At 72.0% G+C, this 56563-nt stretch carries 52 protein-coding genes (2 of these 52 cut by a window edge); 32 read left to right on the top strand and 20 right to left on the bottom strand.

Annotated elements, in window-relative coordinates:
* Both AC07AG_RS38405 and AC07AG_RS38400 read left to right on the top strand, forming a co-directional pair.
* Positions 1–358, top strand: partial view of an N-acetylglucosamine kinase gene (locus tag AC07AG_RS38405; RefSeq protein WP_478761336.1) — the 3' end only. Its footprint begins 668 nt before the window's first position; the window shows 358 of its 1026 coding nt (coding positions 669–1026); the start codon falls outside the window, past its left edge; the stop codon is at positions 356–358.
* Between the two features lie 119 nt (positions 359–477).
* Positions 478–1422: a sirohydrochlorin chelatase gene (locus AC07AG_RS38400; RefSeq protein WP_478761334.1), complete on the top strand. Its 945-nt coding sequence runs from the start codon at positions 478–480 to the stop codon at positions 1420–1422.
* 94 nt (positions 1423–1516) lie between these two features.
* On the opposite strand, the gene AC07AG_RS38395 is transcribed toward AC07AG_RS38400, so the two are convergent.
* The 4 genes from AC07AG_RS38395 to AC07AG_RS38380 form a co-directional block, all read right to left on the bottom strand.
* Positions 1517–2572 carry a lactonase family protein gene (locus AC07AG_RS38395; RefSeq protein ID WP_478761333.1) on the bottom strand — a complete coding sequence of 352 codons (1056 nt, stop codon included), beginning with the start codon at positions 2570–2572 and terminating at the stop codon, positions 1517–1519.
* A gap of 88 nt (positions 2573–2660) precedes the next feature.
* A complete protein-coding gene (locus AC07AG_RS38390; protein ID WP_478761332.1) occupies positions 2661–3974 on the bottom strand; it encodes a nitric oxide synthase oxygenase in 1314 nt (437 codons plus the stop codon).
* A 214-nt stretch (positions 3975–4188) separates the two neighbouring features.
* A complete protein-coding gene (locus AC07AG_RS38385; protein ID WP_478761331.1) occupies positions 4189–4422 on the bottom strand; it encodes an XRE family transcriptional regulator in 234 nt (77 codons plus the stop codon).
* A 92-nt stretch (positions 4423–4514) separates the two neighbouring features.
* Positions 4515–4928, bottom strand: coding sequence for an ATP-binding protein (locus AC07AG_RS38380; protein WP_478761330.1), 414 nt, complete (start codon positions 4926–4928; stop codon positions 4515–4517).
* Between the two features lie 212 nt (positions 4929–5140).
* Between AC07AG_RS38380 and AC07AG_RS38375 the strand changes: the two genes are divergently transcribed.
* The gene (locus AC07AG_RS38375; protein ID WP_478761328.1) at positions 5141–5986 is read left to right on the top strand and encodes an RNA polymerase sigma factor SigF; all 846 of its coding nucleotides are present in this window, start codon (positions 5141–5143) and stop codon (positions 5984–5986) included.
* A 106-nt stretch (positions 5987–6092) separates the two neighbouring features.
* A complete protein-coding gene (locus AC07AG_RS38370; protein WP_478761327.1) occupies positions 6093–6515 on the top strand; it encodes a DUF6003 family protein in 423 nt (140 codons plus the stop codon).
* 42 nt (positions 6516–6557) lie between these two features.
* On the opposite strand, the gene AC07AG_RS38365 is transcribed toward AC07AG_RS38370, so the two are convergent.
* The 4 genes from AC07AG_RS38365 to AC07AG_RS38350 all read right to left on the bottom strand — a co-directional run bounded on the left by AC07AG_RS38365 (position 6558) and on the right by AC07AG_RS38350 (position 10099).
* Positions 6558–7019: a VanZ family protein gene (locus AC07AG_RS38365; RefSeq protein WP_478761480.1), complete on the bottom strand. Its 462-nt coding sequence runs from the start codon at positions 7017–7019 to the stop codon at positions 6558–6560.
* Positions 7020–7223: 204 nt separating this feature from the next.
* Entirely contained in the window at positions 7224–7616 is a 393-nt protein-coding gene (locus AC07AG_RS38360; protein ID WP_478761325.1) for a DUF2267 domain-containing protein, read from the bottom strand.
* On the bottom strand, positions 7588–8343 hold the full coding sequence (locus AC07AG_RS38355) for a GAF domain-containing protein (protein WP_478761324.1): 756 nt from the start codon (positions 8341–8343) through the stop codon (positions 7588–7590). The genes AC07AG_RS38360 and AC07AG_RS38355 overlap by 29 nt, the downstream gene beginning before the upstream one ends.
* A gap of 247 nt (positions 8344–8590) precedes the next feature.
* On the bottom strand, positions 8591–10099 hold the full coding sequence (locus AC07AG_RS38350) for an FUSC family protein (protein ID WP_478761323.1): 1509 nt from the start codon (positions 10097–10099) through the stop codon (positions 8591–8593).
* Between the two features lie 283 nt (positions 10100–10382).
* Between AC07AG_RS38350 and AC07AG_RS38345 the strand changes: the two genes are divergently transcribed.
* Positions 10383–10529: a hypothetical protein gene (locus AC07AG_RS38345; protein ID WP_249591406.1), complete on the top strand. Its 147-nt coding sequence runs from the start codon at positions 10383–10385 to the stop codon at positions 10527–10529.
* Positions 10530–10561: 32 nt separating this feature from the next.
* On the opposite strand, the gene AC07AG_RS38340 is transcribed toward AC07AG_RS38345, so the two are convergent.
* Complete coding sequence (locus tag AC07AG_RS38340; protein WP_478761321.1) at positions 10562–11251, bottom strand: response regulator; 690 nt, start codon at positions 11249–11251, stop codon at positions 10562–10564.
* Positions 11248–12624, bottom strand: coding sequence for a sensor histidine kinase (locus AC07AG_RS38335; protein ID WP_478761319.1), 1377 nt, complete (start codon positions 12622–12624; stop codon positions 11248–11250). The genes AC07AG_RS38340 and AC07AG_RS38335 overlap by 4 nt, the downstream gene beginning before the upstream one ends.
* Before the next feature lie 217 nt (positions 12625–12841).
* On the opposite strand from AC07AG_RS38335, the gene AC07AG_RS38330 reads away from it, so the two are divergent.
* Both AC07AG_RS38330 and AC07AG_RS38325 read left to right on the top strand, forming a co-directional pair.
* Entirely contained in the window at positions 12842–13534 is a 693-nt protein-coding gene (locus AC07AG_RS38330; protein WP_478761318.1) for an ABC transporter ATP-binding protein, read from the top strand.
* The gene (locus AC07AG_RS38325; protein ID WP_478761317.1) at positions 13531–15906 is read left to right on the top strand and encodes an ABC transporter permease; all 2376 of its coding nucleotides are present in this window, start codon (positions 13531–13533) and stop codon (positions 15904–15906) included. Before AC07AG_RS38330 ends, AC07AG_RS38325 begins: the two co-directional genes overlap by 4 nt.
* 30 nt (positions 15907–15936) lie before the next feature.
* On the opposite strand, the gene AC07AG_RS38320 is transcribed toward AC07AG_RS38325, so the two are convergent.
* The gene (locus tag AC07AG_RS38320) at positions 15937–16332 is read right to left on the bottom strand and encodes an STAS domain-containing protein (protein WP_478761315.1); all 396 of its coding nucleotides are present in this window, start codon (positions 16330–16332) and stop codon (positions 15937–15939) included.
* Positions 16333–16418: 86 nt separating this feature from the next.
* Positions 16419–17312 (bottom strand): RNA polymerase sigma factor SigF, encoded by an 894-nt coding sequence (locus AC07AG_RS38315; RefSeq protein ID WP_478761313.1) that lies wholly within the window; start codon positions 17310–17312, stop codon positions 16419–16421.
* 321 nt (positions 17313–17633) lie between these two features.
* Here AC07AG_RS38315 and AC07AG_RS38310 point away from each other — a divergent pair, with 321 nt between their 5' ends.
* The 8 genes from AC07AG_RS38310 to AC07AG_RS38275 all read left to right on the top strand — a co-directional run bounded on the left by AC07AG_RS38310 (position 17634) and on the right by AC07AG_RS38275 (position 22981).
* Positions 17634–18221 carry a PRC-barrel domain-containing protein gene (locus AC07AG_RS38310; RefSeq protein WP_478761312.1) on the top strand — a complete coding sequence of 196 codons (588 nt, stop codon included), beginning with the start codon at positions 17634–17636 and terminating at the stop codon, positions 18219–18221.
* Positions 18218–18661, top strand: coding sequence for a PRC-barrel domain-containing protein (locus AC07AG_RS38305; RefSeq protein WP_478761311.1), 444 nt, complete (start codon positions 18218–18220; stop codon positions 18659–18661). The genes AC07AG_RS38310 and AC07AG_RS38305 overlap by 4 nt, the downstream gene beginning before the upstream one ends.
* Positions 18662–18729: 68 nt before the next feature.
* Positions 18730–19158 carry a DUF3662 domain-containing protein gene (locus tag AC07AG_RS38300; RefSeq protein ID WP_478761310.1) on the top strand — a complete coding sequence of 143 codons (429 nt, stop codon included), beginning with the start codon at positions 18730–18732 and terminating at the stop codon, positions 19156–19158.
* Positions 19159–19442: 284 nt separating this feature from the next.
* Entirely contained in the window at positions 19443–19646 is a 204-nt protein-coding gene (locus tag AC07AG_RS38295; protein WP_249591397.1) for a cold-shock protein, read from the top strand.
* Positions 19647–19939: 293 nt separating this feature from the next.
* Positions 19940–21493, top strand: a complete 1554-nt coding sequence (locus AC07AG_RS38290) for a DEAD/DEAH box helicase (protein WP_478761309.1) — start codon at positions 19940–19942, stop codon at positions 21491–21493.
* A gap of 43 nt (positions 21494–21536) precedes the next feature.
* Complete coding sequence (locus AC07AG_RS38285) at positions 21537–21830, top strand: CBS domain-containing protein (protein ID WP_478761307.1); 294 nt, start codon at positions 21537–21539, stop codon at positions 21828–21830.
* 47 nt (positions 21831–21877) lie between these two features.
* Positions 21878–22186: an SCO5918 family protein gene (locus AC07AG_RS38280; RefSeq protein WP_478761305.1), complete on the top strand. Its 309-nt coding sequence runs from the start codon at positions 21878–21880 to the stop codon at positions 22184–22186.
* A 456-nt stretch (positions 22187–22642) separates the two neighbouring features.
* A complete protein-coding gene (locus tag AC07AG_RS38275) occupies positions 22643–22981 on the top strand; it encodes a MerR family transcriptional regulator (protein WP_478761304.1) in 339 nt (112 codons plus the stop codon).
* Positions 22982–22991: 10 nt separating this feature from the next.
* On the opposite strand, the gene AC07AG_RS38270 is transcribed toward AC07AG_RS38275, so the two are convergent.
* The gene (locus AC07AG_RS38270; protein WP_478761479.1) at positions 22992–23573 is read right to left on the bottom strand and encodes a helix-turn-helix transcriptional regulator; all 582 of its coding nucleotides are present in this window, start codon (positions 23571–23573) and stop codon (positions 22992–22994) included.
* Between the two features lie 251 nt (positions 23574–23824).
* On the opposite strand from AC07AG_RS38270, the gene AC07AG_RS38265 reads away from it, so the two are divergent.
* Complete coding sequence (locus tag AC07AG_RS38265) at positions 23825–26992, top strand: bifunctional cytochrome P450/NADPH--P450 reductase (RefSeq protein WP_478761477.1); 3168 nt, start codon at positions 23825–23827, stop codon at positions 26990–26992.
* Between the two features lie 79 nt (positions 26993–27071).
* On the opposite strand, the gene AC07AG_RS38260 is transcribed toward AC07AG_RS38265, so the two are convergent.
* Positions 27072–27722, bottom strand: coding sequence for an HAD family hydrolase (locus AC07AG_RS38260; protein WP_478761302.1), 651 nt, complete (start codon positions 27720–27722; stop codon positions 27072–27074).
* 10 nt (positions 27723–27732) lie between these two features.
* The gene (locus AC07AG_RS38255) at positions 27733–28308 is read right to left on the bottom strand and encodes a PadR family transcriptional regulator (protein ID WP_478761301.1); all 576 of its coding nucleotides are present in this window, start codon (positions 28306–28308) and stop codon (positions 27733–27735) included.
* A 119-nt stretch (positions 28309–28427) separates the two neighbouring features.
* On the opposite strand from AC07AG_RS38255, the gene AC07AG_RS38250 reads away from it, so the two are divergent.
* Entirely contained in the window at positions 28428–28820 is a 393-nt protein-coding gene (locus AC07AG_RS38250) for a nuclear transport factor 2 family protein (RefSeq protein ID WP_478761299.1), read from the top strand.
* A gap of 13 nt (positions 28821–28833) precedes the next feature.
* Here the strand turns inward: AC07AG_RS38250 and AC07AG_RS38245 are convergent, their stop codons facing one another.
* On the bottom strand, positions 28834–29835 hold the full coding sequence (locus AC07AG_RS38245) for a LysR family transcriptional regulator (RefSeq protein WP_478761298.1): 1002 nt from the start codon (positions 29833–29835) through the stop codon (positions 28834–28836).
* A 113-nt stretch (positions 29836–29948) separates the two neighbouring features.
* Here AC07AG_RS38245 and AC07AG_RS38240 point away from each other — a divergent pair, with 113 nt between their 5' ends.
* The 3 genes from AC07AG_RS38240 to AC07AG_RS38230 all read left to right on the top strand — a co-directional run bounded on the left by AC07AG_RS38240 (position 29949) and on the right by AC07AG_RS38230 (position 32648).
* Positions 29949–30644: a type 1 glutamine amidotransferase domain-containing protein gene (locus AC07AG_RS38240; protein WP_478761296.1), complete on the top strand. Its 696-nt coding sequence runs from the start codon at positions 29949–29951 to the stop codon at positions 30642–30644.
* A 5-nt stretch (positions 30645–30649) separates the two neighbouring features.
* On the top strand, positions 30650–31216 hold the full coding sequence (locus AC07AG_RS38235; RefSeq protein WP_478761294.1) for a TetR/AcrR family transcriptional regulator: 567 nt from the start codon (positions 30650–30652) through the stop codon (positions 31214–31216).
* 88 nt (positions 31217–31304) lie between these two features.
* The gene (locus AC07AG_RS38230; protein WP_478761292.1) at positions 31305–32648 is read left to right on the top strand and encodes an aldehyde dehydrogenase family protein; all 1344 of its coding nucleotides are present in this window, start codon (positions 31305–31307) and stop codon (positions 32646–32648) included.
* A 158-nt stretch (positions 32649–32806) separates the two neighbouring features.
* Here the strand turns inward: AC07AG_RS38230 and AC07AG_RS38225 are convergent, their stop codons facing one another.
* On the bottom strand, positions 32807–33649 hold the full coding sequence (locus tag AC07AG_RS38225; RefSeq protein ID WP_478761476.1) for a TetR/AcrR family transcriptional regulator: 843 nt from the start codon (positions 33647–33649) through the stop codon (positions 32807–32809).
* Positions 33650–33772: 123 nt separating this feature from the next.
* On the opposite strand from AC07AG_RS38225, the gene AC07AG_RS38220 reads away from it, so the two are divergent.
* The 7 genes from AC07AG_RS38220 to AC07AG_RS38190 all read left to right on the top strand — a co-directional run bounded on the left by AC07AG_RS38220 (position 33773) and on the right by AC07AG_RS38190 (position 46074).
* Positions 33773–35602 carry a glycosyltransferase family 2 protein gene (locus AC07AG_RS38220; protein WP_478761291.1) on the top strand — a complete coding sequence of 610 codons (1830 nt, stop codon included), beginning with the start codon at positions 33773–33775 and terminating at the stop codon, positions 35600–35602.
* A gap of 6 nt (positions 35603–35608) precedes the next feature.
* The gene (gene galE, locus AC07AG_RS38215; RefSeq protein ID WP_478761289.1) at positions 35609–36673 is read left to right on the top strand and encodes a UDP-glucose 4-epimerase GalE; all 1065 of its coding nucleotides are present in this window, start codon (positions 35609–35611) and stop codon (positions 36671–36673) included.
* 25 nt (positions 36674–36698) lie between these two features.
* Positions 36699–38063 (top strand): UDP-glucose dehydrogenase family protein, encoded by a 1365-nt coding sequence (locus tag AC07AG_RS38210; RefSeq protein WP_478761288.1) that lies wholly within the window; start codon positions 36699–36701, stop codon positions 38061–38063.
* The gene (locus tag AC07AG_RS38205) at positions 38060–39022 is read left to right on the top strand and encodes a UDP-glucuronic acid decarboxylase family protein (RefSeq protein WP_478761287.1); all 963 of its coding nucleotides are present in this window, start codon (positions 38060–38062) and stop codon (positions 39020–39022) included. Before AC07AG_RS38210 ends, AC07AG_RS38205 begins: the two co-directional genes overlap by 4 nt.
* Positions 39023–39027: 5 nt before the next feature.
* Entirely contained in the window at positions 39028–40707 is a 1680-nt protein-coding gene (locus tag AC07AG_RS38200) for a right-handed parallel beta-helix repeat-containing protein (protein ID WP_478761285.1), read from the top strand.
* A 150-nt stretch (positions 40708–40857) separates the two neighbouring features.
* The gene (locus AC07AG_RS38195; protein WP_478761284.1) at positions 40858–45330 is read left to right on the top strand and encodes an aminotransferase class I/II-fold pyridoxal phosphate-dependent enzyme; all 4473 of its coding nucleotides are present in this window, start codon (positions 40858–40860) and stop codon (positions 45328–45330) included.
* 6 nt (positions 45331–45336) lie between these two features.
* Positions 45337–46074, top strand: a complete 738-nt coding sequence (locus AC07AG_RS38190; protein WP_478761283.1) for a class I SAM-dependent methyltransferase — start codon at positions 45337–45339, stop codon at positions 46072–46074.
* 9 nt (positions 46075–46083) lie between these two features.
* On the opposite strand, the gene AC07AG_RS38185 is transcribed toward AC07AG_RS38190, so the two are convergent.
* From AC07AG_RS38185 to AC07AG_RS38175, 3 genes are all read right to left on the bottom strand, one after another.
* A complete protein-coding gene (locus AC07AG_RS38185) occupies positions 46084–47898 on the bottom strand; it encodes a glycoside hydrolase family 15 protein (RefSeq protein ID WP_478761281.1) in 1815 nt (604 codons plus the stop codon).
* Between the two features lie 143 nt (positions 47899–48041).
* Positions 48042–48758, bottom strand: a complete 717-nt coding sequence (locus tag AC07AG_RS38180; RefSeq protein WP_478761279.1) for a response regulator — start codon at positions 48756–48758, stop codon at positions 48042–48044.
* A complete protein-coding gene (locus AC07AG_RS38175) occupies positions 48755–50098 on the bottom strand; it encodes a sensor histidine kinase (protein ID WP_478761278.1) in 1344 nt (447 codons plus the stop codon). Before AC07AG_RS38175 ends, AC07AG_RS38180 begins: the two co-directional genes overlap by 4 nt.
* 126 nt (positions 50099–50224) lie before the next feature.
* Here AC07AG_RS38175 and AC07AG_RS38170 point away from each other — a divergent pair, with 126 nt between their 5' ends.
* The 5 genes from AC07AG_RS38170 to AC07AG_RS38150 all read left to right on the top strand — a co-directional run.
* Positions 50225–51190 (top strand): ABC transporter ATP-binding protein, encoded by a 966-nt coding sequence (locus AC07AG_RS38170; RefSeq protein ID WP_478761276.1) that lies wholly within the window; start codon positions 50225–50227, stop codon positions 51188–51190.
* Positions 51187–52701: a DUF1349 domain-containing protein gene (locus tag AC07AG_RS38165; RefSeq protein WP_478761274.1), complete on the top strand. Its 1515-nt coding sequence runs from the start codon at positions 51187–51189 to the stop codon at positions 52699–52701. The genes AC07AG_RS38170 and AC07AG_RS38165 overlap by 4 nt, the downstream gene beginning before the upstream one ends.
* A complete protein-coding gene (locus tag AC07AG_RS38160; protein WP_478761273.1) occupies positions 52698–53567 on the top strand; it encodes an ABC transporter permease in 870 nt (289 codons plus the stop codon). Before AC07AG_RS38165 ends, AC07AG_RS38160 begins: the two co-directional genes overlap by 4 nt.
* Before the next feature lie 273 nt (positions 53568–53840).
* Positions 53841–55508, top strand: a complete 1668-nt coding sequence (gene malX, locus AC07AG_RS38155) for a maltose/glucose-specific PTS transporter subunit IIBC (RefSeq protein WP_478761271.1) — start codon at positions 53841–53843, stop codon at positions 55506–55508.
* A gap of 3 nt (positions 55509–55511) precedes the next feature.
* Positions 55512–56563, top strand: partial view of a MalY/PatB family protein gene (locus AC07AG_RS38150; protein ID WP_478761269.1) — the 5' portion only. The gene runs 148 nt beyond the window's last position; 1052 of the gene's 1200 nt are visible here — the first part of the coding sequence; it begins with the start codon at positions 55512–55514; its stop codon lies off the right edge, out of view.

Genomic DNA, 56563 nt, shown 5'->3' with positions numbered 1-56563 from the left:
CCCCGACGACCTCGTGGCCCGGGCGATCCTGCGGGACGCCGCCCGGCACATCGCCGAAGCCGCGGCGGCCGTCTGCCCGGCGTCCGGCGCGGGGGGCCGGGGCGAGCGGCCCGAAGTCGCGCTGACCGGAGGCCTGTTCAAGATGGGTGACGTGCTGCTCGACCCGGTGCGGGCGGAGCTGAAGGGCCGTCTGCCGCACGTGCGCCTCGCGCCGGCCGCGGGCGACCCGCTGGACGGCGCCGTGCGCATCGCCCGCGACATCGCCGCGCAGCGGTCGCGCCTGCCGCTCGACCCGCACATGCTCACCGTCCACACCGAGCACACCGATCACACCGAGCACACCGGGTACGACAGTTGACCACTTACATAGCGTGACAGTTGACCACTACGTAACTCATAAGACAAAAGCGGACTTATACCGCCCACCTGTACCCTCCCCGAACAGCGAAGCCCCCGAGACCAGTAGCATGCGGGGCCATGAGCTCCCCCACCGGGCCCGCATCAGGCCTGCCCGTACGAATGCCGCGACCCCGCCAGCCCGGTCGGCACCGCCGGCCGGAGCCCGTGGCGGCTCCCGAGAACGCGCCCGCGCTCGTTCTCGCCGTACCGGGCGTACCCAGCACCGCCACGCGCAGCCTCGCCGAAGAGGTCGTGAGCATCGCCCGCTCCGAGCTGCCCGGCCTTGACGCACGCATCGGGTACCTCGACGGAACCGAGGACGCCACGACCACCTCGTTCCCGGAGTTCCCCTCGCTGCAGTCCGTGCTCGCGCACGCCGCGACCGAGCGCACCGCCCGCTATGAGCAGGCGCGTGCCGCGGGGTCGGACGTCGCCGAGCCCGACGGCCCCGTCGCCGTCGTGGTGCCCCTCCTCGCGGGCCCCGACAACGCGCTGATGCGGCGCGTGCGCCAGGCCGTGATGGACAGCCGGGCCCCGGCCGAGCTGACGGACGTCCTCGGCCCGCACCCGCTGCTCGCCGAGGGGCTGCACGTGCGTCTGTCGGAGGCCGGGCTCGCCCGCGCCGACCGCGCCCGTCTGTTCACCGTGGCCACCGCGGCGGACGGCATCGTCCTCGCCACGGTCGGCGGCGAGGAGGCCGTACAGGCCGCCGGGATCACCGGCATGCTGCTCGCGGCCCGCCTCGCGGTGCCGGTGATGGCCGCCGCGCTCGACCAGGAGGGCGCCATCGCGAACACCGCGGAGGAGCTGCGCGGCTCCGGCTCGACGCAGCTGGCGCTCGCCCCGTACCTGATCGGTCCCGAGATCGACGGCAGCCTGCTCGACGCCGCCGCCAAGGAGGCCGGCTGCTCGGTCGCCGAGTCGCTCGGCGCCTACCCTGCCATCGGCAAGCTGGCCCTCTCCAAGTACACGTCGGCGCTCGGGATCGCCCCGCAGCAGCCGTCGGGCGCGCCGGTCCACTGACCGCACCGCGCCGGCAGACCTGATGCCGTCACGCCGTTGGGCCCGCCCCCTGATGCAGGGGGCGGGCCCGACGGCGTGAACGGGGCGCGGCGGCTCAGCCGAAGATCACGCAGGACGCGGCAGGGGCATCGACGGAGCCCGCGCGGCGCGGGATGCCCGTCGCCGGGTCGATCACGAACCAGGTCACGTCGCCGGACCGCTCGTTGGCCGCGTACAGGAACCGCCCGGACGGGTCGATGGCCAGGTCACGCGGCCAGTGGCCGCCGCAGGGGACGGTGGCGGTGAGCCGCGGCCTGTCCCCCGCGTCGTCGAGCGCGAGCACCGAGATGACGTCCTGGCCGCGGGTGGCGGTCCACAGGAAGCGGCCGTCGGGTGCGACGACGGCCTCCGAGGGGAAGGCCTCGCCGTCGCCGTCCGCGGGGCCCGGCAGGACGGCCGCCTCGCCGAGCGGCTTGAGGGCCCCGTCGGCGGCGTCCCAGGCGCAGATCGTGACGGTGGGGGCGAGCTCGTTCAGGACGTACGCACGGTCTCCGCGCGGGTGGAAGACGAGATGCCGCGGGCCGGATCCCGGCCGCAGCGCGATCTCACGGTGCAGGGTCGGCTCACCGTCCGCGGTGAGCTCGCACACGCGTACGGAGTCGGTGCCGAGGTCGACGCTGACCACCCAGCGGCCGCTCGGATCGGGCAGGACCTGGTGGGCGTGCGGCCGCTGCTGGCGCTGCGGGTGGGGTCCCGCACCGGTGTGCCGCAGGACGCCGGAGAGGGCGGGGGCGAGACTGCCGTCGGAGCGCACGGGCACGGCGGTGACGCTGCCGGAACCGTAGTTGGCGGTGAGGACGTGCCCGGCGTGCAGGGCGATGTGGGTGGGCGCCTCCCCGCCGACCGCCACCGGCGGCCCGGCCTGCTCGGCCTTGTCGCCGCTGAGGCGGTACGCCGCGACGGCGCCGTCGGACGTCTCGCTGACGGCGTAGAGCATGTCGCCCGCGGCCGACAGCGCGAGATACGAGGGATCGGCGACCGTGTCCGTGGCGCCGAGGACGGTCAGCGCACCGCTGTCCGTGTCGACGGCCGCGGTGAGGATCCCGGCCCCGCCCGCCGCGGTGAAGGACCCGATGTACGCCCGTTGACTGCTCCCGTGCCCGCCGACCACTGCGTTCCCCTCTCGACTCTCGACCGAGCACCGCGTCCAGGGGGCACTCGTGCGGCAGACGCTAGCAGTCGGTCTAGACCAAGGCGCTCTAGACCGGGGCGTCCCGGACCAGGGATTCACCGCACTCACCCCGCGTCCTGGCGAGGGCCTCGGGGTGGTGGACGTAGGCCGGATGCCGCTCCACGGTGTCGTACGTGCGGTGGAAGACGGGGGTCGTGCTGCCGGAAAGGGGCGGCACGATCCAGGACCAGTCGGCGCCGACGGCGCGGCCCTTGCTCTCCTCGCGGCCGAGGTGGGTCAGGAAGCGCCGGGACTCGGTGTGGTGGTCGGACATGGTGACACCGGCCCGGTCGAAGGAGTGGAGCACCGCGCGGTTGAGTTCGACGAGGGCGCGGTCCTTCCAGAGCGAACGGTCGCTGGCCGTGTCGAGCCCGAGCCGTTCGGCGACGCGCGGCAGCAGGTCGTAGCGATCGCTGTCGGCGAGGTTGCGGGCACCGATCTCGGTGCCCATGTACCAGCCGTTGAAGGGCGCCGCCGGGTAGCAGACGCCCCCGATCTCCAGGCACATGCAGGCCAGCGCGGGCACGGCGTGCCAGCGCAGTCCGAGCCCCGCCCACCAGGCGTGATCGGGGTGCTCGATCGGTACCTCCAGGACGGCGTCGGGCGGCAGCCGGAACCAGCGGGGCCCCTCCCCCGATCCCTGGATCACCAGGGGCAGTACGTCGAAGGGGGTGCCGGGGCCGCCCGGCCAGCCGAGGCCGCGCGCGAACGCGGTGATCCCGGCGTTGCGCGGGTCGCCGACGACACCTCCGCCGGGGCGCGGGTAGCCCGCGTACCGGATGAGCTGCTCGTTCCAGATGCGGGGCCCCGGACGGCCGGGCGCGTCGGGCGCGAAGACGGTGATGAGCGGCCTGATCCGCCGTCCGTCGCTGACGGCGGCGCGCAGATGGTCCGCCGACGCGGCGGCCACGTCGTCGGCGGCGGTCAGCTCCCTGCGGTCCAGGACGCGCAGGGAGCGCCAGTAGAGGCGTCCGATGCAGCGGGCGGCGTTGCGCCAGGCGAGCCGGGCGCCGAAGACGAGCTCGTCGTGCGTGTGGCGGTACGTCCCCGTCTCCGCGATCTCGGCGAACACCTGGGCGATCCGTGGCGCGGGGTCACCGCGGTGGGCCTCGCCGTGGTGGAGGCGGACGAAGTCGGCGGCGGCCCGGCGCAGGGCGGGCCCGGCCGGCGCGCCGTCCGCGGGGCGCGGCCACGACGGGGCGGCGGCCTCCTCATGGCCGCCGACACGCTCCGGGCAGGCCGTGTCGGCGGCACGCTGATGGAGATCGGCGGGGATCTCGGCACCCCGCGTACCGCGGTCCGCAGGGGCTCCGTGTCCGGCCCTGCGCAGGTAATTCCGCATGGCGCACCCCCTGGGGCGGCTCGGGGGCGCGAACCGCTCCCGCGCGGTCCGCACGTCTGTCAGCCGCGGAGTTACCCCTCTCATGGGGTGATCCACCCTGTGCGTGCGCGGTGAACATGCCTCAGACGCGGGCGAATTGTCCACCGTGACCGCGAACGGCAGGCCGGCGTGGGCCTCGCGGTCGGCGAGAGGTCAGGGATGGATCAGAGATGGGTCAAGGAGAGGTTGCCGCGGCCGCGGGCCCGGTGGCGTCCTTGATGGCGGGCAGTGCGAGGGCACCGGCCAGCTCGGCCAGTTCCTCGTCGGTCGGGCGGACGGGCCCCTCGGCGCCGTCCTCGGCGAAGGCCCGGATGCGCGGGGTACGGATCCCGGTCTTGTCCGCGATCGCCTGCGGCGTCAAATGACGGCGGCGCATGGTCTGTTGGAGTAGCTGAGACAGGTCGTCCATTGAGCTCTCCTGCCCCGCCCGCGTGCTCTCATGCCCCGCGCCTCACCACGCGGCGTCCACCGCACGGCGGGGCCGCCGTCATGAGGCCGCCGTCATCGGGGCAGAACGGCCCGGATGGTCTTGCCGTGCGGCCCGCTGGTCACGGTGACCGCCTTGGCCATGTGCTGGACCATGGGCCAGCCGAACCCGCCGGTGCCGCCGACCAGGTCGGGCGCCCGCTCCCGCGGTGGTCGCGGATCGGCGTCGCCGACCACCACCGCTACGCCGTCCGGCTCTGCCTGCAGGCGCAGGGAGCACGACGCCCCCAGCGCGTGGCGTACGGCGTTGGTGACGAGTTCGGACACCGCGAGTTCGATGCTCGCCGCGTCCTGGGTGTCCACCGGGGGGTCGAGCCTGTCCACGAAGGTGCGGGCGAAATCCCGCGCGTGGGCGACGGCTTCCGGCCGCTTGTCGAAAACCGCCTGGTCCGACGGTCCTGTGTCCAGTCGCATCCCGTGCGTCTTCATGAGCCCTCCTCGTACGGGGTGGCCTCTGTCCGAATATGGGGTGGCCGCTGTCCGAGATGCACACTTGCCCGTCATGCGGAATCTATAACGCTCGAACACATAACGGATCTTGTTGCGCGACGGGGTGCATGAAGCACCGGCGTCTGGGTACGTGCGCTTCACCGGCCGGTCGGGGGACGACGGAGGGCCGGTACGGACAGGGGAGGGCAACCATGACTACGGCCACCGGGACATCCACGGACACAGGCATCGCGGAGCTGCCGGAGATCGTCTCCCCGCAGGGGGTCGAGCCCAAGGACGCCCGCGACCTGTCGAAGCTGTTCTTCACCAGGCTCGCCGTACTCGAAGAGGGCACACCCGAGTACCAGTACGCCCGCAACACCCTCGTCGAGATGAACATGTCGCTGGTCCGGTACGCCGCAGGGCGGTTCCGCCATCGCAGCAACGACATGGAGGACATCGTCCAGGTCGGGACGATCGGTCTGATCAAGGCCATCGACCGCTTCGAGCTCTCCCGCGAGGTCCAGTTCGCCACGTTCGCCGTGCCGTACATCGTCGGTGAGATCAAGCGGTTCTTCCGCGACACCTCCTGGGCCGTCCACGTTCCGCGCCGCCTCCAGGAGGCCCGCGTCGAACTCGCCAAGGCGACCGACGAGCTGAGCACCCGTCTCGGCCGCGCCCCCAAGGTCGCTGAACTGGCCGAGCTGATGGACCTCACCGAGGACGAGGTCATCGAGGCACGCACGGCCTCCAACGGCTACAACTCCACCTCCCTCGACGCCACCCTCCACGGCGAACGCGACAACAGCGAGGCGGCCCTCGCCGACTTCATCGGCGCCGAGGACCCCGCCATGGAACTCGTGGAGGACTTCCACGCCCTGGCACCGCTGCTCGCCCAACTCGAGGAGCGCGACCGGCAGATCCTGCGCCTGCGGTTCGTCGACGAACTCACCCAGTCGCAGATCGGCGAACAGCTCGGCGTCTCCCAGATGCACGTCTCGCGTCTCCTGTCCCGGACCCTGGCCCGCCTGCGCGTCGGGATGCTCACCACGCGCTGACGCTCCCCGGTCGGGGGACGGGGGAGGAAAGGCGGCGTTGGGACCGCTCACGGGGCGTTAGCATCACTGCGCCGCTGATGTCCGACCGAGAAGGCGAATTCCCGCGATGGCCGACGACGCTTACCTCTTCCTCCTTCCTGACCGGCACCCCCGGCTGGGGACCGCGCTGGCTGCCGTCGGCACCCTTCAGTGCGCGGAGACCCCCGCCGTGCACGGCTGGCTGCAGGCTCACGACGTGTCGGCCTCGTCCGAACTGGTCAGGATCCTGCCCGCCGACGCCGAGGCGTTCATCCCCGAGGGCGCCGAGCGCCTGCCCATTCCGTTGAGCGAGGAGGAGGCGCTGCGGGTCCAGCAGGAGTGTGCGCCCCAGTCCGTCACGGACATGGAGGGCGAACTGCTGCAGTTCCGCGAGACGACCCAGGACTGGGAGGCGCTGGTGCACAGGGCGCTGGCCGCGGGCGTCCCCGGGCCGCGCATCGCCCAACTGACCGGCCTCGACCCGCAGGTCATCGGCCGTCTGACCGTCTGACGTGTGACCTCGCGCCCGACCGCGCGAAGTGCCCCCCTGCCGCTAGTCGGCGGCGGTCGGCCGCTTGGTGAAGCGGTGCCACCAATGCCGGCGGCGGGGATGCACGGCGCGGCCGAGCCTGCGGCCGATCAGCAGGTAACCCAGCACGGCGCCCGACGTGTTGAGCAGGACGTCGTCGACGTCGAAGGCCCGCCCGGTCACGAGGAAGCCCTGGGCCAGCTCGACGAGGAGCATCACCAGCGCCGTGACGGCGATGACGCGCAGGAGGCCCCGGGCCCGGGGCACGAGCACCGGCAGCAGCATGCCGAACGGCAGACCCAGGACGATGTTGCCGCCGAGCTGCTTGACGGTGTCGCGGAACGCGGGCTGTGCGAGATAGTCACGGATCGAGTCGCCGGGGCGCAGATTGCTGTGCGTCAAGGACTCGGAGGCGGCCGACGGCTCCAGCGTCAGCCGGGCGAGGAGCACGGCGAAGACCAGTGTCCCCGCGAAGGCCACCAGCATGGCCACGCCACGCGCCCATCGGGAGAGCGGCGGCACGCCGGGAGCGCTCGGGCCCCCCGCTTCTTTCACGGTCTTGCCCTGCGGAACTGTCCGTGCCATCACGAGCCTCCATTCAGGGAGTGTCTTGTCTGCTCAGGGGGTGTCTTGTCCGCGCTTTCCGCTGCCCGTCGGGTGGAGCCGGACCAAGTGCGCGGAGAGCGGAGATCATGTGGGGTCCGTACGGCCGAACAGACCGGCGTGCCCCGGCGGAAGCTGCGTGAGGATGCGGCGCAGCAGCGCGTCGTCGGCGACCTCCGCGACCGTGGCGAGCACCGCGGTGACGGCACGGCGGGCCTGCCCCGCGTCGATGTCGACGTGTGCGCCCACCGCCGCGACGAAGGCCGCGGGCGTCAGGGGTTCGCTGGCCGGTGAGCCGTCGGTGAGCAGCGGGCCGCACGGCCGGGGCAGCAGCCGGGCCAGATCCGTGCGGTCGTCCCCCACCAGGTGCGCGCCCAGGACCTCAAGGACGCCCTGCACGGCCCCTGCCGCCTCCTGCCGTTCCGCATAGCCTCCGCGGTCCTGGACGCGGTCAAGCAGCACTTCCACGGACTCGTTCATGGCCGCTCCTTCCTTCGAGCTCGTCGCAGTGGTGGGCGCGGGAGGGCTGCAGGACGGTGTCGGCCACGTCGAGCAGCGAGAGGCCGTCGCGTGCGCTCATCCCCTGCAGCCATGCCAACGCCTCGGCGACGGCGCAGTCTTCGCGGGCGGCGACGTAGTCGGCCGCCTGGTGGATGCGCTCCCAGCGCGCCGCGCGCGTGCTGGTGGTCCACACCGGGCGGCGGCTTCCTGTGCCCGCGTGCACGGGCCGCCAGCGCATCAGTGCGTCGAGGGCGAGACCGGCGGCGCGCTGCGCGTGGCTGATGTGGGTGGGGGTCACGTCGGTGTGCTCGGTGTAGTAGAGACACAGCACGCCGACCGGTGTGTGGCGGGAGTGCAGCGGCAGGGCCAGCACGCGCCGGGTGTCGGGCAGTTCCTCGGTCAGGGGCGGTCCGGTGCGGCACGGATAGTCGCGCAGGTCCGGCACGAACACGGGCTGCATGCCCAGTGCGGCGCTGACCGAGGGGCCGTCGGCGCGGGTGAACTGCGCGGCCTCGGCCTGCAGGGCGGGCTCGTCGGTGGCGTGCAGCAGTTGCCAGTGCTCGAGCCGTGGCAGCCAGGACAGGGCCGCACGCTGCGCGCCCAGGGACTCCGTGAAGGCGGTGCAGAGCCGGTTGGGCAGCGCGCGTCGCCCGACAGCCGCCGCCACCGACACGTCGTGCACGATCGACGGTGATTCCTCCGGCATGGTCAGCATCCCTTCCAGTCGCGCGCCTCACGGTCCGGCAGCACCCTCCGGACTGAGGCGCACGGCTGGGCCCGGCGCCCGGAGGAGCGGAAGTTCATCTACCACGCGACGGGCCAACCATGTGTCATCGGCCGGAGTCATCGATTGGTGTGACCGGTCCGACCCGCGGGCGACCGAGGGGATGGCGCCTGCACAGGCCCTGCCCAGACCCCGCTCGGACCCTGCTCAGACCCTGCTCAGGCCCTGCTCAGGCCCCGATCAGAGGCGTACGCGTCGGGCTGCGCAGCGGCACGGCCAGTTCGACCAGTGCCTTCTCCAGGCCGTGCAGATGGGCAAGCACGGGCTCGAGGGGGGAGGGATGCGGCAGGGCGACGGCGTCGGTGGCCGGTCCGCCCGCGGCCTCCGGTGCGGTGAGCGCCTCCACCGCGGCCTCCACGCGCCAGCAGGCTGCGGCGAGCCGGTCGTCGTGCGAGGCCTCGGGGTCCGCGGCGATCGAGGCGAGCCCGCGCACCTCGCGGGCGCAGGCGTCGAGCAGCGCGAGCACCTGCCGTGCGCGTTCCTTGCGGGCCCGCAGCGGACTGAAGGGGTGCACCAGCGGGGCCAGCGAGAACCGCACCTTCCCGAGGAGCTGCTCCAGCTCGGCGACGCGCGGCGCCGGATCGGCGCTCTCGGACCCGGCGAGCCGGGCCGCGGCCTCCGCCGTGCAGGTGTGCACGCACCGCAGGGCGCGCTCGATCCAGGCGTTCGTCGTGGCGTGCGTGGTGACGGGCAGGACGAGGAGCACGGCGAGTACGGCGCCCAGCGCCCCCACGCCGGTCTCCGCGACCCGCAGCGCGAGCAGCCCCGGGTTCAGCACCCCGAGCAGTCCGTAGAGCACCCCGGCCATGACGGTGACCGCGAGCATCATCCAGGTGTAGGAGACCGCGGCCGTGTAGAAGATCCCGAAGACGCTGACGGCGACGATGACCGCCGAGGGCACCGGCGCACCGTGCAGCGGGACCGCGAGGACGAAGCCCGCGCCGATGCCGATCACCGTGCCGAGCACCCGCCGGAAGCTCCGTACCAGCGTCTCCCCGCTCGAGGCGGTGTTCACGAACACCCACCAGGTGGCGCCCACGGCCCAGTACCACCGCTCGTGGGAGAGCACCTGTCCCGCGGCGAGCGCGAAGGCGCCGCCGAGCGTCGCCTGGACCGCCTGCCGGGTGGTCGTCCTGGCAAGACCCCTGCCTCCCGGCACGGTGGGCGCGAGGACGGGCGGCAGGCGCCGCTCGTAGCACCACAGCCCGAACCGGACGGCCGACGATGCGCACAGCGACAGCAGGATGGCGGCGAACAGCTCGGGCAGCTGCTCCGGCACCGTGTGCAGGAACTGCGTCGCGAAGAAGGTCATGAACGCGAAGACCCCGAGCGAGTGCCCGCGCGGCCCCCACCGCCGCGCGTACACACCCGCGCCCAGTACGGCGAGGAAGGCGACGTCCCGTGCGACGGGTACGTCATGCAGGAACGCCGCGAGAGCAAGCACGGGAAACCCGACGACGGGCAGCAGAGCCGTGGTGAGGGCCTGGCCCCGCACGGTCGCGTCGCCCACGGTGAAGAGGGCGAGCAGCGCCGCGAGCCCACCGGTGATCGCCGCGACGAGCGAGTGCCCGGCCAGACCGCACACGGTCACCGCCAGCGCGATGCCGATGACGGCCCGCGCGGCGAACCGCAACCGCACCCGCCCCGGGTCCGGCGCCACGAACACCCTCTTCAGCACGGCTTCCCCGCCCCTTTCGCGTCCAGCTCGACCTGCGCACATGGAAAAGGCGCCGCGGGGATCCGCAGCGCCATCGACAGACACATCACACCATCCAAGGCCCTACTGGCTCAACCGACACCAGTTTCACTGAGCCATTGGCCCACTCTCACGGCATCACACCGAGCCACAGAAGGACCAACGGACCATTCTCGCCGCCGCGGCCCCCCGCACCGGCGGCACGCCGGGGTACCGCGCGAACACCCCGTCGTAGGCTGTCAGTTCTCACGACTGAGGAGTCGACATGGCCGGAGTCATCAACCGCATCAAGCAGTTCATCCGAAGCCCTCAAGGGCAGCGGGCGATCCACCAGGCCCGCCAGGCATCGGCCGACCCCAAGAAGCGCGCCCAGGCCAAGCGGATGCTCGGCAAGTTCCGAGGGCGCCGCTGAGCCTCAGGAGACGGCGTGGGACGGCGGCGATGTCAGGCGCCCTCGCGCCGGCCTCCCGGTGAGATCAGTCCTGTCTCGTAGGCGAGCACGACGGCCTGGACACGGTCCCGCAGGTCCAGTTTGGACAGGATGCGGCCGATGTGCGTCTTGACCGTGGTCGGGCTGAGGAACAGGCGGTCGGCGAGCTCGGCGTTGCTCAGGCCCGTCGCGAGCAGCCGGAGCACCTCCAGCTCGCGGGGCGTCAGGCCGGACAGGTCCCGGTGGAGGGTCGCCGCTTCGCCCTCCGCCTGGATGGCGAAGCGTTCGATGAGGCGGCGGGTGATCGCGGGCGCGAGCAGGGCGTCACCGGACTGCACCAGGCGTACGGCGGCCACCAGGTGCTCGGGGGTGACGTCCTTGAGCAGGAAGCCGCTGGCGCCCGCGGTGAGCGCCGCGTAGACGTAGTGGTCCAGGTCGTACGTGGTGAGGATGATGACCCGCGTCGCGTGCGGGCCCTCACCGCCCAGGATCCGCCGGGTGGCCTCGATGCCGTCCATCTGCGGCATACGGATGTCCATGAGGACGACGTCGGGCCGGGTGCGCCGGACGGCGGCGACCGCCTCGGCCCCGTCGGCCGCCTCGGCCGTCACCTCGATGCCGTCGGCGGCCAGGATCATCCCGAAACCGGTGCGCACGAGGGCCTGGTCGTCGGCGATGACGATGCGCAGCGGGGACCGGCTCATGCGGTGCGCCAGGGTATGAGGGCCTTGATGCGGTAGCCGCCCGTGAGGGTCGGTCCTGCGGTGAGTTCGCCGCCGTAGACCGCGAGGCGCTCGCGCAGGCCGATGAGACCGCGGCCGTTGCCGCCCGCCGGCGGTGCGTCCCGCACGCCGCCGGTGTCGACGACCTCGATCTCCAGGCGGTCGTCGGCGCAGCCGATGGTGACGGATGCCTCGGCGCCGGGCGCGTGCTTGATCGTGTTGGTCAGGGCTTCCTGGACGACGCGGTACGCCGCGAGGTCCACGCCGGGTGACAGCGGGTCCTGCGGCAGGACCACCGTGACGTGCACCGGTGTCCCCGCGGCACGGACCCGTTCGATCAGGGCGTCGAGCTGACCGAGGCCGGGCTGTGGTTCGAGGCCGTCCGCGGGGCTGTCGGGCCTGCCGGTGTCCGGGGCCGCCAACAGGCCCATCACATGCCGCAGTTCGGCCATCGCGGCCCGGCCTCCGGCCTCGACCGCCAGGAGGGCCTGCTTCGACCGTTCCGGTGCCGCGTCCATCACCTTGCGTGCCGCGCCCGCCTGGATGACCATCACGCTCACATTGTGGGTCACCACGTCGTGCAGTTCAGCGGCTATCCGGGATCTCTCCTCGTCCACCGCGCGGCGCATGGCCTCCGCCTGCTCCCGCTGCAGCTGCGCGTACCGGTCCTTGCTCGCCGTCAACTGCCGCTGCCAGAGCCGGACAAGGCCGGCGAGCACCCCCGCCACCAGGAGCACGACCGCCGGGCTCGACCAGCCCGGCAGGACGGGCTCCGTGTCCCGGAAGCCGATGCCCGCCAGGACGGCGGCGGCGAGCAGCACGGCCATCGCCCGCATCCGGTAACGGCTGTACATGACCGCGCTGTAGGCACCGATGACGCAGGTCAGCACGTTGATCCAGGAGGTCCGGTCCTCGCCGATGACCAGCGCGATGCCCAACACCGCCGCGAACGCGGCCAGTGGATACCTGCGCCGGTATGCCAGCGGAAGCGCCGAGAGGGCGACGAGCGGCCACGGCGCGGCGTAGGTCACGGGGTGCGGCATCTCGGGCCCCGGCGGCGGCGGTTCGGGCATCGGAGGCGGCTCCCCGGGCTCCGGAAGCGGCGGTTCGGGCATCGGAGGCGGCTCCCCGGGCTCCGGAGGCGGATCCGACGGCCCGGAGGAGACGTCCTGCCCGATCGTGACCGGCCCGCTGTCGGGGTACCGCGCCGCCACGATCAGGGCGACGACGGTCAGCAGGACCGCGAGGGCCACATCGATCCGCATCGCCCGGCGCGACAGCGGGGCGGGCCTCGCCTCCGGCCGGAACGCGTCCCGCAGTTGCTGACGCCGCCCGCGGCGCTCTCCCGTGTCCACCGGCTCATTGTGCGACCCGCCCGCTCCGGTCCGCATCAGCCTGCGCGGCCGGGCTGCCGTACCACGGGAGTACGTCGCTGTGATGACCCCGTGCCGGAGTCATCCGCGGGAAGCACCGCATGTCGGTGCCGCGGCCGACGCGGCCGGACGGCGCCCGCTCCTACCTTCGCCGAGCAGGCACGGCATGAGCCATCGACCTCAAGGACGGACACCTGCCATGACTCACGTGATCGAACTGAAGGGCGTGGCCAAGCGCTACGACAGCGCGGGCGCGCCCGCGCTCGGCCCGCTCGACCTCGGTGTCGCCCAGGGCGAGGCGCTCGCGGTGACCGGTCCCTCCGGCAGCGGCAAGTCCACGCTCCTGAATCTCGTCGCCGGCCTGGACAAGCCGACGGACGGCACGGTCACGGTGGCGGGGCGGCGCATCGACCGGCTGAGCGAACACGCGCTCGCCCGCTTCCGCCGCGAACAGATCGGCATGGTCTTCCAGTTCTTCAACCTGCTCGACGACCTCACCGTCGCCGACAACATCCAGCTGCCCGCCCAACTGACAGGAACGGCACGGAAGAAGGCGGCGGCCCGCACCGTCGAGCTCATGGAGATCCTCGGCATCCAGAAGCACGCCCGCGCCTATCCGGGCCGTCTCTCCGGCGGCGAACGCCAGCGCGTCGCGGTCGCGCGGGCGCTGGTCAACCGCCCCGCGCTGCTCCTCGCCGACGAGCCGACCGGTGCGCTCGACACCGCGTCGGGCCACGACGTACGGGAGCTGCTCGTGGATCTGCACCGCGGCGGGCAGACGATCGTCCTCGTCACGCACGACCTGGCGCTCGCACAGGCCTGCGCGAGCCGCACGATTCACCTGGTCGACGGCCGTCTCGCCCTCGACACGCATGCGCAGGCCCTGCGGTGAGCGGCTTCGGCAGCGGCGCGCTCGGCCGCGTCGTGCGCTCCGGGGTGGGCCGGCGCCGGGTGCAGACCCTGGTGATCGCCGTGGCCACGATGATGGCCGTGGCATCGGCCGTGGTCGCCGGGTCCCTCATGGTCGCCGCGAACGCCCCCTTCGACCACGCCTTCGCGCAGCAGCACGGTGCGCATCTCACCGCCCAGTTCGATCCGGCGAGGACGAGCACGGCACGGATCGAGGCCACCGGGCGCCTCGACGGCGTCACCGCGAGCGGTGGTCCCTACCCGCTCACGACGATCCACCCGGTGGCCCCGGACGGCGGTCAGGTACCGGCCATGACCCTGGCGGGGCGCTCCACCCCGACGGGCTCCGTGGACGACCTGGACCTCAAGTCCGGCCGCTGGGCGACGAAACCGGGCGAGATCGTCCTTGACGAGTCCTTCGCCGGACCCGCCTTCGAGCCCGGCTCCACCCTGAGGACGTCGGACACCGCCGACGGCAGGACCCTCAAGGTCGTCGGCCTCGCGGTCTCGGTCAGCAAGACCGCGGGTGCCTGGGCGACGCCCGCACAGGTCAGGGCGCTGGCGTCCAAGGACAGTCCGGTCACGAGCCAGATGCTCTACCGCCTCGACTCCGCGGACACGAACGCGCAGATCACCGCGGGCCGGAAGGAGATCGCCGCCGCGGTTTCGTCCGGGGCGCTGCTCGGCACCCAGTCCTATCTGGACACCAAGCGCGCCGCCGACCAGGGCGCGGCGCCAACCATTCCGTTCCTGATCGCGTTCGGTGTCCTCGGCATCGCGATGTCCGTGATCATCGTCGGGAGTGTGATCAGTGGCGCGGTCGGCACGAGCCTGCGCAGGATCGGCATCCTCAAGGCCATCGGCTTCACACCGCGCGAGGTCGTGCGCGCCTATGTGGCCCAGGCGCTGATCCCGGCGGGCATCGGCATCGCGCTGGGCGTCGTGCTCGGAAACCTGCTGGCCGTCCCGCTCCTGGACGGCACCGAGGAGGTGTACGGCACGGCATCGCTGTCGGTGGCCTGGTGGGTGGACGTCGTGGTGCCGGCCGCCGCGCTGCTCGTCGTCGGCGTCGCGGCCCTCGTGCCCGCGCTGCGGGCCGGGCGGCTGCGCACGGTCGAGGCCATCGCGGTGGGCCGGGCGCCGCGCACGGGGCGCGGTCAGTGGGCACACCGGGCGGCGGGTCGGCTGCCGCTGCCGCGGGCGGTGACCTACGGTCTCGCCAGCCCCTTCGCGCACCCGGTCCGTACGCTCGCGATGCTGCTCGCGGTGGCCTTCGGCACGGTCGCGGCGACCTTCGCGGTGGGTCTCACGGCGTCGCTCAACGCGGTCGGTGACGCGTCGGACCCCGAGGAGCGCGCCGCTGTCACCGTGTTCAGCGGGGGCGGGCCGCCGCAAGGCCCCGCCAAACCCCGCTCCTCGGAGGCCGGTTCGGCTCCCCCGGCCGCCGACCCGGCGAAGGTGCGCGCCGCCGTCGAGGCGCAGGCGGGCACCGGCTCGTACTACGGCCTGACGGAGACCGAGGCCACCGTGGGCGGGATCTCGGGACCGGTCCGGGCCAGCCTCTACCAGGGCGACATGGGATCGGGCGGGTACGAGATGATCTCCGGCCACTGGATCAGCGGCGCGGGGCAGCTCGTCGTGTCCACGCGTTTCCTGGAGAGGACCGGGACCGAGATCGGCGACACCGTGCGGGTGACCCTCCGGAAGGAGAGCCGGACCCTGCGGATCGTCGGTGAGGCCTTCGACACGTCGGACGACGGTCTGCACCTCCACGCGGGCCTCGCCGACTTCCCCACGGTCGAGCCCCAGACGTTCCTCGTCGAGGTGAAGGCCGGCGTCTCCCCCGCCGCGTACGCCGAGAAGCTCTCCGCGACGCTCGAGCCGCTGGGCGGGGACGCCGTGGCCAATTCCCCCTCGGAGCAGGAGGGCACGATCCTCGTCCTGAACACGATGGCGGTGCTGCTCACCTTGATGCTGGTCTCCGTGGCGGCCCTCGGCGTGCTCAACTCCGTCGTCCTCGACACCCGGGAGCGCGTCCACGACCTCGGCGTCTGCAAGGCGATCGGCATGTCACCGCGGCAGACCGTGAGTCTCGTACTGGCCTCGGTGGCGGGGATCGGTGTGGTCGGCGGGCTCGTGGGCGTGCCCGCCGGGTTCGCGCTGCACGGCTTCGTGCTGCCGGTGATGGGGCGCGCCGCGGGCACCGCGCTGCCGCCGTCGGTCCTCGACGTGTACGCGACGTCGCATCTGGTCCTGCTGGGTCTGGCCGGGGTGGTCATCGCGCTCCTGGGCGCGCTGCTCCCCGCGGGCTGGGCGGCCAGGGCCCGCACGGCCACGGCGCTGCGCACGGAGTGAGGGCCCGCCCGCCGCGGACTGCCGAGGGGGCTACGGCTCCCTCGGCGGCCACTGGGGACGCTGGTCGTCGGGCAGGGTCCCCAGGGCCTGGCCGACCGTGCGGTGGGCGGGGAGCAGTTCCGTGCTGCCGGTCAGCGTCAGCATCTCCGAAAGGCGCCGGCCCGCCCCCGCGAGCAGCAGCTTGCCCTCGCGGCGGGCGAGCAGCCAGCGCACGGCGAGCAGGCAGTTGAGCCCGCGCGAGTCGCAGAACATCAGCGCCGTCACGTCGAGGACCAAGTGCCGGTGGCCTGCCTCGACGGAAGCGCCGAGGGTACGCAGAAAATACTCCTCGCAGGACTGGTCGAGCTCGCCGCTGACCCGCAGCACCGCGGAGTCGGAGCAACTCGCGAGCTCGGTGATGGTCAGGCGATGGGTCTCAGTGGACATCGCACCCCCATGAGCCATCGTACCGAGATCAACCCAGTGGCCTCTCCCGAAACAGCCCGGCGCGGCTCGCGCGCTGCCGCGTGGCGCTACCTCTTGTCGAGGAGCTTGACCCGCAGCCGCCCGAGAATCTTGGTCAGGATGCGCGAGACGTGCATCTGGGAGATGCCCAGCTCCGCGCCGATCTCGCTCTGCGTCATGTCGGCGGCGAACCGCATCGCGAGGATCCTGCGCTCGCGTTCCGGGAGGGCGGCGATGAGCGGCTTCAGGGTGTGCAGGTCCTCGACCTTGTCCAGCTCGGGATCGCGGTAGCCCACGTGGTCGGCGAGCGTGTCGTCGGAGTCGACCCCGTCGGCCGGGAAGTCCAGGGAGGCCGTGGTGTAGCCGTTGGCCGCGGTGAGGCCTTCGCTGATCTCGGCCTCGTCCAGGTCGAGGTGCTCGGCGAGTTCGGCCGTGGTCGGGGCGTGCCCGTTGGTCTGCTCGAGATCGGTGGTGGCCTTCACGAGGTCGAGGCGGAGCTCCTGCAGCCTGCGGGGAACGCGCACGGCCCAGGTGGTGTCGCGGAAGAAGCGCTTGATCTCGCCCATGATGGTCGGCAGCGCGAAGGTCGGGAACTCCACGCCCCGCTGCAGGTCGAAGCGGTTGATCGCCTTGATCAGACCGATCGTGCCGACCTGGACGACGTCTTCGTACGACTCGTCGCGCGGGCGCATCCGATGCGCGGCGTACCGCACGAGGTTGAGGTTCAGCTCCACCAGCGAGTTGCGCACATAGGAGTGCTCGGGGGTGCCTTCCTCCAGCGCGTCGAGGCGGGCGAAGAGCGTCTTGGAGAGGGCCCGCAGATCGGCCGTGCGCTGTCCGCCGCCCAGGGGCAGGGGGTGCTCGGTGGCCGTCGGCTCGGCTGCGGCGACGTCGGGGCCGGCGGTATGTCGCTCGGCGAACGCCACCGTGGGTGCTGGGCTGCTGGGCGTCGGGGCCACCATCGTCACTCCCGGAACACATGGCGCCCTCGGGGTGAGAGCGCGCCGTGCACGGGCTCTTACCCGCCATCTCTCGTTACATTCCCGTGACTTGACTCTCCGTATAAAAAACCGCTTCGGGATAGGAAGCCTCTTCCGGGGAACCCGGTTCAACGCGGGATGACTCGGGAGGTGGACGGCTGTGATCTGGTGGATGTGGCTGACCGTCGTAGTGGTCGCACTGCTCCTGCTGGCCGGTGCGGCCTTGGGAACTCAGGCCCGGCGCCGGGGCGGCGGCGCGATCGTGGTCCGTCGAGGGCGTCGTGCGGGACGCGGGAGGACCCGATGACCACGCTGATGCTCGCCGCCGGGCTGACCAAGCGGCCCGTGGTCACGCTCGGCGGGGAGGCGGTGGCCCAGGTCAAGGACACCGTCTTCGACGCGGCGGGCGGACGGATCACCGGTTTCACGCTGGCGGGCCGCGGACTGTTCTCCGGTCCGCTCAAGCAGAGCCTGCCCTGGTCCGGCGTCCACGCGCTGGGGCCTGACGCGGTGATGATCCCCGCCGTCGAGGTCCTGCAGGCCAGGGACGCGGTGGTGGACAGGGGCGAGGCCGACACCGGGCAGGTGCGCGGCGCCCGGGTGCTGAGCGATGCCGGTCTCGAGTTGGGCACCGTGCTCGACGCGGTGGTCGAAGGGGGCGCCAGCGGCCGGGTGGTCGGCTTCGAGGTCGCCACCACCGAGGCGATGGGCCGCCATGAACGCCGGGCGTTCCTGCCGGCACACGGCCAACTGGCCATGACCGGGGACACCTTGGTGATCCCGGCCCCGCTCGCCGAGCAGGCGGTGGACGACCTCGGCGCGCTGACCGCCCTGTGGGAGCGGATCCGCACCACGGGTGAGGCGGGGTTCCGGAAGGGGAACGACCGATGATGCTGCTCAGTCAGGTACTGGGTCACCCGGTGATCAGCGCCGAGGACGCGCGTCCCGCCGGGGAGGTGGCCGGACTCGGCATCGATCCGCGGACCCGCCGGATCACGGAGCTGTACCTGCGGGACACCAAGAGCGGCGACAGCGTGCCGTGGGCCGCGGTGCGCGGGGTGGGCCCGGACGCGGTGATCATCGACACCGGCGCCACGGCCGAGGAACCCCGGAGCAGCTCGCACTCCCGGGCACACAAGAGGCTGCTGGGCAAGCGGGTCCTCACCGAGTACGGCGAGGACATCGGCACCCTCACCGAGGTCACCTTCGACCCGGACACCGGCACCGTCGGCGACCTCTACGTAGGACGCGAACAGGTCCCCGGCAGCCGCCTGGTCGGCCTCGGCCCCTATGCGCTGGTCCTCGGCGCCGGGCCCGCACCCGCGCCTTGATCAGGGCCCACGGGCCGCCACCCTTTTGGCGGAGTGTGTGCCTTCGGGCGCAGGGCACCCGAAGCGCCATGCGACTCATCAGCCTGATCGAACACACCATGGAGCGATGGACGACGCCCCTGTGGACCACGGTGCTTCCGACCCGGCACCGGCGCGGGGAAGTGGTGGCCACCCTGCGCCGTCAGTGCGACGACAGCGCGTTGATCCTCGGGCACGAGCGCGTTCTCGTCCCCAACGCGTTCGTCATCGAGCTGCCGCCGGAGAGCCACCGCCGGCTCACGACCACCGGCGCGGAGCTGAGTCGCCACCTCGCCGCACAGGTCCACCGGCACGCCGCCGAGCAGGGCTACACGTTCGCGGGCCCGGTGGCGGTGAGCCTGCGTCCGGCCGGCGGGGACGCGGTCGGCAGGTTCCGGATTCACGGCCGTATCGCCCCGCAGACCACGGGGCGATCACCCGGCCGAGCCGCTGCGGCAGAAACGCTGTGTTTTGAGTGAACCAATATGTGTGTCGGCCGTGAGAGAAATCAGCGTGAGGCGCTCTGAGAGTTTCTTGCACGCCAACAGGAACGGCATTTTTTACCCCACGGAGCCGACCGCAGCGTGCTACTGTCGATCTCAGTTGCAGTTGTGGTTCCCAAAAAACTTCAAGTGCCCTCACCTCTCTTTTGTGCAGGTGGGAGCACTTTTGTATTTCCGGTCATTTCCGGCGGGGCGATCATCGCGGCGACACGGAGTGCGCACAGTGCGGACTCCGGGCACTGCCCCGAAGGAGATATGACATGGCTATTGGCACCGTGAAGTGGTTCAACGCTGAAAAGGGCTTCGGCTTCATCGAGCAGGACGGCGGCGGCCCCGACGTCTTCGCCCACTACTCGAACATCGCCGCCCAGGGCTTCCGTGAGCTCCAGGAAGGCCAGAAGGTGAACTTCGACATCGCCCAGGGCCAGAAGGGCCCGACGGCCGAGAACATCGTTCCCGCCTGACGCTCACGCGTACTTCGCAGCTGGGGCCCGCACCTTGGGGTGCGGGCCCCAGCTCGTGCATTTCCCGCAACATCCAGGGCCACGCATTCTCTGCGCGAACACTGCGTCATCGACCTTTTGTTCGCCGCGTCCCTGTCCGGAACGTCATTACGTTCCCGCGCATCCGCCCGCAGAACACCTGCAGCCGGCCGGATTCGCTTTACGCATTTTCCCCGGCCCGTTCTCGTGATTCTCCGCGCTGCGTTCTCGCTGCGGAATTTCCTTGGTACGTGCCGCATCAAGGAAGGTTCCGCATGAACCGCACACGCACGAACGACCGCTCTTCCCGCGCACGCTCCGGCGGCTACGGCTCCGGTTCCGGCTCGAGCTACGGCTCCGGCTCGGGCGGCGGCAGGAGCGGAGGCCGCTTCGGCGCCCCGTCCGGCGGCGGCCGCTCCGGCGGCCCGAACCGTTCGGGTGGCTACGGCCGCCGACCGTCCGCACCCCAGGGCGAGTTCGCCCTGCCGGTCACGGTCACCCCCGCGCTCCCGGCCGTCGAGGCCTTCGCCGATCTCGTGATGCCGGCGCCGCTGCTCGCCGCGCTCGGCCGCGAAGGCATGAGCGTCCCGTTCCCGATCCAGGGGGCGACGCTGCCCAACTCCCTCGCGGGCCGCGACGTACTCGGCCGTGGCCGCACCGGCTCGGGCAAGACCCTCGCCTTCGGTCTCGCACTGCTCGCCCGTACGGACGGCCAGCGCGCCGAGCCGCGCCAGCCGCTGGCCCTTGTCCTGGTGCCCACCCGCGAACTGGCCCAGCAGGTGACCGACGCGCTCACGCCGTACGCCCGCGCCCTGAAGCTGAAGCTCGCCACGGTGGTCGGCGGCATGTCCATCGGCAAGCAGGCCGGCGCGCTGCGCGCCGGAGCGGAAGTCGTCGTCGCCACGCCCGGCCGCCTCAAGGACCTCATCGACCGCGGCGACTGCCGGCTGAACCAGGTCGGCATCACCGTCCTGGACGAGGCCGACCAGATGGCCGACATGGGCTTCATGCCCCAGGTCACCGCGCTGCTCGACCAGGTGCGCCCCGAGGGCCAGCGGATGCTGTTCTCGGCCACCCTGGACCGCAACGTCGACCTGCTGGTCCGCCGCTACCTCAACGACCCGGTGGTCCACTCCGTCGACCCCTCGCAGGGCGCGGTCACCACGATGGAGCACCACGTGCTGCACGTGCACGGCGCGGACAAGCACCGGACGACCACCGAGATCGCGGCCCGCGACGGCCGCGTGATCATGTTCCTGGACACCAAGCACGCCGTGGACAAGCTGACCGAGCACCTGCTGAACAGCGGCGTCCGCGCCGCGGCGCTGCACGGCGGCAAGTCCCAGCCGCAGCGCACGCGGACCCTGTCCCACTTCAAGACCGGTCATGTGACGGTGCTCGTGGCGACCAACGTCGCCGCGCGCGGGATCCACGTCGACAACCTCGACCTGGTCGTGAACGTCGACCCGCCCACCGACCACAAGGACTACCTCCACCGTGGCGGCCGTACGGCCCGCGCCGGTGAGTCCGGCAGCGTCGTCACGCTGGTGACCCCCAATCAGCGTCGCGACATGAGCCGCCTGATGGCCGCCGCGGGCATCAGCCCGCAGACCGCCCAGGTGCGCTCCGGCGACGAGGAGCTGAGCCGCATCACCGGCGCCCAGGCCCCCTCGGGCGTCCCGGTCACCATCACCATGCCGGCCGCCGAGCGCCCCCGGCGCGGCAGTTCGTCCTCGTCCCGTGGGCGCCGCAGCCGCAGCGCCCAGGACCGGCGCACCGACCGTGCCCCGCGCCGCGCCGCGCAGGGCCCGTCCGCATCTGCGGCCTAGGCTCCACGTTCACCAGGCTCATCCATCCCTGCAGGAGGCACCTTTGACACCGGTTCAGACGCAGCCCCGCCCGGCGGACCCCGCCACCGTCCCGCTGACCGACGGCGCCGAAAGCGCCGGCGGCACGGACGCGAGCGGGCCTCAGGTCCGTGACGACATGACCGTGGAGCTGGCTCTGTCGGTCATGTCCGGCTCGGGCGCCGGCCATCTGTTCCTGTGCGACGAGGACGACCAGTGCACGGGCCTGATCACCCGGGCCCAGCTCATCGCCGTCCGCGAAGGCCCCGCCTACACGGACCAGGTCCGCCTACGGGACGTTCTCGCTCTCGCGCGTTGATCGCCCCACCACTCTCAGTCGGCCCCTCTCCTCACATGTGAGGCATCATGCGCTGCGTCATCGCCCGTTTCCCGTTCGACCTCACCAAGAGTGGGGTGCTGGACGCGATGAAGGGCATCAAGCCCGAGCCCATCACGGGCGACTCCGTCATCGTCGGCCGCCGCCACTACCCCATCAAGCAGGTGGGAGCGGTGATCACCCGCCAGGACCGTCGTGACTTCAGCGCCGGTGAGGTCACCCGTGCCATGACGCTCCTCGGCTTCACCTGCCGCACCCCCTCCGAGGACGCCGCCCCGCGCGTCCTCACCCCGCTGCAGACCGCGTCGGCGATGCTCGGCGCCTCCACGCCCGTGTAACGACGCAGAACACCAGGAGGGCCCTGCCGGCGCGCGCCGGCAGGGCCCTCTTGCATGCCCGCCTCGCATGACTGCCTTACAGGCCCGCCTTACATGCCCGCAGCAGCCGCGTTCGGCCAGCAGCGCACAAAATCTGTTCTCGCGGGAGTAGACATTGGGCGGTCGCATGATTAGGGTTTCTCTCGTACCCATGGATCGGAGACGAACGGAGGAGCAGACGCCATCAGGATCGCCCGGCCCGAGATCGATTCGGCCCGGGTGCCGCAAGACCCCGGATTGGAAGGTGGTCCCCGGTCACGCATCAGCGATCCCCGCAATCCCGCCCTGTTCTCGGGCCGGACGGCGGAAACAAGAGGTCGGCGCAGCAATAAGGCCGACAGATGGTGTTGAATTTCCTTCGGGGCCTTGGTGCCGTACGGCACCAGGGCCCCTCGACGCGTTGGCACAAGAGGTGACATGACTGCAGATATTCCGCTCAGTGGTCGTCTGGACGACGACGACTACCCCGCCTACACCATGGGGCGGGCCGCCGAGATGCTCGGCACCACACCCGGTTTCCTGCGGGCCATCGGTGAGGCCCGGCTGATCACACCGCTCCGCTCGGAAGGCGGGCACCGGCGGTACTCCCGCTACCAGCTGCGGATCGCCGCGCGCGCCCGCGAACTGGTGGACCAGGGCACCCCCGTCGAGGCGGCGTGCCGCATCGTCATCCTCGAGGACCAGCTCGAGGAGGCCAAGCGCATCAACGCCGAGTACCGCCGCTCCGCGGCCGATTCCAGCGACGCCCCGGGCTGACCCGCAGGCTTCACGCGGCCGGAGGCCACACCCCCGGGACGAGAACCCCCAGCGCGTACGCCCGAGCCACCAGTTCCGTCCGGTTCGCCGCGCCCCAGCGCTCGCTCAGGCGCCGCAGGTGGTAGGTGACACCGTCGCGGGTGAGGCCCGTCTCGCGGGCCGCCCGAGCCGTGGTGGCGCCGCCGGCCAGCAGGGCCAGGATGCGGGCCTCGGCCGCCGTGGCAGCCTCGACGGGCGCCGGAGCCGGGGTGCGCTCCTCGCCCAGGACGCGGAGCAGCACGAGCAGGCCGGGCACCGCATCGACCGTGTCGCTCACCGGCTCCGCCGTCAGCTCGCCGTGGCGCCGTACCCCGTCGGCCGCCTCCCAGTGCACCGCGACCGGATAGCGCGAGCGGTGGCGCAGCCGTACCGCCTCGGCGATCCGAATGACCTGCGTCTTCTCCTCGGGGCGGAACAGCTCAAGGACGTTGCGGCCCCGCAGGGTGCCGGAGGTCTCGCCCCACTCCGCCGCCATCGCCGGGTTGGCGAGGATGATCGCCCCGCTCGCGTCGCACACCGCGACCGGCATCGGGATGCGGTTGAAGAGGAGCATGGCGCGGTTGCGCCACAGCACGGAGTCCGCGGAGTCCACGGGGCGACTCCTTCCAGCCAGGGGCAGTCAAGGGCGGTGCATCATTCGCCACTACACAATCATGTAGTGCTGCGGCGCTGACCCGCGGGGACCGGCGATCAAGCTGGGGATCAGTGACTTCCGTACGGCGAAAGGCAGTTGTCACGCCATGCCCCCCCACCACCACCGCACCGCTCCCCCAGGACGCCGGATCCGGCCTCGACGGTGTACCCCTGATCGACATCTCCGCCACCGGGCCGGGGCCCGCCCCGCTGCAGCAGGCCATGGAACTGGTCCGCCGTCACGGGCCCGTGGTGCGGCGGCGGCTCCACGGCCGCGACGCGCTGTTCGTGAGCGATCTCGATCTCGTCACCGAGCTCGCCGACGAGACCCGCTTCGCCAAGCACGTCGGCCCCGCCCTGGAGAACGTGCGCGAGTTCACCGCCGACGGCCTTTTCACCGCGTACAACGACGAGCCCAACTGGGCCCGCGCGCACGACATCCTGATGCCCGCGTTCGCGCTGGGCTCGATGCGTACCTACCACCCGATGATGCTGCGCGTCGCCCAGCGGCTGATCGAGTCGTGGGACCGCGGCGCGAAGGACGGGCTCCCCGTGGACGTGCCGGGCGACATGACCCGGATGACGCTGGACACGATCGGGCTCGCCGGGTTCGGCTACGACTTCGGTTCGTTCGAGCGGGCCGAGCCGCATCCCTTCGTCGACGCCATGGTCCGCTGCCTGGAGTGGAGCATGACGCGGCTGAGCCGCACGCCGGGCAGTGACCACGCGGCGGCGGACGCGGCCTTCCGCGCCGACGCCGACTATCTGGCGCAGGTGGTCGACGAGGTCATCTCCGCGCGGGCCGGTGGCGCCCCGGGCGCCGAACCCGCCGATGACCTGCTCGGCCTCATGCTCAGCGCCGCGCACCCCGGCGACGGCTCCAAGCTGGACACCGCCAACATCCGCAACCAGGTCATCACCTTCCTGATCGCGGGGCACGAGACGACGTCCGGCGCGATGTCCTTCGCGCTGTACTACCTCACCAAGCACCCCGCCGTCCTCGACCTCGTACGGCGCGAGGTCGATGCCCTGTGGGGCGACACGGCCGACATCGAGCCGACCTTCGACGAGGTCGGGCGGCTCACCTACACCCGTCAGGTGCTCAACGAGGCGCTGCGGCTGTGGCCGACGGCCGCGGCGTTCGGCCGGCATGCCCGCGAGGACACGCTGCTCGGCGGCCGGATCCCGCTGCGCGCGGGCCAGGGCGTCACCGTCCTCACGCCGATGCTGCACCGGCAGCCCGTGTGGGGCGACAACCCGGAGCTCTTCGACCCGGAGCGCTTCACCGCCGAGGCGGAGGCCGCGCGCTCCCCGCACGCGTTCAAGCCGTTCGGCACCGGTGAACGGGCCTGCATCGGGCGGCAGTTCGCGCTGCACGAGGCGACCATGCTGCTCGGGATGCTGGTGCACCGCTACCGCCTGCACGACCACGCCGACTACCGGCTCACCGTCAAGGAGACGCTCACCCTCAAGCCCGACGGCTTCACGCTCACGCTGACGCCGCGCACCGCCCCCGACCGCGTGCACGGCGAGCTGCCGGGCAGGACGGCGGGCCCGGCGGTCGCGGAGCCCGATGCCACCGCGCTGCCCGCACGCGTCGCGCCCGGCACGCGCGCGCTCTTCCTGCATGGGAGTAACTACGGCACCTGCCGGGACTTCGCCGCCCAACTCGCCGACGAGGCCGCATCGGTGGGCTGCGAGACGGAGGTCGCGCCGCTCGACGAGTACGCGGGCGCGCTGCCCACCGACCGCCCGGTCGTCATCACGGCCGCCTCCTACAACGGCCGGCCCACCGACGACGCCACGGTGTTCGCCTCCTGGCTCGACGGCGCGCCCGCGGCCACCGCCGAGAACGTCACGTACGCCGTCCTCGGTGTGGGCGACCGCAACTGGGCCGCGACGTACCAGCACGTCCCGACGCGCTTCGACGAGCGGCTCGCGGAGCTGGGCGGCGCCCGGCTCCTGGAGCGGACGGCGGCCGACGCCTCGGGCGATCTCGGCGGCTCCGTACGCGAGTTCACGGCGCGGCTGCGCGGGGCGCTTCTCGAGCGGTACGGCGATCCCGACGCGCTGGACGCCCCGGAGGCCACCGCCGCCTCCGACGCGTACGAGGTGCGCGAGGTGACCGGCGGCCCGCTGGACGCGCTCGCCGCGCGGCACGGGCTCGTTCCGATGACGGTCAGCGAGGCCCACGACCTCACCGCGCCCGGTCACCCCCGCAAGAAGCGCTTCGTACGGCTCGCCCTGCCCGACGGCGTGACCTATCGCACCGGCGACCATCTCACCGTCCTTCCGGTCAACGACCCAGCCCTCGTCGACCGGGCGGCCGCCGCGCTCGGCGTGGACCTGGACACGGTGCTCGACATCCGCGCGGGCCGCCCGCGCCGTGACGGCCTCGCCGTGGACCTCCCCTTGACGGTGCGCCAACTCCTGTCCCACCACGTCGAGTTGCAGGAGCGGCCCACCACTGGCCAGCTGGCCTTGCTCGCCGCCGCCAACCCCTGCCCGCCTGAACGGGCCGCTCTCACCGCACTCGCCGACGATGCCGGGGCGCGCGCGGCCGACGGGCGCACGCTGCTCGAACTGGTCGAGGCCTGCCCGGCCCTGCGCGGGGCACTGGAGTGGGCCCAGCTCCTGGAGGTGCTCACGCCCCTGCGGCCCCGCCACTACTCGGTGTCCTCGTCGCCGGGCGCGCGCCCCGGGCACGCCGACCTGATGGTGTCCCTCCTGGAGGCCCCGGCCCGCTCGGGCAGCGGGCTGCTGTACCGCGGCACGGGCTCCGGGCACCTGGCCGGGGTGCGTCCGGGCGACACCGTCCTGGCCCGCGTCCAGCCCTGCCGCGAGGCCTTCCGCATCGACCACGCGGACGCGGCGCCCGTCATTATGGTCGCCGCGGGCACCGGCCTCGCCCCGTTCCGCGGCACGATCGCCGACCGCGCGGAACTGACGGCCGGTGGAAGCCAACTCCCGCCCGCTCTCTGCTACTTCGGGTGCGATGCGCCGGACGCCGACTTCCTGCACGCCGATGAGCTGCGCGCCGCGGAAGCCGCCGGAGCGGTCTCCCTGCGCCCCGCCTTCAGCGCCGCCCCCGTCGACGGGGTGACCTTCGTCCAGCACCGCATCGCGGCGGAGGGCGACGAGGTGTGGGGCCTGCTGGCCGCAGGAGCCCGGGTGTACGTGTGCGGCGACGGCTCACGCATGGCGCCGGGCGTGCGTGACGCCCTGCGCACCCTGCACCGGGACCGCACGCCGGGAGCCACGGCGGCGGACTCCGAGCGGTGGCTGGACGAACTGACCGCGGAAGGGCGGTACGTCGAGGACGTGTACGCGGCCGGGTGAGGCAGGCAGCGGCTCACGCCGGGTCCGGCGCACCGGGCCCGGCGTGCGTGCCGACTTACGTACCGGCCTCCCTACCGGCCTACTTACCGGTGGCGAACAACTCCCCCAGAGCGCGGGCCGTTTCGTCGCTGTCCACGTGGTGCAGGCTCCGGATGCCGAGGCGTGCCGCGCCGACCAGATTGTGCTCCAGGTCGTCGATCATGACGCAGGCGGACGGTTCGACGCCGAGGCGGTCGCAGGCCGTCCGGAAGATGTGGCGGCCCGGCTTGCGCGAGCCGATGTCGCTGGAGATCACGACGACGTCGGCGAGCGCGTCCAGGTCGTATCCCTGGTAGCAGTCGTCGCCCAGCGCGTTCGACACGATCGCCACCGGGATGCCCTGGGCGCGCAGCCCCCTCAGCGCGGCGAGCATCTTCTCGTCCGGCCGCATCCCCGCCCCGATCGCGGCGACGAGGCCCGCCGCCTCCACCTCCACGCCCTTCTCGCGCAGCCGCCCCGCGATGCCCCGCTCGAACTCGGCCTCGTCCATGCGCCCGCACTCGTGCTCCACGAGGAGCGCCGACGCCTCCGCGTCCTCCCGGAACAGTCGCTCGATCAGCAGCGGATTGTCGCTCACCCGCGCGGAGTACGAGCGGAACGAGTCGAGCACGCTGGTGGTCAGCACACCGCCGAAGTCGGTGAGCACCGCACGCGGCGACGCGTCGGGCCGCACCTCAGGCGCGTCATCCACTTCTGCCTCCTCACATTCCGCCCTTGCCGGCGTAGTTGAATCGTCCGTCGAGGATCTCGAGGACCCGCTCGCCCCAGCGTAGGTTCGACTCCTCAAGGGACCGGCCCGCCATCAACGTGAGGTAGGGGCCGATGCGTTCGGCCTCGCGCAGGTACTGCGCCTCGTCACGGCCGCCGAGGAGGTGGAGGCGCAGCCGTTCGTACCGGGCGAGCTTGCCGCGCGACCACTCCATGCGCTCCTCGATCAGCGCGCGGGTGGCCGCCGGGTCTCCGCCGTCCATCGCCTGCACCTTGACCATGAGTTCGTCCCGGATGGCGATGGGCCGGGGCGGCTCGGCGGCGAAGGCGTGCAGGTCCCGCAGACCGGCCTCGGTGAGCGTGAACATCCGCTTGTTGGGCCTGCGTTCCTGCTGCACCACGCGTGCCTCGATCAGGCCGTCGCCCGCGAGTCGCTCCAGCTCGCGGTAGAGCTGCTGGGGAGTCGCGGACCAGAAGTTCGACACGGACACGTCGAAGATCTTGGCCAGGTCGTAGCCGGACGACTCGCCCTCCAGGAGCGCCGCGAGCACCGCGTACTTGAGAGACATCCGGACACCGTACCTGGACACCGCACACCGATGTGATTACTCTCCTGCACACCTACTCAACAAATTGAATATCAGCCTGATCGCCATCAGTCTGATCAATGATGACGCGAGGTGTGGGCATGCACGCTTTCCGCAAGGCCGTCGAGGCCGACGACCACGAGGCCATCGAGGCGCTCCTGGCCGATGACGTGGTCTTCTCCAGCCCGGTCGTGTTCCGGCCCTACCCGGGCAAGGCCACGACCGCGGCGATCCTGCGCGGCGTCACGCGGGTCTTCGAGGACTTCCGGTACGTACGCGAGATCAACGACGCCTCGGGGCGCGACTCGGCGCTGGTCTTCGAGGCACGGGTCGGCGACCGGCAGATCACCGGCTGCGACTTCCTCCACGTGAACGAGGACGGGCTGATCGACGAGTTCATGGTCATGGTCCGCCCCCTGTCGGCCGCGCAGGCGCTCGCCGAGGCCATGGGCGCTCAGTGGGAGCGGATCACGCGGGAGGCGGCGGGCGCCTAGCCGGCGCCCGCGGCTACCAGGCGCGGGCCGACCGGACGAGGTGGTCGCGGACGAGGGCGACGTGCGGGTTGTCCGCGGATCCGGGGCGCTGCACCAGGTAGCCGGTGTTGATCGGGGCGTCCTCCGGGTCGTGCAGGAGCACCAGGGTGCCGGCGGCCAGCGCGTCGCGGCAGAGGTAGCGGGGCAGCACGGAGAATCCGGCGCCCGCGACGACGGCCGCGAGGACGCCGCGCAGATCGGGGACCGTGACGGAGGCCTCGCAGGCCAGCCGCTTGCCGAAGACGTGGCGCCAGTAGCGGCGGGCGATCGGCAGGTCGTCGGCGTACGTGACCAGCGGGACGCCGAGCAGCACCCCGGGCCCGTCGGCGGCGATCCGCGTGGCGCCGCCGATGCGCTCGGCCCACGAGGCCGAAGCGACCAGGACGAACTCCTCGTCCGCGAGCGGCACGGAGCTCAGGGAGCGCCCACGGGGGCGGGCCGTGGCGATCACCAGGTCGTGCCGTCCCGCCCGCAGCTCGTCCAGGAGCCGGTCGGTCAGGCCCGTCGTCACGCGCAGCCGGACCCCCTTCTCGACCAGCGGGGCGAGCGCGGGCAGCGCGCAGTGGCAGAGCATCTCCGCCGGGCCCGCCAGATGGACGGGCTCCGCGGGGGCGCCGTCCAAGGGGCCGCCGTGCCCGGTGACCGCGGCGAGGGCGTCGAGGGGATCGACGACACGGGCGGCCAGCGCGTCCGCGTACGGCGCCGGGGCGACGCCGCGCGGCAGCCGCTCGAACAGCTCCCGGTCGACCTGCCGCTCAAGGGCCCGGATCTGCGTGGTGACGGTGGGCTGCGAGAGGCCGAGCAGACGAGCCGCAGCGGTGAAGGAACCCGACCGGTACACGGCCAGGAACGTGCGCAGCAGGTTCAGGTCCAGCGGGCCTCCGGCGGCGCTCTGCGCCACGGCCGCCCCGTCAGGACCCTCCGGTGCGGCCACCGGGGCTATTCCCGTCGACCCATCGGAATTCCTATCTCCCATATGGGTCAGCCTATTGGATTTCGTTGGGTACGCCCACCTACCTTCGAGGACAGCACCACCTGACGCTCTGAGCACAGAACGTCAGAGATTCCAGCCAGCCTCGGAGAGACACCATGGCCAAGATTCTGTTCGTCGTGACCGGCGCCGACCACTGGACGCTGGCCGACGGCACCCAGCACCCGACCGGCTTCTGGGCCGAGGAGGCCGTCGCGCCGTACGAGGCGTTCAAGGCCGCGGGACACGAGATCGTCGTCGCGACACCCGGCGGCGTCGTACCGACCGTCGACCAGGCGAGTCTGGCGCCCGAGTTCAACGGCGGCCAGGAAGGCGCCGACAAGGTCGCCGTCACCCTCGCGGAGATCAGCGAGTTCCTGCGGCCGCTCAAGCTGGCGGAGGTCGACCTCGCCGACTACGACGCCGTCTTCTACCCCGGCGGCCACGGCCCCATGGAGGACCTCGCCGTCGACGCCGAGTCCGGCAGGCTCCTCACCGCCGCCCTGGAGTCCGGCAAGCCGCTCGGTGTCGTCTGCCACGGCCCGGCCGCGCTGCTCGCCGCCACGAAGGAGGACGGTTCCAACGCGTTCGCCGGGTACGAGCTCACCGGCTTCACCAATGCCGAGGAGACGCAGTCCGGCTTCGCCGAGAAGGCCAAGTGGCTGCTCCAGGACCGGCTCGTCGCGGCGGGCGCCGACTTCCAGGAGGGTGAGGCCTGGGCCCCCAAGGTGGTCGTCGACCGGAACCTGATCACCGGTCAGAACCCGGCGTCCGCTGCGCCGCTGGCGGCCGAGCTCGTCAAGAAGCTGGCCTGACCCTCATGGGTACCGACCGGCTCGACGAGGTCCTCGACGCCGCCTACGACTCCCTCACGCGGTATGGCGTACGGCGCACGACGATGGACGACATCGCCTCCACGATGGGCGTGTCCCGGTCAGCCGTCTATCAGTACGTCCGCAACAAGGACGACGCCTTCCGCAAGCTCGCCGAGCGCCTGCACTCCGAGGCGCTCGCGCGGGCCCGGCAGGCGGCGGTGGACGACGCCCCCAGCGCCGAGCGCATCCGGGGTGTCCTCGCCGCCAAGCTCGACCTGGTCCTGCGTCTGGCCGGGGACTCGCCGCACTCCGCCGAGCTCCTCGATGCCAAGGCCCGCCTCTTCGGCGACATCTGCCACGACTTCACGGGATCGCTGCGGCGCCTGCTCATCGACCTGTTCACCGAAGCGGGGACCCCGGCAACGGTGGAGCCCGCCGAAGCGGCCGACATCTGCATCGCCCTGGTCATGGGCCTGGAGTCCGTGTCCGGCGCCCGCGAACTCTTCGGGCCCGCCACGGACGCGCTCCTGACCGGCCTCCTCGGCTCGCCGGTCACCACGACGACCGACTGACGACCGGCTGACCGATCCTCCCTCCCCCTCACTCCCCTCTCTTACCCCCATGCACCGGCTCATCTGAGACCTCCCGAGGAGACCCCTCATGCACCACCCCGAAGCAGCCGCCTCCGCAGCGCCCGCCCCCGAGGCGCTCGTCGCCGGGCTCCGTGCCACCTTCGCCACCGGCCGCACCAGGCCCCTGGCCTGGCGTGAGGAGCAGCTCACCCAGCTGCGCTCCCTGTTCACCGAGCACCGCGAGGACATCGCGGACGCCCTGTACGCCGATCTGCACAAGCCGCGCACCGAGGCGTACACCGCCGAAGTCGACTTCCCCGTACGGGAGATCGACCACACGCTGGCCCATCTGGAGGAGTGGCTGCGCCCGCAGCCGCTCGCGTCCGGCGCCCTGGCGGGGCTGCCCGAGGGAACCACCGCAGGTACGCAGTACGAGCCGCTCGGCACCGTCCTGATCATCGCGCCGTGGAACTACCCCGTGCAGCTCCTCCTCGTCCCCCTGGTGGGCGCGCTGGCGGCGGGCAACACCGCCGTCCTGAAGCCGAGCGAAGTCACCCCGGCCACCTCGGCGTTGATCGCCCGCCTCGTCCCCGAGTACCTGGACACGGACGCGGTCGCCGTCGTCGAGGGCGGCGTGCCGGAGACCACCGCGCTCCTCGCCCAGCGCTACGACCACATCTTCTACACCGGCAACGGCGCCGTCGGCCGCATCGTGATGCGCGCCGCCGCCGAGCACCTCACCCCGGTCACCCTCGAACTCGGCGGCAAGTCACCGGTGTTCGTGGACCGGGACGTCGATGTGGCCGCCGTCGCGACGCGTCTCGCCGAGGCCAAGTTCCGCAACGCCGGGCAGACATGCGTCGCCCCGGACTACGTCCTCACCGACCCGGACACCGCCCCCGCCCTCGCCCGGGAGCTGCGTACGGCCGTGGAGCGGGTGTTCGGCACGGACCCGAAGTCCTCGGAGACCTACGGACGCATCGTGAACGAACGGCACTTCGACCGGGTCTCCGCTCTCCTCGGCTCCGGGACGACCGCGTTCGGCGGGCAGAGCGACCGCGACGACGTCTACATCGCGCCGACCGTGCTCACCGACGTGAAGCCCGACGAGCCGGTGATGCAGGAGGAGATCTTCGGTCCCGTCCTGCCGATCGTGAACGTCGACGGTCTCGACGAGGCCATCGCCTTCATCAACGACCGCGACAAGCCGCTCGCCCTCTACGGCTTCACCGAGAACGAGACGACACGGCAGCGCCTGGCCGCGGAGACGTCGTCGGGCGGGCTCGGCTTCGGCCTTCCGATGGCTCATCTCCGCGTCCCCGAGCTGCCGTTCGGCGGCGTCGGCGAGAGCGGCGTGGGCAACTACCACGGCCCGCACTCCATCGCCACGTTCAGCCACCGCAAGGCCCGGCTCGACGTGCCGCTCGCCTGACTCCCGGCCGCTCGCTGTGGCGGCCCTGTGCAGTTTCCGCCCTCCCTGTGCTCCTCTCGGCCGCCGCGCCATAAGCTGCGCGGTCGATCAACGCGACGCCACCGTCCAGGTCGTTCGCGTTCCCCGATGTGGTCGAGGAACGTGGGACGCCGGCCGCCTCATGACCCGAGCAACGCGTCGAGTCCCGCAGTCAGTTGCTCGGGACCGCCCTGCCCGTCCAGGGAGATGGCCGTGGCGCGCAGCCGTGGAAACTCCTGGGCGGGCATGCGGTGCAGGCCGAGCCGGAATGCCGGGTCCGGTTCGCCCGGCTCGTCGTCCATGGCCCGCAGTTCCACGAGGAGGTAGCCGAGCAGCCACGCAGTGAACGCCCGGTGGACCCGCACCGTGCGGCGGTCGCCCAGACCGGCGTCATGGAGCAGGGCCAGGATCCGCTCGTCGCTGCGCAGCACGGCAGCGGGGCGGCGGGCCAGCGGGGTGGACAGCAGGCGGGTGGCGAGCAGCGGGACCATGTTCGGGTGCCGTTGGGCGACGCGGTAGGTGGCGAGTGCGATGCGGTGCAGCTCCCGCCTCCAGTCGTCTGCCTGAGGCTTGGCAGGGGCTTCGGACTTGTCGGCGGCTCCGGGCTTGGCAACGCTGGGCCTAGCGGCTCTGGGCCTGGCGGCGGCTTCGGGCCCGGCGGCGACTTCGGGCCCGGCCGCGGCTTCGGGCCCGGCGGCGGCCAGATCGCCCTCCAGCTCCTGGCAGAACGCCTCGACCAGGCCGTCGAGCAGAGCTCCCTTGCCCGCCGCGTACCGGTACAGGGCCATCGCCTCCACCCCCAGCTCCGCGCCGAGCTTGCGCATGCTCAGGCCCGAGAGCCCGTCGCGGTCGACGACGTCCAGGGCCGCGGCCAGGACGCGCTCCCGGCTGAGCCGTCCATAGCGCCCCCGGTCACTAGCGCGCCGCCCCTCGGTCGCGGCCTCCCCTTTCCCCTTCGGCTTGCCCGCCGCCTCTTTCGGCATGTCCGCCGCCTCCGCCTCTCTGGCCCCCTTGACCTCAGGGAACATCGGGTGCAAAGTCGTACATATACGACGTAAACGTACGTAGTCAGCGTACAGCGTCAGACCTCTCAGGAGCGTCTCGCCATGACGCACAGCGAGCCGATGTCGACGGATCTGGTCCAGGTGGAGCGCGATCTCGCGCGGATGTCGGACGGCAACGTCGTCCGCGTCACCGCCGGCGGCCCCGTCTTCGGACATCCGTTCCCGGTGCGCACCGTCCGGCCGACGACCTTCGTGCCCGCACTCCCCCGGCACGACCGGGCCGCGCTCATGGTGATCGCCGCGGGCTGGGGGCTGAGCTTCCTGTGGTTCTGGATCTGGTGGCTGCAGCCGGAGCACCGCGTCGGCTGGGCGGGCCTGATCATCAACAGCGCCCTCCTGCTCTACCTCACCGGCCTGCCCTGCTACTTCTTCGTCACCGCCCTGCGCCTGCGCCGCGTCGACCCGCACCTTCCGGTCCCCGCGCTGCCGGTCGCCTTCGCCGTGACCCGCGCCCCCTCGGAACCGTGGCCCACCGCCCGGCAGACGCTGGAGGCGATGCTGGCCCAGGACTTCCCGCACCCCTACGACGTGTGGCTGTGCGACGAGGACCCCACCGAGGAGATCACCGGCTGGTGCCGCACGCACCGGGTGCGGATGTCCTGCCGCCGCGGCGTGGACCCGTACCACCGCAGCGACTGGCCGCGCCGCACCCGCTGCAAGGAAGGCAATCTCGCCTACTTCTACGACAACTGGGGCTACCGCCGCTACGACGTGGTCGCGCAGCTCGACTGCGACCACGTGCCCGCGCCGACCTACCTCTCCGAGATGGTCCGCCCCTTCGACGACCCCGCCATCGGCTACGTGGCCGCGCCCAGCATGTGCGACGCCAACGGCGCGGTGTCGTGGGCGGCCCGGGGGCGGCTGCACCGCGAGGCCGTGTGGCACGGCGCGGTGCAGCTCGGCCACAGCGACGGGCTCGCGCCGATGTGCATCGGCTCCCACTATGCCGTGCGCACCCGCGCGCTGCGGGACATCGGAGGCCTCGGCCCCGAGCTCGCCGAGGACTTCTCGACCACGTACCTGCTCAACTCGGCGGGCTGGCACGGCGCGTTCGCCATCGACGCCGAGGCGCACGGGGACGGGCCGCTCACCTTCGCGGACATGGTCACGCAGGAGTACCAGTGGTCGCGGAGCCTGACCACGATGCTCCTGGGTCTGCTGCCGCGCCATCTGCCCCGGCTGCCCCTCGTGCTGCGGCTGCGTTTCGCGTACGCCCTCGCCTACTACCCGCTCCTCGGCCTGATGATCACCGCGGGACTCACCCTGCCGCCGATCGCCGTCCTCACCGGCCTGCCGTGGATGAACGTCAACTACTTCGACTTCCTGATCCACTTCTGGACCATGCCCGTGTGGCTGCTCCTGACCCTGTACCTCATGCGCCGCTGCGGAATGCTCCGCCCGCGCAACGCCCCGCTGATCAGCTGGGAGACATGGCTGTTCGCGCTCGCGCGCTGGCCCTTCGTCATCCTCGGCCTGTTCGGCGCCGTCGGGCAGAAGCTGCGGCGGCGGCCCGTGACCTTCAAGGTCACGCCCAAGGACACCGGCGGACCCCGGCCGCTGCCCACCCGGCTCATCCTGCCCTTCGTCGCACTGGCCGTCTCCCTGTCCTCGATCGCCCTGATCGGCGAGCTGACAAGCCCCTCGGCCGGCTACGTCTTCCTCTGCCTGCTCGCCGCCACGACCTACGCGGCCGTCGCCCTCGCTGTCCCGCTGCTCCACGTGCGGGAGGCGGCACGGGCCGCGGACGTCCGCTTCACCCGCGCGCTGGCCCCCGCACGGCTGCCGCTGGCCCTCGGCCTTCTTGCGGCACTGCCGGTCGCCACCGCCCTCGTCTTCTACCCGGCGTACGCCGCCGCCGTCCTGAGCTGGTGAACGGCCATGAGCGCACCCTCCACGATCCTCGTCACCGGCGGTGCCGGCTTCATCGGGAGCCACACCTGCGTCGAACTCCTCGACCACGGCTACGAACTGATCGTGATCGACGACTACTCCCACAGCACCCCGCAGGTCTTCACGCGGGTGGAACGGATCGCCGACCGCTTCGTCGGCGCCGTCTATGAGCTGGACATCCGTGATCGGCGCGCTCTGTCGGCCGTCTTCGACCGCCACTCCGTGGACGCCGTCGTGCACTTTGCCGCGCACAAGGCCGTGGGCGAGTCGACACGGATGCCCATCGAGTACTACGACACCAACGTCGGTGGCACGACCGCGCTGCTGCAGGTCATGCGCGAACACGACGTGCACCAGCTGGTGTTCTCCTCCTCCTGTTCCATCTACGGCGACGCCGGGCGCGGGCCGCTCGACGAGTCGACCCCCGCAGGCCCCACCAATCCGTACGCCGCCTCCAAATGGATGTGCGAGCAGGTGCTCGCCGACGTGTGCGCACGCTGCCCGGAGTTCACCGTGCTCGCGCTGCGCTACTTCAACCCCGTCGGCGCCCACCCCAGCGGCCTCCTCGGCGAGGACCCGGGCGGCGTCCCCGACAATCTGATGCCGTACGTGGCGCAGGTCGCCGTCGGACGGCGTGAGCGGCTCCCCGTGTTCGGCGACGACTACCCCACGCCCGACGGCACCGCGATCCGCGACTACCTCCACGTCATGGACACCGCCGAGGCCCACCGCATCGCCCTGGACCACCTCGCCGACGGACCGGGCCTGCGGGTGTTCAACCTCGGCGTGGGCACGGGCCGTTCGGTCCTCGACGTGATCTCCGCCTTCAGCACCGCCTGCGGAAGGGCCATCCCGTACCAGATCATGCCGCGCCGCCCCGGCGACGTCACCGAACTCGTCGCCGACGCGGGCGCGGTGGCGCGCGCCTGGGGCTGGCGGCCCACCCGGGACCTGCACGACATGTGCCGGGACGCATGGCGGTTCCAGCAGCTCAACCCCCATGGATACGCCGGCCCCGGCCGGCACATCAACGGCAAACACCACAGCACGTGAGGCACGACCCGTAAGGAGCGACGTCATGCGGATGACAGTGATCGGCACCGGTTACGTGGGAACGGTGCACGCCGCGTGCATGGCCGACATCGGCCACCAGGTCCTCGGCATCGACATCGACGCCGAACGGATCGCATCCCTGTCGGCGGGCCGGGCGCCCATCCACGAGGACGGACTCGACGAACTGCTCGCCAGGACCGTCGCGTCGGGCAGGCTGCGCTTCTCCACCTCGCTCGCCGAGGGCGCCGCGTTCGCCGGGACGCACTTCATGTGCGTGGGCACCCCGCAGCGCCCCGACAGCAAGGCGGCCGACCTCCGGTACGTGGACTCCGTCGTGGACGGCCTGGCCCCGCATCTGCCGCCCGGCAGTCTGATCGTCGGCAAGTCGACCGTGCCGGTGGGTACGGCCGCACGGCTCGCCGAGCGCCTCGCCGACATGACGCCCGGCACGGAGGTCGCCTGGAACCCCGAGTTCCTGCGCGAGGGCTCCGCGGTCGAGGACACCATGCGGCCCGAGCGGCTCGTCGTGGGCGTGACGTCGCAGCACTCCGAGGCGGTGCTGCGGTCGATCTACGCGCCGATGATCGCCTCCGGGGTGCCGTTCTTCTGCACCGACCCGGCGACGGCGGAGCTGGTCAAGGTGGCGGCGAACTCCTTCCTCGCCACCAAGATCTCCTTCATCAACGCCATGGCCGAGGTGTGCGACGCCGCGGGCGCCGACGCGTCGGTCCTGGCCAGGGCCATCGGCGCGGACTCGCGGATCGGCCCCCGCTTCCTCGAACCGGGGCTCGGCTTCGGCGGCAGCTGCTTCCCCAAGGACATCCGGGCCTTCGCGGCCCGCGCCGAGGAGATCGGCGCCGGTGAGGCCGTGGCGTTCCTGCACGAGGTCGACCGGATCAACACCCGGCAGCGGCCGCGCACCGTCGAGCGGGCTCGCCGTCTGCTCGGCGGCTCGTTCACCGGGCGCAGGATCGCCGTGCTCGGTGCCGCGTTCAAGCCGGGCAGCGACGACGTCCGCGACTCGCCCGCCCTGGTCGTGGCGGCGGCCCTGCACCAGCAGGGCGCGGAGGTCCGCGTGCACGACCCGGAGGCCGTCGACAACGCGCGCGCCGTCCATCCCGAGCTGGCCTACGCCCTGGACGTCGACAAGGCGTGCGAGGACGCCGACCTGGTCCTGCATCTGACCAACTGGCCGGAGTACCAGGACATCGACCCCGCCGCTCTCGCCGCGCTGGTGCGCACCCCCGTCCTCCTGGACGCCCGCAACAGCCTCGACCCGCGGTCCTGGTCGGCGGCCGGCTGGGCCGTGCACGCCCCGGGCCGGCCGCGGCTCTCCTCGCCCATCCCTTCCAAGGCCAAGGTGGCCGCGCTCGCCGGAGGTGCGTCATGAGGGTCGTGGTGACGGGCGGCGGCGGATTCGTGGGATCCCATCTGTGCGAGGCCCTGCTGCGCAGAGGAGACACGGTCTGCTGTCTGGACAACTTCTGCACCGGTGAACCGGAGAACGTCGCCCACCTGCGCGGCGCGCCCCGCTTCCGGCTGCTGCGCGCCGACGTGACGGAGCCGTTCGACGTGCCGGGCCCCGTGGACGCCGTCGCCCACCTCGCGAGCCCCGCGTCCCCGCCTGACTACCACCGCCTCGCCCTGGAGACCCTGGCCGTCGGCAGCCGCGGCACCGAGAACGCCCTGCGCCTGGCGCAGCGGCACGGCGCCCGCTTCCTGCTCACCTCCACCAGCGAGGTCTACGGCGACCCCGAGGTCCACCCGCAGCCCGAGGAGTACTGGGGCCACGTCAATCCGGTCGGCCCGCGCAGCGTCTACGACGAGGCCAAGCGGTTCGCGGAGGCGCTGGCCACGGCGTACCGGCGCAGCCTCGGTGTCGACGTCGGCATCGTGAGGATCTTCAATACGTACGGTCCGCGGATGCGGCCGCACGACGGACGCGTGGTCTCCACCTTCGTCCGCCAGGCCCTGGCGGGCAAGCCGCTGACCCTCTACGGCGACGGCAGCCAGACCCGCAGTTTCTGCTACGTCGACGACCTCGTCCGGGGCCTGATCGCGATGCTGGACAGCGACCGCGGCGGACCGGTGAACCTGGGCAATCCCAGCGAGCGCACCGTCCGCGAGCTCGCGGAGCTCGTCCTGCGCATCACCGGATCGCCCTCGCGCATCGCGTACCGCCCGCTGCCCGTCGACGACCCGACCCGCCGCCGCCCGGTGATCAACCGGGCCGTGGAACAGCTCGGCTGGATGCCGCGCGTCCCCCTCGACGAGGGGCTGCGGCGCACGGTGGCGTGGTTCGCCACGCGGTCCGGACCGCCGCTCGCGCGGATACCGGTGGAGGCCTGATCCCCATGCGCAGGAAAGCCGCCTCAGCCGCCGCCAGGCGCTGCACCGGCCCTGGCGTCCTCACCGCCGCGATCGTGCTGATCGGCGCGAGCGGCTGTGCGGCCACGCCCCACTACGTGCCCGAGACCAAGGCCGCCGGCACGTACTACGTCAGCCCCGAGGGCGACGACGGGAACGACGGCTCGTCGCCCGGCCGGGCCTGGCGGACCCTCGCCCGTGCCGAGCGCGTGGCGCTCGAACCCGGCGACCGGCTGCTGCTCGAAGGCGGCGCCCGGTTCACCGGCACCATCACCCTGAACGACAACGAGGCGGGCAGTGCGGAGCGGCCCGTGGTGGTCGGGTCGTACGGCGAGGGGCGGGCGGCGGTCGAGGCCGAGGACTCCCCCGGAATCTCCGTGCACAACACGGCGGGCGTGGAGATCCGCGATCTCACCGTGAAGGGGGACCGCGCGTCCTACGCCCGTGACGGCGGCATCAATCTCTACGCCGACCGTCCTGGCGGCGGAAAGCTGGACCGTGTCTCGGTCTCCGACGTCACCGTCTCCGGTTTCCAGGTGGGCATCGCGGTCGGCGGCATCGAGAAGGGCAACGGATTCAAGAACGTGACGGTACGTCAGGCCGAGCTGCACGGAAACAAGGACGCCGGCCTCCTGACGTACGGCCCGCAGTTCGACCCCGGCCAACCCGCCTACGCACACGAGGACTTCTCCATCTCGGACGTCGACGCGTACCGCAACAGCGGCGATCCCGAGGCGGTCGAGCGCCACACCGGCGACGGCATCATCCTCGGCGCCGTGCGCCACGCCACGGTGCGCGACTCCAGCGCCCACGACAACGGATCGACATCGGCCACCGAGGCACCGTCGGGTCCGGTGGGCATCTGGGCCTACGACGCCACGGACGTGCTCCTGGAGCACAACACCGCCTACCGCAACCACACGGGCTCCGACGTCGACGGTGCCGGGTTCGGCTTCGACGAGAACGTCTCGCGCTCGACGATGCAGTACAACCTGGCGTTCCACAACGACGGCCCCGGCTTCTACGCCTACACCAGGAAGGCGAACGGCGCGCACACCGACAACACGATCCGCTACAACATCACCTCCGACGACGGCCGCAAGCTGCCGCGCTTCGGCGGGCTCGCCGTCTACGGCCACGACGTGCGCAACCTGCGGATCTACCAGAACACCGTGGTCATGACGGCTCTGGAGAACGGAAAGAGCGGTCCCGCCCTGCGCCTGATGGACGGCGAGACGGGCGTCACCGTGCGCAACAACACCTTCGTCACCGACGGCTCGCCGCTGGCCCTGGTGGACCGGGGACTCACGGCCGAGAACGCCCTCCTGCAGGGCAACAACTACCGTGCGCCGCAGGGGCAGTGGGCCCTTCAGTGGGGCGATCACGCCTACACCGGCCTCGACACCTGGCGGAAGGCGACAGGCCAGGAACGCGTCGAAGGAAAGCCGTCCGGCCTGACCGTCGACCCCTGCTTCGCCGGGGGCGAGCTGCCCGCCATCGGATCCCCCGGCGACGCGCACCGGTTCGCACCGGACTGCGACGCCCTCGCGGACAAGGGCCTCGACCTGCGCAAGCTGTTCGGCATCGACCCCGGGTCCGTCGACTACTTCGGCCAGGCAGTCGGTACGCCGCCGCCGGTCGGGGCGGCTCTGCCGCCGACCGACTGAAGATGCAGGCGTCCGCCGCCCGTGCCTACGATCGTAGGAGCGAGACCCCGGGTTGACGCGTGTTCTCGGCCGGGTGTCCCTGCCACGCAGGGAGGCGCTTTGCCATTGCTTCGGGCACATCCTCGGGGACACCCGCGCGCCCATCGGCTCATGGCCGTCTACCTCGTCCTGGTCGCCGCTCTCACCGTCGTCTACATGACGCTGCCGGGCCTGCGCGCCCCGCTCTGGGCGATCATCGGGCTCGGCGGCGTCGCAGCCGTCCTCGTCGGGGTGCGCGTCCACCGTCCCGCGCACCGCTGGCCGTGGTGGGTGCTTGCGGCCGGGCTGCTGGCGTTCGCCGCGGGCGACACGTACTACAACGTGGTCGAGCAGTACTTCCAGGAGTCGAATCCCTTCCCCTCCCCGGCGGACGCCTGCTACCTCGCGGTGTATCCGCTGCTCGCGGCGGGCCTCTTCGGCCTCGTCCGCTACCGCTGGGCGGGCCGCGACCTGCCGAGCCTCCTCGACGCGCTGATCATCACCGGCGGGCTCGCGCTGCCCGTCTGGGTCTACCTCGTCCAGCCGCTCACCGAGGTCGAGGGCCTGACCTGGCCGCAGCGCGCCATCAGCATCGCCTACCCGCTGGGCGACGTACTGGTCCTCGCCCTCCTGGCCCGGCTGCTCACGCCGGGCTTCGTGACCGGCCACAATCCCGCCGTACGCCTGCTCGTCCTCGGCACGCTCACCCTGCTCGTCTTCGACATCGCGTACGGGATCTTGCAGCTCAACGGCCTGTGGCAGGCAGGCACGCTGCTGGACACCGGCTGGATCGTCTTCTACACGGCGTGGGGCCTTGCCGCGCTGCACCCCTCGATGGTGGAGCTGACCGCCTACACGCACCGGCGCCAGACCCTGCTCCCGCCGCCGCGCAGGCTCGTGCTGCTCGCCGCGGCCACCCTCATCGCCCCGGCGATCCTGCTCGCGGAGGGCCTGCTCGACAGCGCCCATGACGCGGCCGTGATCGCCGCCTTCTCCGGCACGCTGTTCCTCCTGGTGATCCTGCGGCTCGCGGGGATGGTCGTGGCGCACCGCAAGGCCGTGGACCGTGAGCTCGCGCTGCGCGGCGCGGCCTCCTCGCTGGTGGCCGCGATCACCACGGAGCAGATCACCAAGACCTGCGAGACGACGGTCGCCGCGCTGTCCGGCCCCGGAACCCGCCCCGGGACCCTGATCCTGGAGCCGGGCGACACACCAGCGGCCCCCTGCTCCGCCCTCGACCTGCGCCGCACGCATCTGGTGCGGGCCGCCGACCTCGGCCCGGAGCTGGCCACCCGCTTCGGGGCCGCGCAGCGTGCGCTGGTGTGCCCGATGATCCAGCGCGACCGCCCGGCCGGGGACGAGCCGCCGGGTGTGCTGATCGCGGGCGGCTCCGAGAAGCAGCTCACCGAGATCTGGGGCTCCCTGGAGATCCTCGCCTCGCACGCGGGCCTGGCGAAGGAGCGCATCACCCTCCGCAAGGAGATCATCCGGCGGGAGAGCGAGGCGTACTTCCGTGCGCTGGTGCGCAACGCGTCCGACGTCATCCTCATCGTCGACGACGACAACACCGTGCGGTACGCCAGCCCGTCCGCCCAGGCCGTCTTCGGGGACGCCCCGCTGATCGGCGCGGAGCTGCCCGTGCTGGTGGACCCGCGCGACAGAGACCGGGCCACACGGGTGCTCGCGGCCATGCGCAGCGGCACGCAGCACGAACCCCACGACTACTGGTGGATGCCGCGGGACGGCGGGCGCATCGAGGTGGAGGTGCGGTGCAGCGACCTGCGCCAGGACCCGACCGTCCGCGGGCTCGTCGTCACGCTGCGGGACGTGACCGAGCAGCGCCAGCTGGAGCAGGAGCTCACCCAGCGGGCCTTCCACGACGCGCTGACCGGCCTTCCCAACCGGACGCTGCTCCTGGAGCGCATCGAGCGCGCGCTGCTGCGAGGCCGCCGGGAGTCGACGCTGACCTGCGTGCTCTTCATCGACCTCGACGACTTCAAGGTCGTCAACGACACGCTGGGGCACTCGGTCGGCGACCGGCTCCTGACCGCGGTCGGATCGCGCCTCTCGCGGTCGCTGCGCCGCAGCGACACCGCGGCCCGCCTCGGCGGCGACGAGTTCGCCGTCCTGATGGAGGACGCGAAGCGGCCCGTCGACGCCGAGATCCTCGCCGCGCAGGTGGTGCAGGCGCTCAGCAGGCCGTTCCATCTGTCCGGCGACAGCGTGAGCGTCTCGGCGAGCGTGGGCGTGTCCACGGCCGTGGACAGCGCGGGCGCCGATGAGCTCCTGGCCCACGCCGATCTGGCGCTGTACGCCGCCAAGGCGGCGGGCAAGCGCCAGTGGCGCCGCTTCCAGCAGCGGCTGCACGTACGCATGCGGGAGCGGCACGACCTGCAGGCGAGCCTGGACCGGGCGATCACCGACGAGGAGTTCGCCCTGCGCTATCAGCCCGTCGTGGACATCAGCGCGAACGGCGGCCGGGCGGGCGGCGCGGCGGGCGCGGCCGAGATCGTCGGGTTCGAGGCCCTGGCTCGGTGGCCGCACCCCCGGCGCGGCCTGGTGCCGCCGCAGCAGTTCATTCCGCTCGCCGAGGAGACCGGGCACATCACGCCGCTGGGCGCCTGGGTCCTCGGCAACGCCACCGCGGGCATCGCCGGACTGCAGGGCGTGGGGCCCTCCCGGGCCCGTCGCCCCTACATCAGCGTCAACGTGTCCGCGCGGCAGTTCCGTGACACGGGCTTCCTCGACGAGGTGCGCAAAGCCCTGGACACGCCCGGACTCGCCCCGGGGTCACTGCAGTTGGAGCTCACCGAGTCGGTGCTGATGCGGCGGGACGGACAGATCCAGGCGGTCATGCAGGCGCTGAAGGACCTGGGCGTCCGGATCGCGGTCGACGACTTCGGCACGGGATTCTCCTCGCTGCGCTACCTCCGCGAGTTCCCCATCGACGTACTCAAGATCGACAAGACGTTCATCGACGACATCGCCGACGACCCACGCCAGCTCGCCCTCGTCGAGGGAATCGTGCACCTCGCCGACACGATGGGCCTGCAGGTCATCGCCGAGGGGATCGAGGAGTCCGCGCAGTGGGACCTGCTGGCCAAGATGGGCTGCGGGTTCGGGCAGGGCTATCTCTTCGCACGGCCGCTGACGGCCGAGCAGGGGGAGCGGCTGCTGCGCCGGGGGCTGGGGCGGGGCGGCAACGGTGCTGCCACGGGTCCAAGATCCGTGCGGGGCGGCCGCGTCGCGCCCGCCGCACCCGCTGTCGCCGTCGCCGCTGTCCCTGTCGCCGCTGTCCCCGTCGCCGCACCAGCAGCCCCGACCGCCCCGATCCCCTCGGAGAGGCAGAGCGACATGAGCGAACCGGACACCGAACTCCTGGAAGCACGGCGCGATCCGCGCTGGGGCGATCTCGACCACCTGCGGCGGACCAGCCCGATGAGCGACTGCGTCCTGGACGAGGTACGCGGCCGGCGCATCCGCAGCGGGGACCACTGGCTCATCGACTTCGCCTCCTGCAACTACCTGGGCTTCGACTGCGATCCGGAGATCATCGACGCCATCGAACCCGCCGTACGCCGCTGGGGAACGCACCCCAGCTGGTCCCGGCTGCTCGGCAGCCCCCGGCTCTACCCCGAGATCGAGGAGCGGCTCGCCGCGCTGCTCAAAGCGCCCGACACCCTGCTGCTCCCGACGGCCACGCTGATCCACGCCTCGGTGATCCCCGTCATCGCCGACAAGGGCGAGGTCTTCGTCGAGGCAACGGCGCACCGCACCGTGTACGACGGCTGCGTGGCCGCCCGCGGACAGGGCGCGACGCTGCGGCGGTTCCACGCGGAGCGCCCCGACGAACTGGCCGCCCTGCTGCGGGCGGCGCCCAGCGGCGCGCCCCGCCTGGTCTGCCTGGACGGCGTCAACAGCATGAGCGGGAACATCGCCGACATCCCCGAACTCGCCGGGATGTGCCGGGACCTGGACGCCACGCTGTACATCGACGACACGCACGGATTCGGCGTCATCGGGGAGCGCGGCACCGACGAACCCTGCCCGTACGGCATGCGCGGCAACAGCGTCGTGCGGCACACCGGCGAGACGTACGACAACATCGTGCTCGTCGGCGGCTTCTCCAAGGCCTACTCGTCGCTGCTCGCCTTCCTCGCCCTGCCGTCCTGGCTCAAGGACCATCTGAAGGTCTCCGCCGCCCCCTACCTCTACTCCGGGCCCTCGCCCACGGCCTCGCTCGCCACCGCGCTCGCCGGCCTGGAGGTCAACGACCGGCGCGGGGACGCCATCCGCGCCGATCTGCACCGCAAGACCGTCCGGGTGCTCGACCACGTGGCCGGGCTCGGCATCGACACGCTCAACTCCGATCAGCTGCCGATCGTGGAGATCCCCCTGGCCGACGCATCCGATCTGGACGCGGTGGCCGGATTCCTGTGGGAACAGGGCATCTACGTGACCCTGGCGGCCTATCCGCTCGTGCCGCACGACCGCGTCGGATTCCGCGTGCAGCTCACGGCCCTGAACACGGACGAGGACATCGACCGGCTCAACGCGTCCCTGACGCGCCTGTCCGAACGGTTCCCGCTGCGGCCGGGGAGCTGACTCCCCATGGCCCCGACCCGCAACGACGACGTGGACTGGGACAGCTGGCCCGTGCAGGACTATCTCGGCGAGAACTACCGCGAGCTGCACCCGTCCGACGCCGCGGTCATCGCCCACCACTGCGCCTTCTACCGGCATTTCGCCCCGGGCAGCGCCGCACGCTCCCTGGAGTTCGGGGCCGGGCCCAACCTCTACCCGCTGATCCTCGCCGCCGCCGCGAGCCGCCGCATCGACGCCGTCGAGGCGAGCGCGGCGGGCGTCGCCTATCTGACCCGGCAGCTCGAACAGGGCCCGGACGAGAGCTGGTTGCCGTTCCACGCGCTGTGCCGCCGCCTCAACCCCGATCTGCCGCCGACGCTTCCGGAGGCGCTCGCGGGGGTGCGCGTCGTGCACGGCGACATCCGGGCGCTGCCGCCCGGCACGTACGACATCGCGTCGATGAACTTCGTGGCCGAGGGCGTCACCGAGGACTTCGCGGAGTTCACGGACTTCTGCCACCGCTTCGTGCGCTCCGTCGCGCCGGGCGGGCATCTCGTCGCGGCGTTCATGGAGAACATGCCGACGTACCGCATCGGGCCCGCGTCGCGCTGGCCCGGCTGTCCGGTGGACCCGGCCGTCGTCACCGAGGTGTTCGCCCCGCTCACCGAGCGCCTCACCGTCACGAGGATCGACGCCGACCCGACGCTGCCGGACTACGGGGACTCCGGCATGGTGCTCCTGACGGCGGCGCGGCGCGGTGCGTGACCTCGCTGCTCAGGCGCCCGCCTCCTGGAGCGCGAAGGCCGTCTCCACCAGCGCGATGTGACTGAACGCCTGCGGTGCGTTGCCCAGTTGGCGGCGGCCGTCCGGATCCCACTGTTCCGCGAGCAGGCCCACGTCGTTGCGTACGTCCAGGACCCGCTCGAAGGTCTCGCGCGCCTGCCGGAGGCGGCCGGTCGCCGCCAGCGCGTCGGCGTACCAGAGGGAGCACGCCACGAACGTGCCCTCGGATCCACGCATTCCGTCCACGTCGTGCGTGTCCCTGCCGTCGTGCGTGCCCCTGCCGTCGTGCGCGTACCTCCGCACGAATCCGTGGTGGTCAAGGGCCTCCATCGCCCGTACGGTGTCGCGCACGCGCACGTCGTCGGCGGGCAGGAAGCCGACCTTGGGGATCAGCAGGGCCGACGCGTCGAGGGCGGGCGATCCGTAGCACTGCACGAACGACCTCCGCCCGTCGTCCCACCCCTCGCGGCACACCTCCCGGTGCACCGCGTCCCGCATGGCGCGCCACTCCCCCGCGGACTCGTTCCTGCCGAGCATCTCGCCCATGCGCAGGGCCCGGTCGGCAGCGACCCACGACATGACCTTGGAGTGGACGAACTGCCGCCGGGAGCCCCGGACTTCCCACAGGCCCTGATCCGGTTCACGCCAGTGCTCCCGCAGATGGCTCATCAGGGATTGCACCAGGCTCCACAGATGCGGCTGCATCGGAATGCCCGCCCGCAACGACAAATAGAGCGTGTCGAGAACCTCGCCGTAGACGTCGAGCTGAAGCTGATCGACCGCGGCGTTCCCGAACCGTACGGGCCGCGACCCCTCATAGCCGGGCAGCCACGGCGCCTCGGCCTCCGGCAGCCGCCGCTGTCCCTCCACCCCGTACACCGCCTGCAGATCGGCGGGGTCGCCGGCCACGGCACGCACCAGCCAGTCGAGCCAGGCCGTCGCCTCGTCGCGGTAGCCGCTGCGCAGCAGGGTGGACAGGGTCAGCGTGGAATCGCGCAGCCAGCAGAAGCGGTGGTCCCAGTTGCGCTCGCCTCCGACGCACCCGGGGAGGGAGGTGGTCGGTGCCGCGACGACGCCGCCCGTGGGGGCGTAGGTGAGGGCCTTCAGCGTGATCAGCGAGCGCGTGACGGCCTCTCGCCAGGGGCCCTGGTAGCGGCACTGGGCCGTCCAGCGCCGCCAGAAGTCGCCGGTCGCCTTGAGCGCCGTCTCCGCCGGGACGCTCAGGGGCTGGGGCGGATCGGGCAGATGCGAGGGCGCCCATACGAGCTGCAGCGCGAGGCGCTGGCCCGCCGAGACCGTGAAGTCCAGGACGGTGGAGGCGGTGTGGTCGCCGCCGCGTATCTCCATCGGGCCGTCGGCGCTCAGCCAGAGCGCGTCCGGCCCGGCCACGGCGACCGTGCAGTGCTCCTGGGCCCGCACCCACGGGATGACACGGCCCTGGTTGAAGCGCGGCCGCAGTTCGCTGCGCATGGGTACGGCGCCGGACAGGCCCTCGACGACGCGCACGATGCAGGGCAGCTGTGCGCGGGGCGGCATGAAGTCCGTGACACGTACGGCACCGGTCGGACACTCCCAGTGGGAGTCCATGACCAGGGTGTCGTGGCGGTAGGCCCGCCGGTCGCACGGGCCCGCGCCGACGGGGGAAAGCCGCCAGAATCCGTTGTCCGCCGTGCCGAGCAGGGCGGCGAAACAGGCCGGTGAGTCGAAGCGCGGCAGGCAGAGCCAGTCGATCGACCCGTCCGTGCCGAGCATGGCAGCGGATTCCAGGTCACCGATGAGGGCGTAGTCCTCGATACGTGCGTTCATGATCGAGTCACGCCGTCGTGCACATTGCCGCCCTTCCAGTCTACGGCGGACAGGCGGTGTACGGCGGGTGCGCACGGACAGGCGGTGTACGGCGGGTGCGCACGGACAGGCGGTGTACGGCGGGTGCTCAGCCGGGCCCGGGCTCAGGCCCCCGCTCTCGGCACCACGAGCCCCGATTCGTACGCCGCGACCACCGCCTGGGTGCGGTCGCGCAGCCCGAGTTTGCCGAGCACCCGGCTGACGTGGGTCTTCACCGTCTCCTCGCTGACGTGCAGCCGCCCGGCGATCTCGGGGTTGGAGAGCCCCTCGGCGATCAGCCGCAGCACCTCGGTCTCGCGTGGTGTGAGCGTGTCGAGCCGGGCGGCGGGGCCCGCGGGCCGCTGTGGCCTGACGCGGGCGAACTCCGCGATGAGTCGGCGGGTCACGGTGGGGGCGAGAAGACCCTCGCCCGCGGCCACCACACGCACCGCGTCGAAGAGGCGCTCCGCCGTGACGTCCTTGAGCAGGAACCCGGCGGCGCCCGCGCTCAGCGCGTCGTACACGTGCTCGTCCAGGTCGAAGGTGGTGAGGATCAGCACGCGCGTACCGGTCCCGGAGAGTCGCCCTGTCGCCTCGATGCCGTCCATCACCGGCATGCGTATGTCCATCAGGACCAGGTCGGGCAGCAGCTCCCGGCAGAGCTCGACCGCCCGCGCTCCGTCGGCGGCGGTGCCGACGACCGTGAAGTCGGGCTGGGTGGCGAGGAGTCCCGCGTATCCGGCGCGTACGACTTCGTGGTCGTCGGCGATGACGAGGCGCAGCGGAGCAGGGGCGGAGGCAGGATCAGGGGTGGGGGCAGGGGCGGGGCCGGGGGTGTTCATGCGGCATGCTCCCTCACCGGCACCGGGAACGTCGCCTCGACGAGGAAACCGCCGCGCCGCGCCGGGCCCGCGCGCAGCTCGCCGCCGACCATCGCGGCGCGCTCGCGCATGCCGACCAGGCCGTGCCCCTCGTCAAGCTCCTGTGCGGTGTGCGGACTTGGGCCGTTGTCGCGCACGCGCAGGCGCAACGCGTCGTGGGTGTAGCGCAGTTCCACGTCCACCGAGGCTCCCGGCGCGTGCCGCCGGGCGTTGGTGAGGGCTTCCTGCACGATGCGGTACGCGGTGAGTTCGAGACCGGGATCCAGTGGGCGTACCGGCCCCTCGACGATGAGGCGCACGGCGGCGGCCGACGCGTCGCGCGCCTCGTCGACGAGTTCGCCGAGCTGTTCCAGGCCCGGCTGGGGGCGGCGGTCCGGCGCGGTGCCGCCCGCGTCCTCGCGCAGCACGCCGAGCAGCCTGCGCATCTCGGTCAGGGCCGCGCGGGCGGTGTCGCCGATGGCCAGGAAACGCTCGGCGCCGACGGCGGGCAGGCCCGGTGTGGTCAGCCGGGCGGTCTCGGCCTGGACCGCGATCATGGAGATGTGATGGGCGACGACATCGTGCAACTCCCTGGCGATCCTGGCCCGTTCACCCCGCGCGACGTGTTCCAGGAGGGTGTCAGCGACGGCCTGCTCGGCGGCGCTGTTCACGAGGGCGGTGTCCCGCGCGCTCCGGGCGAGCCCCGTACCGGCGGCGACCGCGACGCCCACCGCGGTGACGACGGTGAGGAACCGGTCCCCCGCGCCGGATCCCGTCGGCACGGTGACCGCGTACGCGATGAAGGGCAGCGGGAGGAGGGCGGCCAGGTACTTCAGGCCCCGGCGCCCGGCCTGGTGGAGCGAGACGAGCAGCGCGCACAGCCCGGCGCCGGTCAGCAGGTGGAACGGCGCGAGGGAGAGCATGCCCGCCGTGCCGGCGAGGACGGCCGCGGCGGCGAAGAAGCCGCGGGTACTTCTTGTCGCGGCAAAGGGCTGGGGCATGAAGTCGCCGCCCGCGAGCACCGCGACCGGCACCGTCGTGCCCAGCGCGAGGGAGAGCGCGAGGGGCAGCGGCACATCGCCGTCCGCGCGCAGCAGCACCTCGCTCACGGCGCCGAGCGCCAGGAGCGCCGCGGCCACCACCGGGATCTCCGGGCGGTGCACGAAGCTGCTGCTGTGCTGCGCGGCGCGGCTGTAGTGCGCGAGACGACCACGGCGCCCTAGACGGCCAGGACGGCCAGGGCGGCCGAGAGGGCCAAGACGGCCGAGGCGGCCGCGCGCCGAGCCGCGTCCGAAGCCCGCCATGGAAGATCTCGCTCTCACCGGTGTCCCCCTCACACGAGTCATTGTCACCGGCCCGGGGCCCGGCGGCGTCCCTCACGTGAGGGATGTGAAGACGGCTCCCCGGCGTGACGACCGGCGAGCTCGGCGTCTCTAGCCTCGCTTCTCATGGATGGCATCACAGCAACAACCGATGGCGGCGAAGCGGCCATCGAAGTGCGCGGACTGCGCAAGCGGTTCGGCTCGGTCACCGCGGTGGACGGCCTCTCCTTCACCGTCGCGCCGGGGCAGGTCACCGGGTTCGTCGGCCCCAACGGCGCGGGCAAGTCGACCACCATGCGCATCATCCTCGGCCTGGACTCCGCGGACGAGGGCACCGCCCTCATCGGCGGCCGTCCCTACGGGGCGCTGCGTACGCCGCTGCTCGAAGTGGGGGCGCTGCTCGACGCGGCCGCCGTGCATCCCAGCCGCCGAGGGCGCGATCACCTCCTGTGGATGGCGCACTCGCACCGGCTGCCCGTGCGGCGCGTCGACGAAGTCCTCGATCTCGTCGGGCTCGGGCAGGCCGCGCGGCGCAGGGCGGGCGGGTACTCGCTCGGCATGCGGCAGCGTCTGGGGATAGCGGCGGCCCTCCTTGGCGACCCGCCCGTGCTGCTCTTCGACGAACCCGTCAACGGGCTCGACCCGGAAGGCATCCGGTGGATCCGCGGCTTCCTGAAGTCCCTGGCGGCCGAGGGTCGCGCCGTCCTCGTCTCCAGCCACCTGATGAGTGAACTGGAGGACACCGCCGCGCACTTGGTGGTGGTCGGCCGCGGGCGCGTCATCGCCGACACGAGCGTACGAGAACTCCTTGCCGCGGCGTCGGGCGACCGCGTCGAGGTGCGGACGGCCGAGCGGACGACGGCGATGACCGTCCTCGCGGGCGCGGGGGCGAGCGTCGCGGCCACCGGACGCGACACGCTCACCGTCTCCCTTCTCGCGCCGGAACGGATCGTGGAACTGCTGGGCGGCGCAGGCGTCGCCTTCTCGGGGGTCGCCGCGCACCGGGCCACGCTGGAAGAGGCGTACATGGAACTGACCAGGGACGACGTGGAGTTCGCCGCCGAGCACCCGGTCGAGGAGGGCACGCGATGACCACCCTGACGCCACCCCGGCGGCCCGGCACGGTCGTGGCCGGACGCGACGGCTTCCCGCAGCTCCTGCGCGCCGAATGGACCAAGCTGCGCACGGTGCGCCGCTGGGGCTACACGCTGCTGGCCGCGGTCCTGGTGACCGTGCTGATCTCCCTTTTCTCCGCGTCCAGTTCGGGCGTCCAGATCGCGGGCGGCGGCTCGTCCGCGCCCACCGGTCCCGGCGGGCAGTCCATCCGCGACGACTTCACCTTCGTGCACCGCACGCTCCCCGCCGACGGCGCCATCACGGCACGGGTGACGGGGCCCACCGGCGTGCGCCCCGACCGGGCCCCGGAGTGGGCCAAGGCCGGGGTGATCGTCAAGGAGAACACCGAGAGCGGCTCCGACTACGCGGCGCTGATGGTCACCCCGGGGCACGGGGTGCGGTTCCAGAGCGACTTCATCCGTGACGTCGCGGGCCCTGCCGCGTCCGCCGACGAGCCGTACTGGCTGCGGCTGACCCGGGCAGGCGCCACGATCACGGCGTACGCGTCGGACGACGGCCGCGACTGGAGGAAGGTCGGCGCGGCCGAACTCGACACGTCCACGGGTGCGGTCCCGGTCGGTCTCTTCGTGGCGTCGCCCGACGTGCAGTCCATGGACCGCGAGTTCGGCAGCGCCTCGGTCCGCGACGACCCGACACGCTCGACCGCGCGCTTCGACGAGGTGAGCGTCAAGGGCGCGGCGGGCGGAGCCGACTGGCAGCGGACCGACGTCGGGCAGGGCAACGGCGGCCAGGGCGAACTGGGCCGCTCCGGCGGCACGTTCACCCTCACCGGCGCAGGCGACATCGCCCCCGGCGCCCCCATGCAGCCCGACCTCGTCGCCGCCGCCCTGAACGGCACCCAGCTCGGCCTCGTCCTGATCGCCGCGCTCGGCGTCCTGTTCATCACCGCCGAGTACCGGCGCGGCATGATCCGTACCACGCTCGTGGCAAGCCCGCGGCGCGGCCGGGTCCTGGTCGCCAAGGCCACGGTGGTCGGCGCGGTCGCCTTCGCCGCCGGGCTCGTCGCGTCCCTCGCCTCGTACCTGATCAGCATGCCCGTGCTGCGGGAGAACGGTCACAAGCCGCCGCAGTTCCCCGAGTTCTCGCTGACCGACGGCCCTGTCCTGCGCGCGGTGCTCGGCACGGCGGCCCTGCTGGCCCTGATCGCCGTGCTCGCCCTGGCGCTCGGCGCGCTGCTGCGCAGCACCGCCGCCGCGATCACCACCGTCGTCGTGGTGATCGTCCTGCCCCTGGTCCTGGTCAGCGTGCTGCCGATCGGCCTGTCGCAATGGCTGCAACGGCTCACGCCCGTCGCGGGGTTCGCGGTCCAGGAGACGACGCCGCGCTACGACCAGGTGGCGAACCTGTGCCTCCCGGAGGACGGCTGCTATCCGCAGAGCGCGTGGACCGGCCTCGCGACGCTGGCCGCGTACGCCGTCGTGGTGCTCGGCGTCGCGGTGTGGCGCATCCGGAAGCGGGACGTGTGAGGGGCGGGGGTGTCGTCCGTGCGCGGGACGGCCGGGCGCGGGACGGCCGGGCTCGGGACGGCCGGGCTCGGGACGGCCGGGCTCGGGACGGCCGGGCGCTCGCCGTGGTGCACGCCGAGTGGACCAAACTCCGTACGCTGCACAGCACTTGGTGGCTCCTGTTCGCCGTGGTGGCCCTGACCGTCCTCGCGGGCGCGGTCACCGCCGCGTCGCTGACCGCCGGGGACTGCCCGGTCCCTGCCGACTGCCACGAGGACACCGTCAAGCTCAGCCTCACCGGCGTCTGGCTCGGCCAGGGCGCGGTCGTCGTCCTCGCGGTGCTCACGATGAGCGGCGAGTACGGCACGGGCACCATCCGTACGACCCTGACGACGGAACCCGGCCGCGTACGGCTCCTCGCCGCCAAGGCCCTGGTGCTGTGCACGCTGACCGCGGCGGCGAGCGCGGTCGGCGTGCTCGGCTCGCTCCTCGCGGGCAGGCTGCTGCTGTCCGCCGACGGCTTCGCCGTTCCGGGACTCGCCGACGGACCGACCCTGCGCGCGGCCACCGGCACGGTCCTCTACCTCACGCTCGCGGCCCTGATCGGCCTGGGCGTGGCCACCGCGCTGCGCGACACGGCGGCAGCCGTCACCGCGGTCCTCGGCCTCTTCTACGCCTTCCCGCTGCTCGCGGGGCTGCTCGCCGACCCGGACTGGCAGGAGTACGCACGGCGGGCGGCCCCCGCGACGGCCGGGCTGGCGATCCAGGCGACCGTCGACCTGGACCAGCTGCCGATCGGGCCGTGGGCGGGGATCGGGGTGCTCGCCGCGTACGCGGGCGCGGCGCTCGTCGCGGGTGGGGCGGTGCTGCGGATGCGGGACGCTTGAGGCGTTGAGGCGTTGAGACGACGAGGGGCGGGGCGTTGAGACGTTGGGACGATGAGGCGTTGCACGGGCCGCTTGCCCCCATGGACAGCGCCCGAGCTGCTGTGATCTCATCCGTCCGGGCGGATCGATCGACCTTCGGCGTGGATCGACGGACCTGCCACGCCGGCCAGCAGGCGATCCCTGCGTGCGGTGTGTGACCGGCCACCGTCCTGGCCCGCACGTCCGTGGGCCGGTCATTGCACGCCTCCGCTCAGGCCCGAAAGACCCCCACACATGCAGAAGACCAAGTCCGCGCTCTGGGAGTTCCTCCAGGGCCTCGGCAAGACGTTCATGCTCCCGGTGGCCCTGCTCGCGTTCTGCGGCATCATGCTGGGCATCGGCTCGTCGCTCTCCAGCGAGGCCGTCACCGACAACCTGACCTTCCTCCAGGGCGAGGGCTTCCACCTCGTCTTCACGTGGATGGCCAGCACCGGCCTCGTCGCCTTCAAGTTCCTCCCCGTGATGTTCGCGATAGCCATCCCGCTGGGCCTGGCCCGCGAGGACAAGGGCGTGGCTGCGTTCTCCGGTTTCGTCGGGTTCGCGGCGATGAACCTGGCGGTGAACTTCTACCTCACCGCCAAGGGCGTCGACTTCGATGACAACGATGCCATCGCCCATTACGGCATCGCCGACGTCATCGGCATCCAGTCCATCGACACGGGACTGCTCGGCGCCGTGGCCGTTGGCATCGTTGTCAGCGTCCTGCACCGGCGCTTCCGCGGCCAGCGGATGCCGGACGCCCTCGCCTTCTTCGGCGGCCTGCGGTTCGTGCCGATCATCTCCACGCTCACGCTCAGCCTGCTCGGCCTGCTGATCCCGCTGGTGTGGCCTACGTTCAACGGCTGGATCACGGACCTCGGGCGCGCGATCGGTCACGCGGGCGTCTTCGGCCCGTTCTTCTTCGGCATGGGAGAGGTGCTGCTGCGGCCGGTCGGCCTGCACCACATCCTCGTCGCGATGTTCCGCTTCACGGACGTGGGCGGCTCGGGCGCGGTGTGCGGCGACAACGTCTCCGGCGCCCTCAACCTCTTCTACGCGCAGCTGAACTGCTCGCACGCGCCCACAGAATCGGTCACCAACGCCACGCACTTCCTGTCCCAGGGCAAGATGGCGGTCTACCTCGGCGGCCTGCCGGGCGCGGCCCTGGCGATGTACCACTGCGCGAACAAGAAGATGCGCCCCGAGATCAAGGCGCTCCTGATCTCCGGCGTCGTCGCCTGCGTGGTCGGCGGCATCACCGAGCCGCTGGAGTTCCTGTTCCTGTTCATCGCGCCGTGGCTGTACTTGATCCACGCCGTGCTGGTCGGCCTCGGGTTCCTGACGGCCGCCGTGCTCGGGGTGTTCATCGGCAACACCGACGGCAATGTCATCGACTGGCTCGTCTTCGGCGTCCTGCAGGGCACGACCACGAAGTGGTACCTGATCCCCGTCATCGCGGCGGTGTGGTTCGCCGTGTATTACTTCCTCTTCCGCTGGGCCATCGTGCGCTTCGACCTCAAGACGCCGGGCCGCGACGAGCCGGTGGCGGAGGAGGCCGACGCGGAGGGCTCCGAGGAGGCCGGGACCGAGAAGGCCGGAACTGAGGAATCCGGGACCAAGGAATCCGGCACCAAGGAATCTGGCACCACGGAGGCGGCCCCGCGCGAGCTGATCGCCGGAAAGTACGACGCGGTGGCGATCCTGAAGGCGATCGGCGGCGCCGAGAACATCCAGTCCCTCGACAACTGCATCACGCGCCTGCGCATGACGGTCGCGGACGCCGAACAGGTCGACGAGGCCCGCCTCAAGAAGCTCGGCGCGGTCGGCGTCATCAAACTCGACGGGCACAACGTGCAGGTCATCATCGGCCCGCAGGTGCAGTCGGTGAAGGACGCGATCGCTTCGCTGGTCGGGGTGGGCTGAACAGTGCACCACCCGTCACGCGCCGACGCGTTCGCCTTCGACTTCGACACCCCCGTGGATCGGCACGGAACCTGGTGCACGCAGTGGGACTACGTGGAGGACCGCTTCGGCGTCGCCGGCCTGCTGCCCTTCACCATCTCGGACATGGACTTCGAGACGGCACCCGAGGTCCTGTCCGCACTGCGCGGCCGCCTTGACCACGGCGTGCTCGGATACTCCCGCTGGCGCCAGGACGACTTCCTCTCCGCGATCGTCGACTGGTACGGCACGCGCCACGCCACGGAGGTGACCCCGGAGTCGATCGTCTACGCCCCGTCCGTGATCTACCAGATCGCGCAGCTCCTGCGCCTGTGGTCGGCCCCCGGCGACGGCGTCGTCGTCCACACCCCCACGTACGACGCCTTCCCCAAGACGATCGCCGCGAACGAGCGACGCCTGCTCGGCTGCCCGCTCGGCGACTGGGCCGCGCTGGAACGGCTGCTCGCGCTGCCCGACACGTCGGTCCTGCTCCTGTGCTCGCCCCACAACCCCACGGGCCACGTGTGGACGGAGGCGGAACTGAACCGCATCGCGGGACTGTGCGCGCGGTACGGCGTCGCGGTGATCAGCGACGAGATCCACTCGGACCTGGCGCACCCGCCGCACGTACACCGCCCATGGGCCCTGCACGGCGGCCCCGACGAACGATGGGCGGTGGTGACGTCGGCGTCGAAGTCCTTCAACATCCCGGCCTTGACGGGCAGTTACGGCATCATCGGCGACTCCGCGACCCGCGAGGCATACCTGCGCCACCTCAAGGAGGCCGACGGCCTGTCGTCCCCGGCGGTGCTGTCGCTGGTCGGACACATCGCGGCGTACCGGGAGGGATCCCCCTGGCTGGAGGCGCTCGGCACGTACATCCGCGGCAACCTCCACCTGGTGGCCGACCGCCTGAACACGGCGTTCCCACAACTGAACTGGACGCCACCCCAGGCCGGCTACCTGGCGTGGATCGACGTACGCCCCCTGGAAGTGGACGACGAAGCACTGCAACGCGAACTCATCGACACACAAAA

Source organism: Streptomyces sp. NPDC044044, from assembly GCF_056434405.1.
This window is presented reverse-complemented; position numbering and strand designations above follow the sequence as displayed.

Bases quoted from the DNA above. Each gene is read 5' to 3' on its own strand.
- AC07AG_RS38400 (WP_478761334.1), top strand. From the start codon at position 478: ATGAGCTCCCCCACCGGGCCCGCATCAGGCCTGCCCGTACGAATGCCG.
- AC07AG_RS38390 (WP_478761332.1), bottom strand. From the start codon at position 3,974: ATGCGGAATTACCTGCGCAGGGCCGGACACGGAGCCCCTGCGGACCGC.
- AC07AG_RS38385 (WP_478761331.1), bottom strand. From the start codon at position 4,422: ATGGACGACCTGTCTCAGCTACTCCAACAGACCATGCGCCGCCGTCAT.
- AC07AG_RS38380 (WP_478761330.1), bottom strand. From the start codon at position 4,928: ATGAAGACGCACGGGATGCGACTGGACACAGGACCGTCGGACCAGGCG.
- AC07AG_RS38375 (WP_478761328.1), top strand. From the start codon at position 5,141: ATGACTACGGCCACCGGGACATCCACGGACACAGGCATCGCGGAGCTG.
- AC07AG_RS38370 (WP_478761327.1), top strand. From the start codon at position 6,093: ATGGCCGACGACGCTTACCTCTTCCTCCTTCCTGACCGGCACCCCCGG.
- AC07AG_RS38365 (WP_478761480.1), bottom strand. From the start codon at position 7,019: ATGCTGGTGGCCTTCGCGGGGACACTGGTCTTCGCCGTGCTCCTCGCC.
- AC07AG_RS38360 (WP_478761325.1), bottom strand. From the start codon at position 7,616: ATGAACGAGTCCGTGGAAGTGCTGCTTGACCGCGTCCAGGACCGCGGA.
- AC07AG_RS38355 (WP_478761324.1), bottom strand. From the start codon at position 8,343: ATGCCGGAGGAATCACCGTCGATCGTGCACGACGTGTCGGTGGCGGCG.
- AC07AG_RS38345 (WP_249591406.1), top strand. From the start codon at position 10,383: ATGGCCGGAGTCATCAACCGCATCAAGCAGTTCATCCGAAGCCCTCAA.
- AC07AG_RS38340 (WP_478761321.1), bottom strand. From the start codon at position 11,251: ATGAGCCGGTCCCCGCTGCGCATCGTCATCGCCGACGACCAGGCCCTC.
- AC07AG_RS38330 (WP_478761318.1), top strand. From the start codon at position 12,842: ATGACTCACGTGATCGAACTGAAGGGCGTGGCCAAGCGCTACGACAGC.
- AC07AG_RS38320 (WP_478761315.1), bottom strand. From the start codon at position 16,332: ATGTCCACTGAGACCCATCGCCTGACCATCACCGAGCTCGCGAGTTGC.
- AC07AG_RS38315 (WP_478761313.1), bottom strand. From the start codon at position 17,312: ATGGTGGCCCCGACGCCCAGCAGCCCAGCACCCACGGTGGCGTTCGCC.
- AC07AG_RS38310 (WP_478761312.1), top strand. From the start codon at position 17,634: ATGACCACGCTGATGCTCGCCGCCGGGCTGACCAAGCGGCCCGTGGTC.
- AC07AG_RS38305 (WP_478761311.1), top strand. From the start codon at position 18,218: ATGATGCTGCTCAGTCAGGTACTGGGTCACCCGGTGATCAGCGCCGAG.
- AC07AG_RS38300 (WP_478761310.1), top strand. From the start codon at position 18,730: ATGCGACTCATCAGCCTGATCGAACACACCATGGAGCGATGGACGACG.
- AC07AG_RS38295 (WP_249591397.1), top strand. From the start codon at position 19,443: ATGGCTATTGGCACCGTGAAGTGGTTCAACGCTGAAAAGGGCTTCGGC.
- AC07AG_RS38290 (WP_478761309.1), top strand. From the start codon at position 19,940: ATGAACCGCACACGCACGAACGACCGCTCTTCCCGCGCACGCTCCGGC.
- AC07AG_RS38280 (WP_478761305.1), top strand. From the start codon at position 21,878: ATGCGCTGCGTCATCGCCCGTTTCCCGTTCGACCTCACCAAGAGTGGG.
- AC07AG_RS38275 (WP_478761304.1), top strand. From the start codon at position 22,643: ATGACTGCAGATATTCCGCTCAGTGGTCGTCTGGACGACGACGACTAC.
- AC07AG_RS38270 (WP_478761479.1), bottom strand. From the start codon at position 23,573: ATGCTCCTCTTCAACCGCATCCCGATGCCGGTCGCGGTGTGCGACGCG.
- AC07AG_RS38255 (WP_478761301.1), bottom strand. From the start codon at position 28,308: ATGTCTCTCAAGTACGCGGTGCTCGCGGCGCTCCTGGAGGGCGAGTCG.
- AC07AG_RS38250 (WP_478761299.1), top strand. From the start codon at position 28,428: ATGCACGCTTTCCGCAAGGCCGTCGAGGCCGACGACCACGAGGCCATC.
- AC07AG_RS38245 (WP_478761298.1), bottom strand. From the start codon at position 29,835: ATGGGAGATAGGAATTCCGATGGGTCGACGGGAATAGCCCCGGTGGCC.
- AC07AG_RS38240 (WP_478761296.1), top strand. From the start codon at position 29,949: ATGGCCAAGATTCTGTTCGTCGTGACCGGCGCCGACCACTGGACGCTG.
- AC07AG_RS38235 (WP_478761294.1), top strand. From the start codon at position 30,650: ATGGGTACCGACCGGCTCGACGAGGTCCTCGACGCCGCCTACGACTCC.
- AC07AG_RS38230 (WP_478761292.1), top strand. From the start codon at position 31,305: ATGCACCACCCCGAAGCAGCCGCCTCCGCAGCGCCCGCCCCCGAGGCG.
- AC07AG_RS38225 (WP_478761476.1), bottom strand. From the start codon at position 33,649: ATGCCGAAAGAGGCGGCGGGCAAGCCGAAGGGGAAAGGGGAGGCCGCG.
- AC07AG_RS38220 (WP_478761291.1), top strand. From the start codon at position 33,773: ATGACGCACAGCGAGCCGATGTCGACGGATCTGGTCCAGGTGGAGCGC.
- galE (WP_478761289.1), top strand. From the start codon at position 35,609: ATGAGCGCACCCTCCACGATCCTCGTCACCGGCGGTGCCGGCTTCATC.
- AC07AG_RS38210 (WP_478761288.1), top strand. From the start codon at position 36,699: ATGCGGATGACAGTGATCGGCACCGGTTACGTGGGAACGGTGCACGCC.
- AC07AG_RS38205 (WP_478761287.1), top strand. From the start codon at position 38,060: ATGAGGGTCGTGGTGACGGGCGGCGGCGGATTCGTGGGATCCCATCTG.
- AC07AG_RS38200 (WP_478761285.1), top strand. From the start codon at position 39,028: ATGCGCAGGAAAGCCGCCTCAGCCGCCGCCAGGCGCTGCACCGGCCCT.
- AC07AG_RS38195 (WP_478761284.1), top strand. From the start codon at position 40,858: ATGGCCGTCTACCTCGTCCTGGTCGCCGCTCTCACCGTCGTCTACATG.
- AC07AG_RS38190 (WP_478761283.1), top strand. From the start codon at position 45,337: ATGGCCCCGACCCGCAACGACGACGTGGACTGGGACAGCTGGCCCGTG.
- AC07AG_RS38185 (WP_478761281.1), bottom strand. From the start codon at position 47,898: ATGAACGCACGTATCGAGGACTACGCCCTCATCGGTGACCTGGAATCC.
- AC07AG_RS38180 (WP_478761279.1), bottom strand. From the start codon at position 48,758: ATGAACACCCCCGGCCCCGCCCCTGCCCCCACCCCTGATCCTGCCTCC.
- AC07AG_RS38170 (WP_478761276.1), top strand. From the start codon at position 50,225: ATGGATGGCATCACAGCAACAACCGATGGCGGCGAAGCGGCCATCGAA.
- AC07AG_RS38165 (WP_478761274.1), top strand. From the start codon at position 51,187: ATGACCACCCTGACGCCACCCCGGCGGCCCGGCACGGTCGTGGCCGGA.
- malX (WP_478761271.1), top strand. From the start codon at position 53,841: ATGCAGAAGACCAAGTCCGCGCTCTGGGAGTTCCTCCAGGGCCTCGGC.